Origin of the sequence: Bacillus sp. SORGH_AS_0510, assembly GCF_030818775.1 — a bacterium.
Classification (GTDB): Bacteria; Bacillota; Bacilli; order Bacillales; family Cytobacillaceae; genus Neobacillus.
The window spans coordinates 1,926,190-1,983,860 of sequence record NZ_JAUTAU010000001.1 but is presented as its reverse complement, the minus strand read 5'-3'; the positions used below and the strand labels follow the sequence as shown (position 1 = coordinate 1,983,860).

Annotated in this window: 58 protein-coding genes and 6 pseudogenes (2 of these 64 only partly in view); 7 read left to right on the top strand and 57 right to left on the bottom strand. The window is 38.0% G+C overall.

The features are described from left to right. The 9 genes from QE429_RS10080 to QE429_RS10040 form a co-directional block, all read right to left on the bottom strand. Positions 1-739: the 5' portion of a methylmalonyl-CoA mutase subunit beta gene (locus QE429_RS10080; RefSeq protein WP_307286873.1), read on the bottom strand. 1,154 nt of this gene lie to the left of the window's left edge; only the first 739 of its 1,893 coding nucleotides appear in the window; it begins with the start codon at positions 737-739; its stop codon lies off the left edge, out of view. Between the two features lie 139 nt (positions 740-878). Continuing rightward, complete coding sequence (locus tag QE429_RS10075; RefSeq protein WP_307286872.1) at positions 879-2,177, bottom strand: dihydrolipoamide acetyltransferase family protein; 1,299 nt, start codon at positions 2,175-2,177, stop codon at positions 879-881. Between the two features lie 142 nt (positions 2,178-2,319). Next, entirely contained in the window at positions 2,320-3,303 is a 984-nt protein-coding gene (locus QE429_RS10070; RefSeq protein WP_307286871.1) for an alpha-ketoacid dehydrogenase subunit beta, read from the bottom strand. Positions 3,304-3,315: 12 nt separating this feature from the next. Beyond that, positions 3,316-4,311, bottom strand: coding sequence for a thiamine pyrophosphate-dependent dehydrogenase E1 component subunit alpha (locus QE429_RS10065; protein WP_307286870.1), 996 nt, complete (start codon positions 4,309-4,311; stop codon positions 3,316-3,318). 38 nt (positions 4,312-4,349) lie between these two features. Next, the gene (lpdA, locus tag QE429_RS10060) at positions 4,350-5,771 is read right to left on the bottom strand and encodes a dihydrolipoyl dehydrogenase (protein ID WP_307286869.1); all 1,422 of its coding nucleotides are present in this window, start codon (positions 5,769-5,771) and stop codon (positions 4,350-4,352) included. Between the two features lie 22 nt (positions 5,772-5,793). Continuing rightward, complete coding sequence (gene buk, locus QE429_RS10055) at positions 5,794-6,921, bottom strand: butyrate kinase (RefSeq protein WP_373463186.1); 1,128 nt, start codon at positions 6,919-6,921, stop codon at positions 5,794-5,796. A gap of 68 nt (positions 6,922-6,989) precedes the next feature. Further along, entirely contained in the window at positions 6,990-8,093 is a 1,104-nt protein-coding gene (bcd, locus tag QE429_RS10050; protein ID WP_307286867.1) for a branched-chain amino acid dehydrogenase, read from the bottom strand. 30 nt (positions 8,094-8,123) lie between these two features. After that, positions 8,124-9,029 carry a phosphate butyryltransferase gene (gene yqiS / locus QE429_RS10045; protein ID WP_373463243.1) on the bottom strand — a complete coding sequence of 302 codons (906 nt, stop codon included), beginning with the start codon at positions 9,027-9,029 and terminating at the stop codon, positions 8,124-8,126. Between the two features lie 132 nt (positions 9,030-9,161). Next, the gene (locus tag QE429_RS10040; RefSeq protein ID WP_307286866.1) at positions 9,162-11,234 is read right to left on the bottom strand and encodes a sigma-54 interaction domain-containing protein; all 2,073 of its coding nucleotides are present in this window, start codon (positions 11,232-11,234) and stop codon (positions 9,162-9,164) included. A gap of 182 nt (positions 11,235-11,416) precedes the next feature. Here QE429_RS10040 and QE429_RS10035 point away from each other — a divergent pair, with 182 nt between their 5' ends. Beyond that, entirely contained in the window at positions 11,417-11,650 is a 234-nt protein-coding gene (locus QE429_RS10035; RefSeq protein WP_307286865.1) for a DUF2627 domain-containing protein, read from the top strand. A gap of 266 nt (positions 11,651-11,916) precedes the next feature. On the opposite strand, the pseudogene QE429_RS10030 reads toward QE429_RS10035, so the two are convergent. Further along, a pseudogene (locus tag QE429_RS10030) lies at positions 11,917-12,646 on the bottom strand (glycerophosphodiester phosphodiesterase). Between the two features lie 42 nt (positions 12,647-12,688). On the opposite strand from QE429_RS10030, the gene QE429_RS10025 reads away from it, so the two are divergent. Next, positions 12,689-12,835, top strand: coding sequence for a YycC family protein (locus QE429_RS10025; protein WP_307286864.1), 147 nt, complete (start codon positions 12,689-12,691; stop codon positions 12,833-12,835). 56 nt (positions 12,836-12,891) lie between these two features. On the opposite strand, the gene spo0A is transcribed toward QE429_RS10025, so the two are convergent. The 22 genes from spo0A to spoIIIAA form a co-directional block, all read right to left on the bottom strand. After that, complete coding sequence (gene spo0A, locus QE429_RS10020; RefSeq protein ID WP_307286863.1) at positions 12,892-13,683, bottom strand: sporulation transcription factor Spo0A; 792 nt, start codon at positions 13,681-13,683, stop codon at positions 12,892-12,894. Positions 13,684-13,968: 285 nt separating this feature from the next. Then, entirely contained in the window at positions 13,969-15,258 is a 1,290-nt protein-coding gene (gene spoIVB / locus QE429_RS10015) for a SpoIVB peptidase (RefSeq protein ID WP_307286862.1), read from the bottom strand. Positions 15,259-15,382: 124 nt separating this feature from the next. Beyond that, a complete protein-coding gene (gene recN, locus QE429_RS10010) occupies positions 15,383-17,071 on the bottom strand; it encodes a DNA repair protein RecN (protein WP_307286861.1) in 1,689 nt (562 codons plus the stop codon). Between the two features lie 15 nt (positions 17,072-17,086). Next, positions 17,087-17,536 carry a transcriptional regulator AhrC/ArgR gene (gene ahrC / locus QE429_RS10005; protein ID WP_307286860.1) on the bottom strand — a complete coding sequence of 150 codons (450 nt, stop codon included), beginning with the start codon at positions 17,534-17,536 and terminating at the stop codon, positions 17,087-17,089. Between the two features lie 144 nt (positions 17,537-17,680). After that, on the bottom strand, positions 17,681-18,520 hold the full coding sequence (locus QE429_RS10000) for a TlyA family RNA methyltransferase (RefSeq protein ID WP_307286859.1): 840 nt from the start codon (positions 18,518-18,520) through the stop codon (positions 17,681-17,683). A 3-nt stretch (positions 18,521-18,523) separates the two neighbouring features. After that, on the bottom strand, positions 18,524-20,419 hold the full coding sequence (gene dxs, locus QE429_RS09995; RefSeq protein WP_307286858.1) for a 1-deoxy-D-xylulose-5-phosphate synthase: 1,896 nt from the start codon (positions 20,417-20,419) through the stop codon (positions 18,524-18,526). A gap of 182 nt (positions 20,420-20,601) precedes the next feature. Further along, positions 20,602-21,495, bottom strand: coding sequence for a polyprenyl synthetase family protein (locus tag QE429_RS09990; protein ID WP_307286857.1), 894 nt, complete (start codon positions 21,493-21,495; stop codon positions 20,602-20,604). Between the two features lie 3 nt (positions 21,496-21,498). After that, entirely contained in the window at positions 21,499-21,732 is a 234-nt protein-coding gene (locus QE429_RS09985; RefSeq protein ID WP_307286856.1) for an exodeoxyribonuclease VII small subunit, read from the bottom strand. Next, positions 21,722-23,080, bottom strand: a complete 1,359-nt coding sequence (xseA, locus tag QE429_RS09980) for an exodeoxyribonuclease VII large subunit (protein WP_307286855.1) — start codon at positions 23,078-23,080, stop codon at positions 21,722-21,724. Before xseA ends, QE429_RS09985 begins: the two co-directional genes overlap by 11 nt. A 121-nt stretch (positions 23,081-23,201) precedes the next feature. Beyond that, on the bottom strand, positions 23,202-24,062 hold the full coding sequence (folD, locus tag QE429_RS09975; protein ID WP_307286854.1) for a bifunctional methylenetetrahydrofolate dehydrogenase/methenyltetrahydrofolate cyclohydrolase FolD: 861 nt from the start codon (positions 24,060-24,062) through the stop codon (positions 23,202-23,204). 36 nt (positions 24,063-24,098) lie between these two features. Then, entirely contained in the window at positions 24,099-24,497 is a 399-nt protein-coding gene (gene nusB, locus QE429_RS09970; protein WP_307286853.1) for a transcription antitermination factor NusB, read from the bottom strand. 206 nt (positions 24,498-24,703) lie between these two features. Continuing rightward, positions 24,704-25,111 carry an Asp23/Gls24 family envelope stress response protein gene (locus QE429_RS09965; RefSeq protein WP_307286852.1) on the bottom strand — a complete coding sequence of 136 codons (408 nt, stop codon included), beginning with the start codon at positions 25,109-25,111 and terminating at the stop codon, positions 24,704-24,706. A gap of 18 nt (positions 25,112-25,129) precedes the next feature. Next, on the bottom strand, positions 25,130-26,485 hold the full coding sequence (gene accC, locus QE429_RS09960) for an acetyl-CoA carboxylase biotin carboxylase subunit (protein ID WP_307286851.1): 1,356 nt from the start codon (positions 26,483-26,485) through the stop codon (positions 25,130-25,132). Positions 26,486-26,499: 14 nt separating this feature from the next. Further along, positions 26,500-27,003 carry an acetyl-CoA carboxylase biotin carboxyl carrier protein gene (gene accB, locus QE429_RS09955; RefSeq protein ID WP_307286850.1) on the bottom strand — a complete coding sequence of 168 codons (504 nt, stop codon included), beginning with the start codon at positions 27,001-27,003 and terminating at the stop codon, positions 26,500-26,502. Positions 27,004-27,449: 446 nt separating this feature from the next. After that, entirely contained in the window at positions 27,450-28,001 is a 552-nt protein-coding gene (locus QE429_RS09950) for a SpoIIIAH-like family protein (protein WP_307286849.1), read from the bottom strand. A 14-nt stretch (positions 28,002-28,015) separates the two neighbouring features. Further along, positions 28,016-28,666: a stage III sporulation protein AG gene (spoIIIAG, locus tag QE429_RS09945; protein WP_307286848.1), complete on the bottom strand. Its 651-nt coding sequence runs from the start codon at positions 28,664-28,666 to the stop codon at positions 28,016-28,018. Then, the gene (spoIIIAF, locus tag QE429_RS09940) at positions 28,659-29,288 is read right to left on the bottom strand and encodes a stage III sporulation protein AF (protein ID WP_307286847.1); all 630 of its coding nucleotides are present in this window, start codon (positions 29,286-29,288) and stop codon (positions 28,659-28,661) included. The genes spoIIIAG and spoIIIAF overlap by 8 nt, the downstream gene beginning before the upstream one ends. Positions 29,289-29,300: 12 nt before the next feature. Then, the gene (gene spoIIIAE / locus QE429_RS09935; protein WP_307286846.1) at positions 29,301-30,500 is read right to left on the bottom strand and encodes a stage III sporulation protein AE; all 1,200 of its coding nucleotides are present in this window, start codon (positions 30,498-30,500) and stop codon (positions 29,301-29,303) included. A gap of 28 nt (positions 30,501-30,528) precedes the next feature. Beyond that, a complete protein-coding gene (gene spoIIIAD, locus QE429_RS09930; protein WP_307286845.1) occupies positions 30,529-30,978 on the bottom strand; it encodes a stage III sporulation protein AD in 450 nt (149 codons plus the stop codon). Further along, entirely contained in the window at positions 30,935-31,138 is a 204-nt protein-coding gene (gene spoIIIAC / locus QE429_RS09925; protein WP_007084610.1) for a stage III sporulation protein AC, read from the bottom strand. Before spoIIIAC ends, spoIIIAD begins: the two co-directional genes overlap by 44 nt. Before the next feature lie 11 nt (positions 31,139-31,149). Then, entirely contained in the window at positions 31,150-31,665 is a 516-nt protein-coding gene (spoIIIAB, locus tag QE429_RS09920) for a stage III sporulation protein SpoIIIAB (protein ID WP_307286844.1), read from the bottom strand. Then, positions 31,666-32,589 carry a stage III sporulation protein AA gene (gene spoIIIAA / locus QE429_RS09915; RefSeq protein ID WP_307286843.1) on the bottom strand — a complete coding sequence of 308 codons (924 nt, stop codon included), beginning with the start codon at positions 32,587-32,589 and terminating at the stop codon, positions 31,666-31,668. Positions 32,590-32,803: 214 nt separating this feature from the next. On the opposite strand from spoIIIAA, the gene QE429_RS09910 reads away from it, so the two are divergent. Further along, on the top strand, positions 32,804-33,475 hold the full coding sequence (locus tag QE429_RS09910; RefSeq protein ID WP_307286842.1) for an SIMPL domain-containing protein: 672 nt from the start codon (positions 32,804-32,806) through the stop codon (positions 33,473-33,475). A 44-nt stretch (positions 33,476-33,519) separates the two neighbouring features. Here QE429_RS09910 and QE429_RS09905 read toward each other — a convergent pair whose 3' ends face one another. The 12 genes from QE429_RS09905 to QE429_RS09850 all read right to left on the bottom strand — a co-directional run bounded on the left by QE429_RS09905 (position 33,520) and on the right by QE429_RS09850 (position 42,685). Then, the gene (locus QE429_RS09905) at positions 33,520-34,029 is read right to left on the bottom strand and encodes a TlpA family protein disulfide reductase (protein WP_307286841.1); all 510 of its coding nucleotides are present in this window, start codon (positions 34,027-34,029) and stop codon (positions 33,520-33,522) included. 25 nt (positions 34,030-34,054) lie between these two features. Continuing rightward, a complete protein-coding gene (locus tag QE429_RS09900; RefSeq protein ID WP_307286840.1) occupies positions 34,055-34,186 on the bottom strand; it encodes a CcmD family protein in 132 nt (43 codons plus the stop codon). Positions 34,187-34,198: 12 nt separating this feature from the next. Continuing rightward, positions 34,199-34,960: a cytochrome c biogenesis protein gene (locus QE429_RS09895; RefSeq protein ID WP_307286839.1), complete on the bottom strand. Its 762-nt coding sequence runs from the start codon at positions 34,958-34,960 to the stop codon at positions 34,199-34,201. 3 nt (positions 34,961-34,963) lie between these two features. Further along, positions 34,964-35,644, bottom strand: a complete 681-nt coding sequence (locus tag QE429_RS09890) for a heme exporter protein CcmB (RefSeq protein ID WP_307286838.1) — start codon at positions 35,642-35,644, stop codon at positions 34,964-34,966. After that, positions 35,641-36,345, bottom strand: coding sequence for a heme ABC exporter ATP-binding protein CcmA (gene ccmA / locus QE429_RS09885; RefSeq protein WP_307286837.1), 705 nt, complete (start codon positions 36,343-36,345; stop codon positions 35,641-35,643). Before ccmA ends, QE429_RS09890 begins: the two co-directional genes overlap by 4 nt. Before the next feature lie 24 nt (positions 36,346-36,369). Continuing rightward, on the bottom strand, positions 36,370-37,368 hold the full coding sequence (locus QE429_RS09880; protein WP_307286836.1) for a hypothetical protein: 999 nt from the start codon (positions 37,366-37,368) through the stop codon (positions 36,370-36,372). Then, positions 37,365-37,739: a hypothetical protein gene (locus QE429_RS09875; RefSeq protein ID WP_307286835.1), complete on the bottom strand. Its 375-nt coding sequence runs from the start codon at positions 37,737-37,739 to the stop codon at positions 37,365-37,367. Before QE429_RS09875 ends, QE429_RS09880 begins: the two co-directional genes overlap by 4 nt. 13 nt (positions 37,740-37,752) lie before the next feature. Further along, positions 37,753-38,256: a cytochrome c-type biogenesis protein CcmH gene (locus QE429_RS09870; protein ID WP_307286834.1), complete on the bottom strand. Its 504-nt coding sequence runs from the start codon at positions 38,254-38,256 to the stop codon at positions 37,753-37,755. A 1-nt stretch (position 38,257) separates the two neighbouring features. Continuing rightward, complete coding sequence (locus QE429_RS09865; RefSeq protein WP_307286833.1) at positions 38,258-40,240, bottom strand: heme lyase CcmF/NrfE family subunit; 1,983 nt, start codon at positions 40,238-40,240, stop codon at positions 38,258-38,260. A gap of 25 nt (positions 40,241-40,265) precedes the next feature. Further along, on the bottom strand, positions 40,266-40,718 hold the full coding sequence (locus QE429_RS09860) for a cytochrome c maturation protein CcmE (protein ID WP_307286832.1): 453 nt from the start codon (positions 40,716-40,718) through the stop codon (positions 40,266-40,268). A gap of 14 nt (positions 40,719-40,732) precedes the next feature. Then, positions 40,733-41,779: a hypothetical protein gene (locus tag QE429_RS09855; protein ID WP_307286831.1), complete on the bottom strand. Its 1,047-nt coding sequence runs from the start codon at positions 41,777-41,779 to the stop codon at positions 40,733-40,735. 252 nt (positions 41,780-42,031) lie between these two features. Then, the gene (locus tag QE429_RS09850) at positions 42,032-42,685 is read right to left on the bottom strand and encodes a c-type cytochrome (protein WP_307286830.1); all 654 of its coding nucleotides are present in this window, start codon (positions 42,683-42,685) and stop codon (positions 42,032-42,034) included. Between QE429_RS09850 and QE429_RS24425 the strand changes: the two are divergent. Continuing rightward, a pseudogene (locus QE429_RS24425) lies at positions 42,684-42,815 on the top strand (hypothetical protein); the annotation flags it as partial. The gene QE429_RS09850 and the pseudogene QE429_RS24425 sit on opposite strands and share 2 nt — an antisense overlap. Here the strand turns inward: QE429_RS24425 and QE429_RS09845 are convergent. The 5 genes and pseudogenes from QE429_RS09845 to QE429_RS09825 all read right to left on the bottom strand — a co-directional run. After that, positions 42,762-43,070 (bottom strand): annotated as a pseudogene (locus QE429_RS09845) (PCYCGC motif-containing (lipo)protein); the annotation flags it as partial. The pseudogenes QE429_RS24425 and QE429_RS09845 overlap by 54 nt on opposite strands. A gap of 202 nt (positions 43,071-43,272) precedes the next feature. Further along, positions 43,273-43,770 carry a DUF6803 family protein gene (locus tag QE429_RS09840; RefSeq protein ID WP_307286829.1) on the bottom strand — a complete coding sequence of 166 codons (498 nt, stop codon included), beginning with the start codon at positions 43,768-43,770 and terminating at the stop codon, positions 43,273-43,275. A gap of 148 nt (positions 43,771-43,918) precedes the next feature. After that, on the bottom strand, positions 43,919-44,476 hold the full coding sequence (gene efp, locus QE429_RS09835) for an elongation factor P (protein ID WP_307286828.1): 558 nt from the start codon (positions 44,474-44,476) through the stop codon (positions 43,919-43,921). Between the two features lie 21 nt (positions 44,477-44,497). Beyond that, positions 44,498-45,559: a M24 family metallopeptidase gene (locus QE429_RS09830; RefSeq protein ID WP_307286827.1), complete on the bottom strand. Its 1,062-nt coding sequence runs from the start codon at positions 45,557-45,559 to the stop codon at positions 44,498-44,500. 74 nt (positions 45,560-45,633) lie between these two features. Beyond that, the gene (locus tag QE429_RS09825) at positions 45,634-46,131 is read right to left on the bottom strand and encodes a YqhR family membrane protein (RefSeq protein WP_307286826.1); all 498 of its coding nucleotides are present in this window, start codon (positions 46,129-46,131) and stop codon (positions 45,634-45,636) included. 276 nt (positions 46,132-46,407) lie between these two features. Here QE429_RS09825 and QE429_RS09820 point away from each other — a divergent pair, with 276 nt between their 5' ends. Beyond that, complete coding sequence (locus QE429_RS09820) at positions 46,408-47,352, top strand: DUF1385 domain-containing protein (RefSeq protein ID WP_307286825.1); 945 nt, start codon at positions 46,408-46,410, stop codon at positions 47,350-47,352. Positions 47,353-47,410: 58 nt separating this feature from the next. After that, positions 47,411-47,803 carry an SA1362 family protein gene (locus QE429_RS09815; protein WP_307286824.1) on the top strand — a complete coding sequence of 131 codons (393 nt, stop codon included), beginning with the start codon at positions 47,411-47,413 and terminating at the stop codon, positions 47,801-47,803. A gap of 197 nt (positions 47,804-48,000) precedes the next feature. Here the strand turns inward: QE429_RS09815 and QE429_RS09810 are convergent, their stop codons facing one another. From QE429_RS09810 to QE429_RS09785, 6 genes and pseudogenes are all read right to left on the bottom strand, one after another. Continuing rightward, positions 48,001-48,885 (bottom strand): patatin-like phospholipase family protein, encoded by an 885-nt coding sequence (locus QE429_RS09810; RefSeq protein WP_307286823.1) that lies wholly within the window; start codon positions 48,883-48,885, stop codon positions 48,001-48,003. A gap of 85 nt (positions 48,886-48,970) precedes the next feature. Then, positions 48,971-49,997, bottom strand: a pseudogene (splB, locus tag QE429_RS09805) (spore photoproduct lyase). Positions 49,998-50,233: 236 nt separating this feature from the next. Then, on the bottom strand, positions 50,234-50,683 hold the full coding sequence (locus QE429_RS09800) for a C40 family peptidase (RefSeq protein ID WP_307286822.1): 450 nt from the start codon (positions 50,681-50,683) through the stop codon (positions 50,234-50,236). Positions 50,684-50,849: 166 nt separating this feature from the next. Beyond that, positions 50,850-51,968: pseudogene (locus tag QE429_RS09795) on the bottom strand (vitamin B12-dependent ribonucleotide reductase); the annotation flags it as partial. 254 nt (positions 51,969-52,222) lie between these two features. Continuing rightward, positions 52,223-53,659: pseudogene (locus QE429_RS09790) on the bottom strand (vitamin B12-dependent ribonucleotide reductase); the annotation flags it as partial. Between the two features lie 345 nt (positions 53,660-54,004). After that, positions 54,005-54,841: a lipoate--protein ligase family protein gene (locus QE429_RS09785; protein ID WP_307286821.1), complete on the bottom strand. Its 837-nt coding sequence runs from the start codon at positions 54,839-54,841 to the stop codon at positions 54,005-54,007. Positions 54,842-55,031: 190 nt separating this feature from the next. On the opposite strand from QE429_RS09785, the gene QE429_RS09780 reads away from it, so the two are divergent. Continuing rightward, positions 55,032-55,415: a rhodanese-like domain-containing protein gene (locus tag QE429_RS09780; RefSeq protein ID WP_307286820.1), complete on the top strand. Its 384-nt coding sequence runs from the start codon at positions 55,032-55,034 to the stop codon at positions 55,413-55,415. 98 nt (positions 55,416-55,513) lie between these two features. Here the strand turns inward: QE429_RS09780 and gcvPB are convergent, their stop codons facing one another. Then, positions 55,514-56,974 (bottom strand): aminomethyl-transferring glycine dehydrogenase subunit GcvPB, encoded by a 1,461-nt coding sequence (gene gcvPB, locus QE429_RS09775; RefSeq protein WP_307286819.1) that lies wholly within the window; start codon positions 56,972-56,974, stop codon positions 55,514-55,516. Beyond that, positions 56,967-57,671, bottom strand: the 3' portion of a protein-coding gene (gene gcvPA, locus QE429_RS09770; protein WP_307286818.1) for an aminomethyl-transferring glycine dehydrogenase subunit GcvPA. The gene runs 642 nt beyond the window's last position; the window shows 705 of its 1,347 coding nt (coding positions 643-1,347); its start codon lies off the right edge, out of view; the stop codon is at positions 56,967-56,969. Before gcvPA ends, gcvPB begins: the two co-directional genes overlap by 8 nt.

Sequence of the window (57,671 nt, the reverse complement as noted above, 5' to 3'; positions counted from 1 at the left end):
CTTCTAGGTCCATACCAGCATCCTGAAACCTATCAAGGTAAAAGGTTCCTTCAGCAATTGCAATTCCAAGTTCTTGAACGGCACTCGCTCCGCCATTATGATAAGGTGTAGTATCAATTAAAACGGTTCTAAGACTAGGAAATTTCCCACTAGTTTGAACAATGCTTGTAATCCAATGATTGAGATATTCTTCAGATATCTTACCTTCTTTAGCAAAAAGCGAAACTGGATCTGATCCTATAAAACCACTCAAACTACTACTCTTTTCTTTTTGCTCAGCCATTCTGTCTAAAGCAGCTAGAAATTCAGTGTGTAACACTTTAGCATTAAGAGAGAATGGATATTTCTGATAGAATTCTCTTAGAATTTTTTCTAACATCTGATCGTCTTCAAGGAGATTCTTAGTTACTTCAAAAGAAATGGCGGACTGGCCTCTTTCAAGTGATTGCAAGAGTTTTTCTTGCAATTCCTCAAATGTGTGATAATAAATCCGCTGTGCTATCTTCCAATCATTTGTAATGTATCCAAGTGGATTAATTCCTCTTCTGAAATCAGAGCCTCCTGGAAATTCAGATATCTCCCGCTCATCTTCCTCAGAATAAAGCGGTTTCAAAACGATGTTTTCATATGTAACTGTTTGTAAGGATTCTATCGTTTTTCCCTTGAGAGATTGTTCTGCCTTTCCTTTCCATTCCTGTGTTGATTTTAAAGGAAATGACTGACTTTTTATATTTTCCATGCTCCTCATCCCCCTCCCATAATACATAATTGAAATAAAATTCAATTTATTCTACTAATACTATTTTATGGTACAAACAGAATTCAGGCAACTAAACAAATAGTCGCTGCCATCATCTGGGCAGCGACTGTAAATAGAATCAATAAATAGAAGTTGTAGATTTAGATGTGTTTTCAAGAATTTCCTTCACACGTTGTAGGAAACGTCCACAAACAAGTCCGTCGAGTACTCTGTGATCTAACGACATACATAGATTAACCATGTCACGAACAGCAATCATTCCATTATTCATTACCACAGGTCGTTTAACAATGGATTCCACTTGAAGAATTGCTGCTTGTGGATAATTGATAATACCCATTGATTGAACAGAGCCGAATGAACCTGTGTTGTTCACTGTAAATGTTCCACCCTGCATATCTTCAGATCTGAGCTTTCCTGTTCTCACCTTAACAGCCAGCTCGGAAATTTCACGGGCAATACCCTTGATTGTTTTTTCATCTGCATTTTTAATTACAGGTACGAATAGAGCATCATCAGTTGCAACAGCAATCGAAATATTAATATCTTTCTTTTGAATAATTTTATCTCCAGCCCACATGGAGTTAATTTGTGGGAACTCCTTCAATGCTTGTGCCACAGCTTTTACAAAGAATGCAAAGAATGTTAAATTGAAGCCTTCTTTTTTCTTAAACTCATCTTTAAGTGAATTACGGTAGTCTACCAAATTAGTTGCATCCACTTCAATCATCGTCCACGCATGCGGCGCCTCATGTTTGCTGCGAAGCATATTGGCAGCAATCGCTTTCCGGATGCCTGTTACCGGAATTTCAATATCGCCAGCTGCCACTGGAATTTGAACCGGTGATGCTTCTTGTGTTTTTGATGCAGATGTAGACACAGGTTGTGATACCAATTGCTTTTGAGGTTCAGGCTGTACAGCTGTTTCTTCTTTTACCTTTTGACCAGCAACAGGGACATTTCCAGATTCGATTAATTTAAGTAAATCTTTTCTGGTGATTCTTCCACCTGCTCCGGTGCCTGACACCTGTGTTAGGTCGATCCCATGCTCCTGTGATAATTTTAAAACCGCTGGGGAATAACGGGCCTTGTTTCCTTGCTCCACCTGTGCAGCAACTTCCGTACCAACAGCTGCTGGTGCGGGTGCATCTGTTTTAGCTTGTGGACTTTCGCCACCCTCGACTTCGATTGTACAAATAATTTCTCCAACCGCTAGGGTATCTTCTTCGTTAGCAATTAATTCTTTAATCACACCTGAAAAGGAGGATGGGACTTCTGCATTAACCTTATCTGTCATAACTTCTGCAAGGGGGTCGTATTTATTTACCTTATCACCAACAGATACTAACCACTTACTAATAGTACCTTCAGTAACACTCTCCCCAAGCTGAGGCATTTTAATTTGTTCAATTACCACTATTCAAAAACCTCCTATGTCTAGCTCCAGCGCCTAGCCCCTCGGGTCAAATAACCTTCGGCAATAAAAGTCAAAAGGCGGACTTTTTTTGCAGAAGAACATTTGCCTGTTGGGGCTGACAAAGGCGCTTCCGCTTTTCGTTTTAATACTCAGCGAGTTCACGCATTGCTTTTTCGACTTTATCTGGATTGATCATAAAGAATTTTTCCATTGTTGGAGCATATGGCATTGCTGGTACATCAGGGCCAGCTAGACGCTTAATCGGCGCATCAAGTTCAAACAAACAATTTTCAGCAATAATTGCTGATACTTCACTCATAATGCTGCCTTCTTTTGTATCCTCTGTAACAAGCAGAACTTTACCAGTTTTTGAAGCTGCTTCTATAATCGCTTCTTTATCAAGTGGATAAACCGTTCTTAAATCAAGAATATGTGCAGAGATTCCATCCTTTGCTAATTTTTCAGCGGCTTGAAGGGCAAAATGTACACATAAGCCATAGGTGATAACAGTAATATCTTCACCTTCACGCTTCACATCCGCCTTACCAATTGGCAATGTATAATCATCTGTAGGGACTTCTCCCTTAATTAAACGGTAGGCTCTCTTGTGTTCAAAAAATAGTACCGGGTCATTGTCACGAATGGCTGCTTTTAGCAATCCCTTAGCGTCGTATGGTGTAGATGGCATTACGATTTTCAACCCTGGCTGATTCGCAAACACAGCTTCCACAGATTGAGAATGGTATAATGCACCATGAACTCCACCGCCATATGGAGCACGAATAACCATTGGACAGTTCCAGTCATTATTTGAGCGATAGCGAATTTTTGCCGCTTCAGAAATAATTTGATTGACTGCCGGCATAATGAAATCAGCGAATTGCATTTCAGCAATTGGACGCATTCCATACATAGCTGCACCGATCCCAACTCCTGCAATCGCTGATTCAGCAAGTGGAGTATCAATGACGCGCTCTTCACCAAATTGTTCATACAAGCCTTGTGTAGCTTTAAACACGCCGCCTTTTACTCCAACATCTTCTCCTAAAACAAATACCTTAGGATCTCGTTCCATTTCTTCACGCATAGCCATAGTTATTGAATCAATATATGAAATAATCGCCATGTTAAATCCCCCTTACTCTTGTGCATAAACATATTTCATCGCTTCTTCTGGTGCAGCATAAGGAGCATTTTCAGCATAATCAGTTGCTTCATTCACCAGCTTCATCACGCGGTCGTTTATTTCCTTTTCCATCTCATCATTCAAGACACCTGTTTCCTTTAAATATGCACCAAATGTAATGATAGGATCTTTTGTTTTTGCTTTTGCTACCTCATCCGGTGCTCGATAAGAACGGTCGTCATCATCAGAAGAGTGTGGGGTAAGACGATAGGAAACAGTTTCAACTAACGTTGGTCCTTCACCACGACGCCCACGATCCGCAGCCTCTTTAACGGCTTTATATACTTCTAATGGGTCATTTCCGTCAACTGTAATACCAGGCATGCCATAACCAATGGCTCGGTCGGATACCTTTTCACAGGCCAATTGTTTTTCAATTGGTACAGAAATAGCGTATTTATTATTTTCACACATGAAGATAACTGGAAGTTTATGCACTCCTGCAAAGTTCGCACCTTCATGGAAGTCACCTTGGTTGGACGAACCTTCTCCAAAGGTTACAAATGTTACAAGATCCTTTTTTTCCATTTTTCCAGCAAGAGCAATTCCAACTGCATGTGGAACTTGTGTGGTAACGGGAGATGATCCTGTCACAATGCGATTTTTCTTTTGGCCAAAGTGTCCAGGCATTTGTCGGCCGCCTGAATTCGGATCCTCTGCTTTCGCAAACCCTGAAAGCATTAGTTCTCTTGGAGTCATACCAAATGTTAATACAACTCCCATATCACGGTAATATGGTAAAACATAATCCTTATCAGTATCTAGAGCAAACGCTGCTCCCACTTGGGCTGCTTCTTGCCCTTGACATGAGATAACAAATGGTATTTTACCAGCACGGTTCAATAACCACATCCGTTCATCAATCCTACGGGCTAGAAGCATCGTTTCATACATTTCTATTACTTTACCATCGCTTAAACCTAAAGCCTCATGACGATTTTCTGTCATATATTACTTACCTCCCATTTGTTCGCAAATACCTTTATTTAGGAATGAATCGCTTTTCCATCAACCGCCAGTGCCGCTTCCCCTATTGCCTCAGAGAGACTTGGATGTGGATGAATGGTATGAGCAATTTCCCATGGTGTTGCATCTAATACCATAGCGAGTCCTGCCTCTGAAATCATATCTGTTACATGTGGACCAATCATATGCACACCTAGAATATCATTGGTTTCTTCATCAGCTACAATTTTCACAAAACCATCCGATTCGCCAAATACAAGCGCCTTCCCAATGGCTTTAAAAGAAAATTTTCCAACTTTCACTTTATGACCTTTTTCTTTTGCTTGATCTTCTGTGATTCCAACACTTGAAACCTCTGGATTACTATAAATACATCTAGATACAAGATTGTAATCAAATGGTGATGGGTCTTTTCCGGCAATATGCTCGACAGCAACAATTCCTTCATGGGAAGCTACATGTGCCAATTGTAATCCACCAATGACATCACCGATTGCATAAATATGTGATTCCTTTGTTTGGAAAAATTCGTTGGTAGCAATAAAGCCTTTTTCCACTTGGATCTCTGTATTCTCAAGGCCAATACCCTCAGTATTTGCTTGACGTCCTACTGAGACAAGGAGCTTATCTGCCTTAAATTCCTTCTGTTCTCCTTTTACTTCAGCACGGATTGATATACCGTTATCCTTCACGAGAGTTTCCGGAAGTACTTTAGCGCTAGTAACCAGTTTAACACCTTTTTTCTTCATTAAACGTTGCATCTCTTTGGAGATTTCCTTATCCTCTGTAGGAATAATTCGGTCTGCGTATTCAATAACTGTTACTTCCACTCCAAAATCAGAAAGCATAGATGCCCATTCAATACCAATGACGCCACCACCAACAATGACAATGGAGCTTGGCAGTTCCTTCAGCTGCAATGCTTCATCTGAAGACATCACATACTCTCCACAAATTTCAAGTCCCGGAAGCGTTCTAGGTCTAGAGCCAGTAGCCACAATTACATTTTTAGGGATCAGCATCTCATTTTCTTCCCCATTGTTCATTTCTACGGAAATCGTGCCTGGCATTGGTGAAAAAATAGAAGGACCTAAGATGCGGCCAATCCCATGATAAACATCTATTTTCCCTTGTTTCATTAAATGTTGCACACCTTTATGAAGCTGCTCGATAATTTTATTTTTTCTTTCCTGCACTTTTCCAAAATCAACAGAAACCTCGCCGGTAACAACCCCAAAGTTCTCACTATGTTTGGCAGTAGCAAAAACTTCAGCGCTCCGCAGTAATGCCTTACTTGGTATACAGCCTTGGTGCAGACATGTCCCGCCAAGCTTCCCTTTTTCTACAATAGCTGTTTTAAGTCCTAGCTGTGAAGCGCGAATAGCAGCTACATAGCCGCCCGTTCCACCTCCAAGAATGACTAAATCGTATTCTTGTGCCAATTGTATTTCCTCCCCAATAATATTAGATTTTTGCAGTTAAAAAGTTTCCTGGATACGTTTTTACATCTTCTTCACCGCGTAGAACTCGAAGTGCTCCTTCAGCTAAAGCTTGGAGTTCGTTTTCACCTGGTTGAACAATAACGTCGGCAATCCAATTAATTCTATCTGTAATCGACTTTACAAAACCTTTCCCGTAGGCAAGACCGCCAGTCAAAATAATCGCATCTACCTTACCTGATAATACAGCACTGGCTGCACCAATTTCTTTTGCCACTTGATAGGCCATTGCATCATATACAAGTTTAGCCTCTTGGTCACCAGCTTCTATTCGTTGTTCCACTTTTACTGCATCATTTGTACCAAGGTATCCAACCAGTCCACCTTGACCAACCAGTCTTTTCATGATTTCTTCACGATAATGTTCCCCTGAGAAACAAAGGGCAACTAAATCACCTGCAGGCACTGTTCCGGCTCGCTCAGGACTAAATGGTCCATCACCATGTAGACCGTTGTTCACATCCACAACTCTACCTTTTTTATGTATGCCTACAGTAATACCGCCACCCATATGGGTAACAATTAAGTTCAAATCCGTGTATTTTTTCCCAAGATCCTTCGCTACCCTTCTAGCGACTGCTTTTTGATTTAATGCATGAAAGATACTTTTTCTTTCAATCAAAGAGAAGCCAGAAATTCTTGCGATTGGATCCAATTCGTCTACCACGACGGGATCCACAATGAAAGATGGTATATTTAAACCTGATGCTATCTCATATGCAATAATACCGCCCAAGTTTGATGCGTGTTGACCTGAAAAACCGACGCGCAGGTCCTCGAGCATCATTTCATTAACAGCATAGGTTCCACCTTCAATTGGACGAAGCAGTCCACCACGGCCACAAACAGCGGATAGTTTCGATATATTTATACCTTCTTTATCCAGTGTTTCCAAAATTGTATTTTTTCTAAATTCATATTGTTCAATTATATTTTTAAAAGTATTAATTACTTCTGTGTCGTGACGAATGGTTTTTTCAAAAATTGATACTTCATTATCGAAGACTCCGATCTTAGTGGATGTTGAGCCTGGGTTGATGATGAGAATTCGATATTCTTTTTCTAGCACCGTTGTTACCTCCAATTTAGACATCTATCTAAAGGCAAAGACGCTGAATGTCTATTCAGCGCTCAGCCCTCAATCTATTTAACGAGTAGGTTTTATCTTGAAATTCTACGACTTAAAATGTGATGCCCGTTTTGGAGAAATTGGCTTCTAGAATTACGCATTCTTTCAATTCTCTCTTCAACCATACGGTCTGCAGCAAGATAGGTTGGAATACCATCACGTTTTGAGATTTCGATAACTTTCTCAATACTTGTATAAAGCTGTTCAACTTTCTTCAACGCACGCTCACGATTGTATCCATATAACTCATCTGCAACGTTAATTACTCCGCCAGCATTAATTACGTAGTCCGGTGCATAAATTATACCCATTTCATGAATAAGGTCACCATGACGTGTTTCTTTTAATTGGTTATTTGCAGCTCCAGCAATTACTTTTGCTTTTAATTGTGGAATGGTATCATCATTAATTGTGGCGCCTAATGCACATGGAGCATAAATATCACATTCAACACTATAGATTTCATTTGGATCAACGGCACGTGCACCAAACTCCTCAACTGCGCGTTGTACTGCTTCTTTGTTAATATCAGTAACAATTAACTTTGCTCCTTCTTCGTGCAGATGACGGCATAAGTTGTATGCAACATTTCCTACACCCTGAACAGCAATAACCTTTCCTTCTAAAGAATCAGAATCAAAAGCTGCTTTTGCAGCGGCTTTCATTCCTCTGTAAACACCATAAGCGGTAACTGGTGATGGGTTTCCTGAAGATCCAAATGCAGGTGAAATACCAGTGACATAATCTGTTTCTTCATGAATAAGATCCATATCTGCAACAGTAGTACCAACGTCTTCTGCAGTAATATATCTACCATTTAGACCTTGGATATAACGTCCAAAAGCACGAAACATTTCTTCATTCTTATCTTTACGAGGATCACCAATGATAACGGTCTTACCTCCGCCAAGATTTAAACCGGCTGCTGCATTTTTATATGTCATACCTTTTGCTAATCTTAGTGCATCTTCAATCGCAGCATCTTCAGATTCATACGTCCACATACGTGTGCCGCCTAACGCAGGTCCTAGTGTTGTATCATGGATTGCAATAATTGCTTTTAAACCTGATTGCTTATCTTGGCAGAATACCACTTGCTCATAATCATAAGTCTCTAAATACTTGAAAATTTCCATTATAAATTCCTCCTCGAATGTTAAGAATCTCTATTTTGAAACACAACATAGCGCTAATGCTAGAGAATAAAGCTTACTTTCAGCTGAATCTGCTCGTGAAGTTAAAACAATTGGTGCCTTGGCTCCGGCTATGACAGCACCCACCTTGGCTTTTGCAAAGTAAATTAACGATTTATATAACACATTTCCAACTTCAATTGTAGGCACTAGAAGAATATCAGCATGACCGGCTACTTCACTTTGTATTCCTTTGTGTTCTGCAGCGAGAACTGATACTGCATTGTCTAATGCAAGCGGACCATCAACTATACAGCCTGATATTTGACCACGCTTATTCATCAACGTTAGTGATGCCGCATCCAAGGTTGCTTGCATAGATGGATTTATTACTTCAACGGCAGCTAAAGGAGCTACCTTAGGAGTCTCAATCCCTACGGACTTAGCTAATGAAACCGCATTTTTAATTATTTGAGCTTTTTGTTGCAGGTCAGGTGCGATATTCATCGCAGCATCCGTCACAATAGTAAAACGTTCAAATCCAGGGATCTCAAAAAAAGCAACATGTGAAAGGACATTTCCTGTTCTCAACCCAAAATCCTTATTTAAGACAGCTTTTAAAATAAGATTAGTCGGGATATTGCCTTTCATTAAAACATCCGCTTCTTTATGAAAGACAGACTTAACAGCTAGTTCAGCCGATTCATTTGTTGAGTTTGTATGAACAATGTTTAAATTCTGTTTCCCCTGGTCCTCATACTTTCTCATTTGTAGTAATGAAATGATCTTATCTTTGTCGCCAAATAGGATAAAACGAGCAAGGTTTCTATTCAGTGCATCTAAAACTGCTTCAATAACTTCTTCATCCTCTGCGGCAGCAACAGCAACCGTATTCACGCCTTCTCGGGTTGCTTTTTGAAATAGTGTGTCTAGCAACAAGGTGTTATCAACCCTTTCTCCTTTTTCCTGCAACTCCATTAAGCTAATATGCAAGTATCGTGCCAACTTTCAAATTTGAAAACGCTTCATTTTAAGTTAAATCCACGTGCAAATTTTTTCATAGTATGAAATTTATTGCATGCTATTTTTTTCAATATTATATTTTTCAAGCTTGTAATATAAATTTCTTACAGACAAACCCAGCGTTTTTGCCGTGAGTGTTTTATTCCCATTCAACCTGTTGAGAGTCTGCCGAATAATTTTTGCTTCGTAATCCTCTAGTATTTCAGATAAACTTTGCCCTAACGTTGTTGAATCATTTGAATTAGAAAAGGAATTTTCGGTATGTTTTTTATTTTGTAATTCCGGTAAATGATGGACGTTAATTATTGTCTCGTTGTAATTCATAAAAATTATAGCTCTACCAAGAATATTTTCTAATTCGCGTACATTGCCCGGCCAATCATAATCCATTAACTTAAACAATGCTTCAGGTGCTACTCCTTCCACATTCCGTCCATAATCACGATTGATCTTTAGAATTAACCTCTCACAAAGAACAGGAATTTCTCCCTTTCGTTTTCTTAACGGTGGAATATGTATAGGCATGCGATTCAAACGATAATATAAGTCTTCCCTAAAGGAACTATTGGCAATACCCTTTTCTAAATTAACGTTCGTGGCTGCAATGACTCTAACATTAATAGATATAGGCTTGGTACCACCTACGCGAGTTATCTCATTTTCCTGAAGCACCCTCAGAAGTTTCGCTTGCGTATTAGCTGAAAGTTCGCCTATTTCATCCAAGAAAATACTTCCATTATTTGCTTCTTCAAAAAAGCCTTTTTTCCCGCCTCTTATTGCTCCAGAAAAAGCGCCTTCTTCATAACCAAATAATTCACTCTCCAATAATGTTTCGGAAATCGCTGCACAGTTCACTCGAATAAACTTGTTGTATTTACGATCACTTGCATTATGTATAGCATGAGCAAATAATTCTTTGCCTGTCCCAGATTCCCCTCTAAGAAGGACGGTTGCAGGGGTCTTCGCACCAAGCTTTGCTTGCTCAATAGCAAGCATCATTTCATCTGATTGCCCAATTATATCTTCGAAGGTATATTTTGCCTCCAATTTACGAATCAGTTGTCTTGCTCGATTTAACTCACGATTAAGAGATTTAATTTCAGACATATCATGGATAACTCCAACACTGCCCTTTAGTTTCCCTTTAACAATGATAGGTGCAACGTTAACAATTACTTCGCGTTTATTTGGTCCAACTCTCATTGCGGTTCCACGAACAGCTCTTCTAGTTTGTAGCACTTTCATGTGCATACTTTCTCCTTCATAGATATCCGCTGTAGCTGGTTTACCAATTACTTCCTCTTGTGTTAATCCAGAAATACGAGTATAAGCCGGATTAATGAGAATCCCCCGTCCATTTTCATCTACAACAGAAATGGCATCATCACTAGAATGAATAATAGCTTGAAGCATCGTTTGTATTTCCTTCAAATCGGTGATTTCTTCTGCTAAGTTTACTACTTCTGTTATATCCTTGAAAATGGCAAAGGCACCAATCAACGTTCCGTTCTCTTCAATAATCGGGATTCGTGTGGTAATGATTTTTCGATCATTACTTAGTACCATTTCTTGGTTTGCCTCTATTCTCCTAGTTTCAAGAATTAAAGGAAGCCGGGTTGTAGGAATAACCTCCACTACCGCTTTACCAATCGCCTGATTTTTCTTCACCCCCATGATCTCTTCTGCACGCTTGTTAAACAAAATGACTTTGCCATGTTTATCAATAACGACCATCCCATCATTCGTAGCATTAAAAATCAATTCCTGTTGATAGGATTCATTTTGATGTTTTTGCAGAAGTTCTTCTTTCTCTTCCATTAGCTGGGATACTAGAAATGCCACACTTCCCGGAATTAATACTGTCTTCTTATTTTTGGTATCACGTAATTCTTGAAAGACAACATCGTCCCCAGTCACTTCGATAATAATGTCAATATTCCCAGCAATAAATGGTTTCCAGCTTGTCCCAGTGGTTATTCCCTCTTTTTTTGCTAATAAAACGCCTGGTGCATCTAGGTTTCGGTCAATTACTACCGCTACTTGAAGCACCTCCGACTCCATCAAAATTTTTAAGATTGCAGTACCGCCCTTTCCTGCGCCAACAATCATTACATTTTGCATTGAATATACCCCTTTGAAAAAAGAAATTTTTTTCATTTCAATCTAACAAAACCATGCAAATTTCTTCATGTTTATTTTATTATCAAATACTTGTCTTGACAAATTTTATCTATATACTAATATTTTGAGGTATAATCAAGTAAAGAACTCATGTTGAAAATAGACTTCGGAAGGATATATGTATGAAACGGATTATCGCTCTTACTATTTTAGTTATCCCTGGGATTTTGGCTGCTTTAGGCATAAAATTAATGCGGGATATGACCTTTGGTATTCTCCAAGCTCCCTTTCCATTTTTATTATTACAATTTATCGTGGGATTACTTTTCTTTATTGGCGGTTTAGGATTTGTTGCCGGCTTTATCTTCCACAGAGACCGTAAAAGAAATAAAGTTCAAACAAGATTTAAAAAATAGGCTTTGTTTAAATAACATTGTTGATTTTTATTCCCTGTTGATTGGAGCGGAAGGCGCGAAGATCCTCGAAAATGCTAACGCATTTCCTTCGTGCGGTGTTAACTCGATGAAGCTTATTCAATGTCCTGTGGGAGTATGGTTCAGGGGAGACCCCGCAGGCGCGTTTCTCCGAGGAGGCTCGCCGAAACACCCACGAACCGCTCGCGTCTGGAGCGGAAATCAACAGGTCAGTTTAACAGAGCAAAAAATAAAAAGAAAAAGAGGCCTTATGGTCTCTTTTCATATTGCTTCCTTATTCTTAATGCCTTGACAGGATCATCTGTAATAATCGCCGTACAATTTATATTAAATAATCGATGCATATCAGCATCCTTATTAACCGTATAAGGTCTTACAGCGATTCCATTATCCATTGTATTCATGATGATATTATCGGACAGTGATGAGTGTTTTGGATGAATCCCCTTCGCTCTAATCGATTGAGAATAAATCCATGGCATGTAAATTCCCTCAATAAAAAGTGGTGCCGTTTCAATCTCTGGAGCAAGCCTATAGCTATAAACAATACTATAGTGATTAAAAGAAGAAATGATAATTCGATCGGATAAACCATAATTTCGAACAAGCTGAATGACTTTCTCTTCCAAACCTTCATATGGAATTAACCCGTTTTTCAGTTCAATGTTACAAAGCAGCTTGTTTGTTTTCATCCACTCTAGTACTTCAATCAAGGACGGTATGGGTTCTTTTTTTACACCCTTATGGTTAGCATTTAGTTTTCTAATTTCTTTATATAAAAAAATCTTTGACGAATCCAGTACCACTAGTGGTTCTATCAACTTTTTCGTCGTGAATAACTACAATTTCGCCATCCTTAGTTAATTGAACATCAAGCTCTAGTCCTTCGGCTCCTGCCTTTTCCGCTTCATAAAAGGCGCCCATTGTATTTTCAGCAAATGAAGCCGAGTAACCACGATGAGCAAAAATCTGTGTCATTTTGTTCACTTCCCAACTTTCAAAAAAATGGAGGTATATACCATGAAACCTTTACAATTGTCACCTGAAACAGCCTTGAAACTATCAAAGCAGCTAAACGTCCCACTAGAACAGCTTATGCACATGCCTCAACATATTCTAATCCAAAAACTTATGGAATTAGAAAAAAATACGGAAAAAGACCAATGAACGATCATTCATTGGTCTTTTTTGTTCATCTATCGGATGAGTTATTCCTCACCCTTTCAAGAAGCCTTATGCTCCAAACGAAGCTTATCAGCTACCATTGCGATGAATTCACTATTGGTCGGCTTAGCCTTTGACATACTAACTGTGTAGCCAAACAATGAAGAAATAGAATCGATATTGCCGCGGCTCCATGCAACTTCGATGGCATGGCGAATAGCACGTTCAACACGGCTTGCAGTTGTGTTGTATTTTTTTGCAATGTCAGGATATAAAACTTTTGTTATTGATCCTAATAACTCGATATCGTTATATACCATGGAAATTGCTTCACGCAAGTATAAATACCCCTTAATATGGGCCGGCACACCAATTTCATGAATAATACTGGTAATACTTGCATCTAAGTTCTTCGGTTTTTGCTCCGAATGAGAACGGTAAGTTGTTGTGGGCATCTTACGGGTAAAGCTGCTTGCATTTCCACTTACCTGACGAATATGGCTTCCTAGGTTTTCCATATCAAATGGTTTTAAGATAAAGTAGGATGCTCCAAGTTCCACTGCTTTTTTCGTTACATCCTCTTGACCAAAAGCTGTCAACATAATTACGTTAGGTAACGCTCCTTTTTTTACCTCACGAAGACGCTCAAGCACAGCTAGTCCATCAAGATGCGGCATAATTATATCCAGAACAAGAACATCAGGATTAGCCGTAGCTAACATATCTAAACATTCTTGCCCATTATGTGCAATACCTTCAACTTCCATATCTTCTTGGGACGAAATGTAGTCTTCTAATAGACCAACTAATTCCCTATTATCATCAACGATACATACTTTTATTTTCTTCAATTCCAGTTCCTCCCTCAATCTGTTCAATTCTCTATTTCATTTTTGTTAATGTCTGTAGTCTCTTAATTCTATTCTAAATTACAAATTCGACAATGCAACAAAAATTCCTCTCATTTTTTTAATATTTCTTAAAATAGTGATAAAATCTTATCTTTTCTCTGTTTTTCTCACCCATTCGACTTTATTCGCATCTTTCCCAATAAATTACAGTTTTTTGTCGAAAAATCTCCTTAAAAAGAAGAAGCAAAATAGGCTTACCCTATTTCGCTTAAAAGGTTTTTCTGATTAACTCGCTTTGTTTTTTGGTGTCTCGTATATATTAATTCCAGCTTCATTAAGCATCCACTCAATATGGACTCCATACCCAGAGGTTGGATCATTAACAAAGACATGTGTGACAGCTCCGACTAATTTTCCATCTTGGATAATCGGACTTCCACTCATTCCTTGCACAATTCCTCCAGTTTTTTCAAGAAGCTTAGGATCAGTTACTTTTATAACCATGCCCTTTGTTGCTGGAAACTTTTGCGGGATTGTACTAACGATCTCTATATTAAATTCTTCTACTCGGTCATCATTTACCACTGTTAGGATCTTTGCAGGTCCTTCTTTTACCTGATGGGATAATGCTATTGGCAGTGGTTTATCCATGATCCCATTTTTTAAATCTTTATTTAACTCACCAAAAATACCAAATGGACTATTTTTTTGGATATTCCCAACAATTTCACGGTCAGATGAAAACCTTGCGAGTTTTTCACCAGGATCACCATTACTACCTTTTTCAATAGAAGTTACAGTAGAACGAACAATTTGCCCATCTTCCACTACAATCGGTTTCTTGGTATCCATGTCTGAAATCACATGACCAAGGGCACCATACTTTTTAGATTGGGGATGCATAAAAGTCATCGTCCCTATACCTGCTGCTGAATCTCTAATATACAAACCAAGCTTATAAGTGTTTTCCCCTTTATCCTTTAGAGGGGTTAGTTTTGTCGTAAATTTTCCGCTTTCCCTGCTTATCACCATATCGAGAGCGTCTCCATCCTGCCCAGCAGATTGAACATATGGTGCAACATCTGTCATTTTTTCGATTTTGTGACCATTTATTTCTGTGATAATGTCTCCAACTTTAATTCCAGCAATTTCACCAGGTGATTTTTTACCATTATCTGTATTAATTAAATGATGTCCGACAACTAGGACACCAACTGTATTTAATTTTACACCAATAGATTGACCACCTGGGATGACACGAAAATCTTTTAAAACATGAACATCGACCTTTTTTATCGGGATACCAGCAAATTCTAGAAGCATTTCATTGTTCCCTTTTTCTGAAGCTTTTACCGAAACTGCATGTTCTTCCTGATCAAGTGTGATATTTGAGTTGTGAGATTGTAAAGCGGCTGATACCGGGGCAGCCTTTTTAAAAGTATAATCTTGTCCTTCAAAAACCGTAATGGTTTTTGGTATTGCAAGGTACTGCTGTATAGGCTGAAAATAAATAAGGCTAATTAATGAAACAAGGAGAATTCCACCAATAATTTTTCTAATTATGTCTAACTTCAAACTTTTCACTCTCCTCGCTTCTTTTCACTACATTAAAGAAATGGCTACATCTTTAATTTTGCCTCCTTGACACGCATTTATAACTTGGTTCAACATAAAAAAGCTACCCTTATTGGATAGCTTTTCAAGTTTTTTTATTTTCACCTGCTAAAAACAGTAATTCTTCCGCATGTTTCTTTGTAAGATCGGTTATTTCCGCTCCTGAAATCATTCTGCCGATTTCCTTAATCTTTTCTCCCCGACTCAGCGGTGTAACAGATGTTTTGGTTCTCCCGCCAGTAATAACCTTTGAAATAAATAAATGGGTATCAGCCATAGCAGCTACTTGTGGTAAATGGGAAATACATAATACTTGAGAGCCTGATGCTACTTTATAAATCTTTTCCGCAATAGATTGAGCTACCCTTCCGCTTACACCAGTATCAACTTCATCGAAGATAATTGAAGTAACTCCTTGGTGTTTGGAAAAAATACTCTTTAGTGCAAGCATGATCCTAGATAATTCTCCTCCTGAAGCAACTTTTGACAAGGGCTTAAGAGGTTCACCTGGATTAGTTGAAATATAAAATTCAACATGATCAACACCAGTTTTTGAAAAGTGCTCTTGTTCTTTTTCGAATCGAATTTCAAAAACAGTCTTAGCCATATACAGTTCTTTTAATTCTTTATGGATAAGGTTGGTTAATTTTTCTGCCCATTTATGACGTATCTCAGATAATTGTTTTGCTTCTAAAATAAGATCCTTTTTGATTGAAGATAATTCTTTTTCTAATTCACTTATATGTGTTTCTTTATTTTGCAATGTTTCAATTTCTTCTTCAATCTTGGCTGCATATTCAACGATTTCATTAATCGTTCTACCATATTTCCGTTTTAATTGGTTTATTTCATTTAGCCGGTCTTCAATTTCATTTAACCTCTGGGGATCATATTCTAAGACATCTAATTCATTTCTTAAGGTTCTGGCGGCATCCTCCAACTGGTAAAAGCAATTCGAAACACCCTCATATGTTTCTTTATATACAGGGTCAAGAGCTGCCGCATCCTCTAAATAGCCCATAACCATACTAATCCAGTCCAGACCTCTTTGTTCTCCGTGCAATGCTGCATAGCTTGATTGTAAGGCTTCAAAGGTTCTTTCAAAATTCCCTAACTTCCTTCTCTCTTCCGAAAGCTCCTCGTCTTCGTGAATCTTTAAATTAGCCTTTTGAATCTCATCCAATTGGAATTGAATTAAATCTAATCGATGGGCCGTCTGTTGATCATTTTCACTTAATGATTTTAGTTTATGGAGAGTTTGCTCATAGCGGCGGTACACTTCCAGGTATTCACTATGAGAAGCCGCAATTTCTTCAGAACCAAATTGATCAAGTAAGGATAAATGTCTTGTTTCGTCCATTAATTCCTGATGTTCATGTTGGCCATGAATATCCACAAGTGTTGAACCAATTTCACGAAGTGTCGAAATAGTAACAAGCTTTCCGTTAATCCGACATACACTTTTTCCTGTTTTGGATATATCACGCCTTAAAACAACCATTCCTTCCTCAATATCGATCCCAAACTCCAATGCTTTCATGATAATTGGATGTTTAGGATCATCGAGTTGAAACAGCCCCTCAATTTCTGCTTTGTCCTCTCCATGGCGCACAAACTCTGAAGACCCTCTGCCACCTACAAGTAAATGTATGGCATCAATAATAATGGATTTTCCTGCGCCTGTTTCTCCCGTTAATACCGTTAATCCCTTTTCAAAAGAAATGGACAGGGATTCGATAATAGCAAAATTTTTTATTGATATCTCTGCTAACAAGGAACTCTCCCCCAATTAAAGCATGTCAAGGAAACGATTTGTGATAACTTCTGTATCTTCCGGTGTTCGGCATATAATTAACATTGTATCATCACCGCAGATCGTTCCTAATATTTCTTCCCAATCTAAATTATCAATAAGCGCACCTATTGCCATTGCATTTCCGGGCAAACACTTCATTACAAGCAAGTGCCCTGCAGAATCAATCCTTACAAAAGCATCAATTAAGGATCTCTTTAACTTTTGCAATGGATTAAAACGCTGGTCAGCAGGCAGGCTGTATTTATATCGGCCATCAATCAATGGCACCTTTACAAGATGAAGTTCTTTTATATCACGTGAAACTGTGGCTTGTGTCACATTATAACCAGCGTTCTTAAGCTCATCAACTAAATCATCCTGCGTCTCAATGTCATTGCTGGCAATAATTTCTCTAATTTTAATATGACGCTGACCTTTATTCATTCTTTCACCCCATAGTCTTTAAAACATCAGAGTATTTTGTACTAAAATGTCGTATATAATCATATGTTAGCCGATTTTTAAAAATATGTACACGAAAATCATTTATAAAAATACGTTCAGATACATAAAAGGATAAGCATTTGCCTATCCTTCTGGAGCTTGTTTCGTTTTAAATTCTTGATGGGATTGTTTTACAATTTCCAACGGGTTTACTTGGAGCCTGTTTTCACCAATTTCCCGCTCCCCTTCCCATCTTAGATGGAGCAAGAACTCAATATTTCCATCTCCGCCAGTGATTGGAGAATAGGATAGATTATTTACAATATATCCTTGTTCAATGGAAAAATGAATAATTTTTTCAATGACTTGTAAATGAACTTTTTCATCCCGTACAATCCCTTTTTTACCGACTTGATCACGACCTGCCTCAAATTGAGGTTTCACAAGTGCAATGATGTTACTCCCTGGGATAATCAGCGTTTTTAGTACTGGCAAGATGAGAGTTAATGAAATAAACGATACATCGATAGAAGCAAAATTTGGCATTTCTCTAACCAAATCAGCAGGTGTAACATAGCGAAAGTTGGTTCGTTCCATCACAACCACCCGCTCATCTTGTCTTAACTTCCAAGCCAACTGATTGTAACCTACATCCAAAGCATAGGACATTTTCGCCCCGTTTTGTAAGGCACAATCAGTAAAACCCCCTGTCGAAGCCCCAATATCCAGCAGAACCTTCCCGTCCACATCTACATCGAATACCTTTAGTGCTTTTTCAAGCTTTAATCCGCCTCTACTTACATACGGCAGCATTTTTCCTTTTATGTTTAACGGGATATCAATTTTCACCTTTTCACCAGGCTTATCCAAACGCTCTTCATTCGTGTAAACAAGCCCAGCCATAATGGCCCTCTTCGCTTTTTCACGCGTCTCAATTAAGCCACGTTCGACAAGCAATACATCTAATCGTTCTTTATTTTTCATTATTTAAGCCCTTTGCTGTTTTTTCCTAGCCATTGCGGATACTCTCCTGACTACTTCTTCGGTAGTTAGACCAATTTCTTCTAAAAGGGAACCAACATCTCCGTGTTCAATGAATTGGTCCGGGATTCCTACCCGGTCAATCTGTGCCTGACCATAACCATGGTCATGGGCAAATTCAAGAACGGCACTTCCAAACCCACCCTGTAATACAGCTTCTTCCACAGTAAGTACAGGAATATTTTTTTCTAATAAATCTGTGAGCATTTTTTCATCTAATGGTTTAATAAATCTGGCATTGATAACCCTAACTGAGATCCCTCGTTTTTCAAGCTGTACAGCCGCTTCAAAAGCCATAGGTATGGTCGTTCCGAAGGTTAGGATAGCAGCATCATCGCCTTCTTTCAGGACTTCCCAAGTGCCTATAGGGATCTTTTTAAACTCTTCATCCATCGGTACTCCAACACCATTTCCACGTGGGAATCTCATTGCAATTGGACCATCATCATAGTTTAAGGCAGTATATACCATATGCTGTCCTTCATTTTCGTCCTTAGGCATCATTAAGACAATATTAGGAACATGTCTGAGGAAAGCAATGTCAAATACACCTTGGTGTGTTTCTCCATCAGCTCCAACTAAGCCTGCACGGTCAATACCTATAAAAACATTAAGATTTTGACGACAGATATCATGTACCACCTGATCATAAGCCCGTTGTAAGAATGTTGAATAGATCGCTAGGAATGGTTTCATATTCTGCGTTGCCAAACCAGCAGCAACTGTGGCAGCATGCTGTTCTGCAATTCCTACATCAAACATTCTATCAGGAAACTCACTCGCAAATCCCTCGAGCTTAGAACCTACCGGCATTGCTGGCGTAATGGCCACAATTCGTTCATCTGTTCGAGCCAGTTTTCTAACCGTCTCACTTACCAAGCTGCTCCAAGCAGGCGGTTGTGCTTTAGAGGGCTTAACAAAATCACCAGTATCCATTTTATATGGACCTGTTCCATGCCATGTACCCGTTTTATCACTTTCAGCCGGCTTATACCCTTTCCCCTTCTTTGTAATGACATGAAGAAGTACGGGACCTTCTGTTTTTTTCGCATAAGCTAAGTTTTCAAACAAATCTTCAAAATTATGTCCGTCAATTGGACCCAAGTAGGTAAAACCTAATTCTTCAAAGAACATTCCAGAAACCAAAAGGTATTTTAAACTATCCTTTACCCGTTCAGCAGTAGCTGCAAGGACACCGCCGACAGCAGGAACCTTCTTCAATAACAATTCTAATTCGTCTTTTACCCATTGATATTTACCAGCAGTTCGTAACTGTCCAAGAATATTATGTAATGCGCCAACATTTGGTGCGATTGACATTTCATTATCATTCAAGATGACAATCATGTCCTTTTTCTCATGACCAATATGGTTTAGTGCTTCCAATGCCATACCGCCCGTTAATGCACCATCTCCAATTACTGGGACAACAAAAGATTTTTCCTTTTTTAAATCCCTAGCAATTGCCATTCCCATTGCTGCAGATAGAGAAGTTGAGCTATGCCCCGTCTCCCAAACATCATGTTCGCTTTCGATTCGTTTCGGGAATCCGCATAGACCTTTAAATTGGCGTAATGTATCAAATTCACATGCTCTGCCAGTTAATATTTTATGAACATAGGACTGATGTCCTACATCCCAAATAATTTTATCTTTAGGACTTTCAAAACATTTATGTAAAGCAATTGTTAGTTCTACTACACCTAAATTCGGTCCAATATGGCCTCCAGTAACAGACAGCTTTTCGACCAAGAATTGACGAATATCCTGACTTAAAGCCTCCAGCTCTTTATTTGTCAATCCTTTTAAAAAGGATGGGTCTTTTATTGATAACAGATCCATTTTTGGACCACTCACTTTCATTCTTTTTCTATCTACTCATCTTGTTAGTATATTATTACTTAATATCATAACACTTTTCCTGAAAAAATAGCCGCTAACACTTAGTGATAACGGCATTGTCAACGTTTTCTACATTGAAAATTATTATAACACACTTACTTGAATGCCTCAAATACCCTTTATTAATGATCTCTTGATGCAATTAAATCAGTGATTTCGGTTAGCAAGTGGGTATTTAAGCCCGTTTTTTCAAGATATTCCTTTGAAAGGGCTATTTGATCTTTCAATGCTTTTCGTGCACCTTCCAAGGTTAACAATTGAGGGTATGTACTTTTTAGATTTGTCGTATCACTGCCAACTGGTTTGCCAATTATCTCTTGATTCCCAACTAGATCGAGAATATCGTCTTGAATTTGAAAAGCAAGTCCAAGATGATGGGCAAAGGTTGATAAACTATGTAGTTGGTCATTATTGGCCCCTGCTAGAATTCCTCCAGCTATGACACTAAAGCCTAACAACTTACCAGTTTTATGAATATGAATATACTCCAGGTCTTCAAGGGTAAGCGATTTCCCCTCTCCCTCCATGTCAGCTACTTGGCCACCCACCATTCCTTCTGTACCAGCTGCTTTTGCTAATTCAATAACTAATTTAAGCTTGATTTCGCTTGAAAAATAGTCACTCGGGAGCTGACCCATTACCTCAAAGCTATAAGTTAATAATGCATCACCCGCTAAAATGGCGATCGCATCACCAAAAACTTTATGATTGGTTGGTTTACCTCTTCTTAGGTCATCATTATCCATACTCGGCAAATCATCATGAATTAAGGAATAGGTATGAATCATTTCAATTGCAGCAGCGGCAAGCAAGCCTTTTTTAGGGTCCATTCCAAAAGAATCTAAAGTTGCAAACAATAATAATGGACGTATTCGTTTACCACCCGCTTCAAGAGAATAAATCATTGACTCTTTAATAATAGGAGGAGCTTGAAGCTTTTCAACCAGCCTGCGGAGCTCATCTTCAAGCAAGTGCTTATATTCTTGTGCAAATGTTTCCAAAGACTTAGTATCCAAGTCTTATTCCTCCTCTTCAATAGAAAAACTCTCTTTGCGCCCGTCCTCCGTAATGATTTGGGTAAGCTGTTCTTCCACATTTTTCAATTTATCATGACAAAGCTTGGATAATTCCATTCCCTCTTTATAAAAAAGAATAGCTTCCTCCAAAGGTACATCTCCTTCTTCGAGCTTATCCACTATTTGTTCTAGCTTTGTCATCGCCTCTTCAAAGGATAACTTTTTTTCATTCGCCACTTTTTTCGCTCTCCTTTATATTCTCCACTTTGCAGTAAAGACTGCCATCAGTCAATTGAATTTGAACCTTTTCATTCACTGTTACCTGCTTCACACTTTTCACCAGTCGGTTTTCTTCCGAATAAGCCAGGCTGTACCCGCGCTCCATTATTTTCAAGGGACTTAGCGCTTGTAGCGTCGCAAGTATTCGTTCAAAATCGTTTTGTTTTTTCGTCAATACTTGTACCATAGATCGGTTAATATCTTTGTAGGACCGGTCAAGACGAGCTGTTGCTTCAAAAATTTTTTCACTTGGATGATTACGTTGTAACCTTTTGTGAAGAACATCATACTCACTCTTTTTTAGTAAAGATAATCTTGAAGTTCCCCGTACAAGCATTTCTGTTAATTTGTCAACCTGTTCCAATTTTTGTTCATATAATCGATGTGGATAACGAAAAGCATAAGATTTAGTTGCCCTGTTTAATCGTTCACTTCCAAATTGAAACTTTCCTTTCATTGCACGGAGCAAACGGGTTTGCCGCTGAAGGATTCTATCCATTAATTCTTCAATATGAGGTACCGCAAGTTCAGCAGCTCCCGTTGGCGTCGGAGCGCGTAGATCCGCAACAAAATCAGCAATGGTAAAATCTGTTTCATGACCAACTGCTGAGATAATAGGTATTTTAGATGAAAAAATCGCACGAGCTGTTAACTCTTCATTAAATGCCCATAACTCCTCTATAGAACCTCCGCCACGTCCTACAATTAACACATCAATACAGTCCATATTATTAGCCTTCTCGATCGCTTTAACAATAGAAGGCGCTGCATTCTCCCCTTGAACTAGGGCTGGGAATACGAGAATATTTGCAATAGGATATCGTCTTTTTATCGTGGTTATGACATCTCTAATCGCTGCCCCAGTAGGAGAAGTAATGACGCCCACTGTTCTTGGATATAAAGGAATAGCCTTTTTCGATTCAATGGCAAATAATCCTTCTGACTCGAGCCGCTTTTTTAACTGCTCATATGCTAAGAATAATTCCCCAATCCCTTCTGGACGCATTTCTTTAATATAGATTTGGTATTGACCACTTGGTTCGTAAACCGAGATATCACCCTTAACGATTACCTTCATCCCATTTTCAGGTGAGAATTTCATAAGACGGGACTGACTAGAAAACATTACCGCTAGGATCCGAGCTTTCTCGTCCTTTAAAGTAAAATACATATGTCCGCTCGAATGTTCCTTAAAATTTGAAATCTCCCCACGTACATGAAGATCACGCAAATGGGGGTCCGCGTCAAACTTTCTTTTTATGTATTTAGTTAAAGCATTCACAGTTAAATATCTTTGTTCCTGCATATCTTTTCCTCTTTTCGGCTGATTAGCTGAAATAGTCCTTATCCATTATACATTTTGCGCATTTTTTTGTCAGAAAGATTGACTTAAAATGGACAAAAGCATATCAGATAAGGACAAACACCTACATATTTCGGTTTAGACTTTCAGCCGCTGACTTTAAGGTATTGTACATAAGCATAGTGATTGTCATAGGGCCTACACCTTTTGGAACTGGAGTAATATATCCTGCTTTTCTACTTACTTCATCAAAAGCTACATCACCACAGAGTTTCCCTGCCTCGTTTCGGTTAATTCCTACATCAATGACTACGGCACCTTCTTTGACATGTTCAGCCCTAATAAAATTAGGAATGCCAACTGCAGCCACAAGGATATCTGCTTGATTTGTATGTACCTTTAAATCCAGGGTTTTAGAATGACAGTAGGTTACAGTAGCATGTTGATTAAGAAATAGCTGTCCAGACGGCTTTCCTACAATATTACTACGTCCTACCACCACTACATGCTTTCCTGGAATGGATATGCCTGATTCTTCTAATAACACCATAATCCCATAGGGTGTGCATGGAAGAAATGCATTTTGTCCCGTCATCATCCGACCAATATTTATGGGATGAAATCCATCAACATCTTTTGAAGGTGAAATGGATTCAATTACTTTCTTTTCATCAATATGTTTAGGAAGAGGTAGTTGGATCAAAATGCCATGAAATGTAGGATCATCGTTTAGTTCATTGATTTTGATTAGAAGTTCCTCTTCCGAAACCTCCTCGTTCATCTCAATTAATAACGATTTTATCCCCAGCTCTTTACAAGCTTTTTCTTTATTTGTGACATACGTTCGGGAAGCATGGTTATTGCCTACAAGGACCACTGCAAGACCAGGTGTTACCCGTTGAGCTTTTAATTTTCTAACCTCTTCGGCAATTTCAGATCTTTTCTTCTCGGCGATTTCTTTTCCATTAATAAGTTTTGCGGTCATTTTCAACTCTCCCTATGATAGAGTAGACCTAATCAATTAATTGGCAAGAAGCGTTTGTTTCACCTTAGAAAGTACTCCATTTATAAACTTGCTTGATTGGTCATCCCCGTAGATTTTAGCGATTTCAATGGCTTCATCTAAAATAACATTTTCAGGAATTTCATTTCGATTAAACTTCAATTCAAATGTAGCAATTCTTAATAAGTTTCGATCCACTGTTGCTAAACGATCCATAGACCACTTTTCAAGGTTTTCAATTATTAGCTTGTCAACTTCATCTTTGTGTTCTACTACTCCTAAAACTAGGTTTGATAGATACTCGTCACCAACTTCCCCCTCTAATACGTGTTCAATAGCTAATGCTGGCTCAGTGTTGCTAACATCGATTTGAAACAGTGCCTGTAGCGCTTTTTCCCTTGCTGTTCTTCTTTTCATTATACCGTTAACTCCTTTTATATATATTAAATAATTTTGTCTATTTTTCGTACATACTACATCAAGATAGTTTACACATAAAAAGATAATAGCATAACTAAAATGGATTCGCACTGTAAGGATGATATTTTTCTCATTCTGTAACTTTGTTGGAAAAGTTAGATAAATACAAAAACCAAAGGATTCAATCCTTTGGTTTTTATCAACTATATTTCTTGATCTATTTCTGGTTCATTCTTTTGGTTTTCAAATTGAATACCAACTACATGAATGTTTACTTCTTCAGCGTCTAAAGCCGTCATATTAAGCAATGCTTGACGAATATTATCTTGAATTTTCCCTGCAACAGAAGGAATAGATACACCGAACTTCATCATGCAGTATACATCCACTTTTATTCCAGTTTCAGTAAGTTCTACTTTAACGCCTTTACCGTGATTTTTTTTGCCTAATCGTTCTACAACACCTGTTGCAAAATTGCCTCTCATTCCGGCAACGCCTTCTACCTCTGAGGCAGCAATTCCAGCAATAACTTCAATCACTTCAGGGGCAATCTCAATTTTCCCATGACCGTTATTTCCTTGGTCCATTTCTAAAACACTAAATTCGCTCATTGTAACACCTCCAGATATTTAGATAGTTTTCATCACATCATGCAATTCTAGGAATTTTGTATTAAAATGTCCCTCAACGAATGTTTCATGATCAAGTAGTTTTAAGTGGAAAGGAATCGTTGTATGGATACCTTCTACAACAAACTCACTCAACGCGCGTTTCATTCTAGAAATTGCTTCTTCCCTAGTGCTGCCATATGTGATAACTTTCGCAATCATGGAATCATAATAAGGCGGAATAGTATATCCTGGGTATGCTGCTGAATCAATCCGTACTCCTAATCCGCCTGGCGGTAGGTACATATTGATTTTACCAGCAGAAGGCATAAAGTTCTTTTCAGGATTTTCTGCATTAATCCGACACTCAATTGCCCAGCCGGTAAAAGTAACATCCTTTTGATTTACTGTAAGTTTTTCGCCTCGTGCCACACGAATTTGTTCCTTAATGAGGTCTATTCCAGTGACCAGTTCTGTTACGGGATGCTCAACCTGTATCCTCGTGTTCATTTCCATAAAATAAAACTTACGATTGCGGTAGTCATATATAAATTCTACCGTGCCTGCACCTGAATAATCAACTGCTTTCGCAGCTTTTACTGCCGCATTTCCCATTTCTTCACGAATTTCACCATCAAGTGCTGGGGAAGGTGTTTCTTCGAGAAGTTTTTGTAGTCTGCGTTGAATGGAGCAGTCTCTTTCTCCTAAATGAATGGTGTTTCCATAGGAGTCAGCTAGGATCTGAATCTCAACATGACGGAAGTCCTCAATATATTTTTCAATATACACTCCAGGATTTCCGAAAGCTGTCATTGCTTCCTGTTGAGTAATTGAGATGCCTTTAATTAACTCTTGTTCATTTTTTGCAACGCGGATTCCTTTACCACCGCCACCTGCTGTTGCCTTAATAATTACTGGATATTGGATCTTCTTAACAAGTTCAAGTGCCTCGTCAATATCATTAATAATTCCAGTTGACCCTGGAACAATAGGAACTCCTGCTTCGCGCATGGTCTCCCTTGCAATATCCTTTGTTCCCATTTTTGTGATTGCCTCTGGGCTTGGACCGACAAAAATTATATTACATTCACGGCAAAGCTCAGCAAAATCGGCATTTTCCGCTAAAAATCCATAACCAGGATGGATTGCATCACATCCCGTAAGTTTTGCAACACTAATAATATTAGTTACATTTAAGTAACTATCTTTTGATGAAGTAGGTCCAATACAATAGGCTTCGTCTGCCAATTGAACATGTAATGCTTCTCGGTCTGCTTCTGAGTAAACAGCAACTGATTCAATTCCCATTTCTCGGCAGGCCCGAATGATTCTAACTGCAATTTCTCCTCTGTTTGCAATTAACAGTTTTTTTATCATCCTGTTATCGCTCCTTATTCAGGCTTTACTAAAAATAAAGGCTGTCCGTATTCTACTAATTGACCATTTTTCACTAGCACTTCGACAATTTCGCCATTTACTTCAGCTTCAATTTCATTAAATAATTTCATTGCTTCGACGATACATACGATTGAATCCTTTGAAACCTTGTCTCCTGCCTTTACATAAACATCTGCATCAGGAGTTGGTGAAGCATAGAATGTGCCTACCATTGGTGATGTGATTTTATGTAGGTTAGATGTGTCTGCTTGACTTGCAGCTTCTACTTTAGGTGCTTCTTGTTTCGTTTCAGTAACTGCTGCAGGAGTAACTACAGGAGCAGGTGCTGCTTGAACTGGGGCAGGCACTGCCTGTGCAACTGGTTGAACTGAAGTCACAACCGTTGCAGCATTTTTCTTCATTTGAATTTTAGAACCTTCATTTTCATATACGAATTCATCAATACTCGACTGGTCTACCAATTTAATTAATTCACGAATTTCTTGTACTTTTAACATTTGAGTAACACCCCTTGTACCACATTAATTAGGACTAGCTACTAATACTATACGATAATAGTTAGTAAAAGTTCAATAATCTAAATTATTTCCTTTTAAGAAATCACTAATCCCTTTCCTCTTTATCTTAATATTTTTATATAAAAAAGGGAATTTTAACATTTTGATTATCCTCAAATGAGTATTTTTCCCTAAAAATTATTATTTATACAATAGGCTCTGTTAAACTTGCCTGTTGATTTCCGCTCCAGGCACGAGCGGTTCGTGGGTGTTTCGGCGAGCCTCCTCGGAGAAACGCGCCTGCGGGGTCTCCCCAGAACCATACTCCCACAGGAGTCTTCGTGCCCTCCGCTCCAATCAACAGGGTGTAAAAATCAACACTGTTCTTTAACACAGCCAAACAATAAAAAAGGAAAGTCATTGACCTTCCTTTTAATTTCAACTTACTATTTTGTTGGCTGGAATTCTACCGCTACGTAATTAGTTTCACCGATTTCTTTCTTTACTTGTTGAATAATTTTATTTGCTTCTGATGCAGATGGTTTCTTCTTGGACTTAACAGTTACTCTTACTTGCTCTCCATCCGCTCTTACAAGGGCATCTTCATAACCCATCGTTTTAATTAATGTTTCTAGAATCTCTTCCTTTTGAGCTGTTTGATTTAAACGATCCATTTGATCTTTTACCTTACTGCGCTGATCTGCTGGTAGATCAGTGGAAGCTAATTGAGTAGTTAGTTCTTCTTGCATTTGGCTTCTCAAATCATCCAGCTTCATGCGAAGTTCTTCAAATGCATCATCCCCTGCAACAGTTGACACAATTGTTTTTCCATCTTTCGCTTCAGTTTTTGTTTTATCCTGTTTTTGTTCTTTGACATTTTGCTGCACAGCGGCAAGGTCGTTGGACTTTTGCTCTGGAGAAGTAATGTAATACACCGAAAGAACAACCACTAAACTTAACATTGTTAATAACCACACTGTTTGTTTTTTTAATAACATATAAAATCCCCCTCTTATTTTTTAGGCATAACGGCGACACGGTGGCTTGGTACTCCCAGCGCCCTTGTGACTGCTTCTACAATCCACTTTTTCACCTGAATATTGTCAGCTCCTTTTGCAACTACCAGTACACCTCGAATTTCAGGTTTTTTTGTTTCCACAACAATTGGACCCTCATTTTCTCCGTCTCGAACAATTACTAGTTGTTCATCTGTCGAAGATTCCTGCACTTTTCGTTGTCCACCATCACGATCGGTTTCATCCGTTGTTTGCGATTTTGTCACTCTGTTTTTTTCTAAAACCTTTTTATCGGTTGAATCAATATTCACCACAACAGTAACATCATTGACACCTAACATATCCTGCAGTGCTTTTTTAAGTTGATCCTCATATTTTTCTTCATATGCAGCAATTGCCTTATTCCCTGAACCTTTTTTCAAACCAAATGCAGGCACATCCTCAGCTGCCACCTTGGTATTGCTTGACGCCGGAACCTCAGCTGGGGTTGTATTGGGTTTCAGAACAATATTCCCTACAAGCATTAGCGCAGCGCCAACACATAAGACCAGAATCATATATTGGTATTTATTTGGTTTTTTCTCTGACTTTTCATCTAATTTAAGAATTTTTTTGAGCCATGAAAATGGTCCTTGATTGTTATCCATTCTTCTTTTTAATCCCCCCTTCAATCGAAACTTCTACTGTTTTTTCAGTTACATTCCATTTCTGCGATAGAAATGTGGCAATTTTTTCAGTTTCTTCTGTTGATCCTTTGGATGGAAGAGGTTTTTCTGTGTTTATTTCTATTGGTTTAATCGCTTCGACTGTCTTTACGCCATTTTCAGGTTGTCTCAGAAGAACCATAACCTTTTGGAGGTTTTCAGGGAATGCTTGGTCACTTTCTTCATTTATTGCTATATCAACTTTTGCTATCTCCAATCCGTATTGTTCCATCAACTCCTCCTTAACGTCCTTTTTTAGCTGGACAGCCATTTCTTCTAAAATATATGCATGTTGGGAAGCTTGTATTTCTTTTTTCTTTAAATCTATCGAATTTTTCATATTTTTTTCACCAGGCGCCTGGTACGAAGGGATAGATGCAAGTGTTGTTTCAAAATCTTTGGATATTAATTTAAAGACCGGGGTTAGAATAATAGCTATTAAGAGTAGGCCCGTAACCATCTTCGTATACTTTTGCAAAGCTGAATTAGGTAAGAGCATATCAATAACTGTAGCTAACAAAATAAAAAGTATGATATTCGTTACCCACTCTGTTAAGAATCCCACTATCGATCCCCCCTATCTCATCATCATCGTAAGATTTCCAGCCGCTATTATGACTGTAATACTTAAAAAGAACATTAGTGAAACAATTCCTAATGCCGCAAATACATAAATCACACTTTTACTGATAATATCTAAACATTTAATAATGGGTCCGCCGCCTAATGGTTGAAGAATGGCAGCAGCAAACTTATAAATGAAGGCAATCATTAATATCTTTATCGCTGGAAAAGCAACAATAATAAGTAAAATAGCTACCCCTGCAATCCCGACCGTATTTTTTAATAGGACCGATGCGCTTACAACTGTATCTGTTGCATCTGTAAACATTCTTCCTATGACAGGAATGAAATTTCCAGTCACAAATTTGGCCGTTCGAATGGTTACCCCATCTGTTACGGCTGCTGAAGCTCCTTGAACGGAAATGACACCCAAAAACACGGTTAAGAAAAGACCCATCAGTCCGATACTCCAGTTTCTTAATAACTGTGCTAGCTGTGAAACTTTATATTGTTCGGACATCGTGCTCACAATACTTAATAACGTTGCTAAGAATAGCAATGGAAGAATGATATATTGCATGAATAGACCACTCATATTCATAAGAAACAAAATCACGGGATGAAAGAAAGCCGCCGAAACCAGACCGCCTGAAGCAGCTATTAATGCTAATAGCAGTGGAACAAGTGCCAAAATAAAGGAGGTCATCGTTCCAATCGCTTCATTTGTGTAGGTGATCGCAATATGAAAACTATTTAGAGCAAGGATGATAAGAACCATATAAACTATGGAATAGGCTACCTTACTGATTGCACTTTTCTCAAACGCATTCTGCATGGATTGAAGAAACATACTAAAGATGGTTAACATAATTAATGATCCTAATAATTTTCCATTTGCCACGAATTCATGAAAGGCAAACTTTAAGACCCCTTGTCCCCATTGTTTAAAGGAAAATTTCTTATCTCCTTTAATAAAGTCGTATAAACTCCCCTTCTGACTCTCTGGCAAGAAGCCGCCATACTTGTCAGTAATATCCTCCCAAAATTGCTTTAACTCTTCTAAATCTAATGTTTCTAGTTGAGTATCAACCAGTTCCTGTGGAGATAGCGAGGAAGTAGTTGTTTTTGTTTCCTCTGCTGCATGGACATTGGGAATGAGCGAAAAAAAGAATACTAGAATGATAATAGGGATAATCTGCAGCCGCTGCTTCATTTTTTAACACCTCATTAAAGGACTGTGATTAGCTCGGAATTAATTTAATTATGGTTTCAATTAATACGGTTAATATCGGAATCGCCATTGCGAGTATAATTACTTTTCCTGCTAATTCAATCTTAGAGGCGATTGCACCTTGACCCGCATCCTTAGTTATCTGGGTAGCAAATTCTGCAATATATGCAATACCTATGATTTTGAGTATTGTTTCAACATAGACTAGGTTTACATGTGCATTTACTGCTAATTTTTGTAGCATATGAATAATTTCATAAATTTTATCAACTAGAAAAAGAAAGATAACACAGCCTACAAACACAATTAAAAGAAATGCAAAATTTGGCTTTTGCTCCTTAATAATAAGAGCTAAAAAGGTAGCAATGAGTGCAACGCCTACAATTTTAATGATTTCAATAGCAAAGCCCCCCTCTCTATTGAAATAAGAAAACCGATTTGATTTTCTGGAACAGATCATCTACGATGGATGCAACTTGGAATAAAATGTATATAAAACCAAACAAGGTAACCCATTGTGCATACTCTTTTTTACCCACCTGATCTAGAACGGTGTGCAAGAACGCAACCACGATTCCTACTCCTGCTATTTTAAAAATAATATCCACTTCTAAACCCATTGCTTTTCCCCCTAAAATAATAAAATAATTAGCAGTAATCCCGACAAAAATCCTAGACTCTTTACCATTTTTTCATATTTTGCTTGCCGGTCGATGGCATCCACTTCCTCTCTTTCCAAATGAGAAAGAGTTAGCATAATATGTTTTTGTTGGGAAAAGCGATCATGACGACCAAGGGTTTCCCCAAACTGCTTCATAATTTCAAATTCTCCCTGTTTTAAGGCTGTGGCCTTCCAAACCTCTTTTAAACATGTTTCCCAAGCCTCTTTAACAGTTGTTTCGGTGTCTGTTAGTTTCCTTGCAAATGATTCAAAAAAGGAGGCAAGTGGATTGGATAATTGTTCAGCTAATCGTCTAGATGCTTCATGCAATGGTGTGTGACCATACATTATTTCTGCTTCGAGTGACTGGAGGGCTGACCTCAATGCTCTAAGCTGTTTCGGGCGTTCGCTAAAATGCCTTGCAGCTTCAAATCCTGTCCAAGTTGTAGCAACAATAATGATAATAGCTCCCAATAGCTTAATCATTTATGTCACCCTCACTTTTTGGGTCAATTCTTTACCATTGGAATCTAAAATATGGGTAATAGTACCAGGTCCTGATGCTCTGCTTAAAACGATAAAGCGTTGAAATATTCCTTGATCAATAATGTCTCTTAATGATGGACGTTTTCGGATTTCTTCTAAGCTAGTCCCGTGCGTGGTCATGATCAATTTAATCCCTGCATGTATAGCTTCTTGAATGGCTTCAGCATCCTCTTTACGACCTATTTCATCGACAATTAAGACATCTGGGCTCATCGACCGAATCATCATCATCATTCCTTCTGCCTTTGGACAGGCATCTAGGACATCCAAACGATGACCAAAAGTTAATTGTGGCACCCCATTTACACAACCAGCTATTTCGCTGCGTTCATCAACAATTCCAACCTTAGAAGCTGCTATATGGTTTAATTGATCCCCTGAGGATATAATTCTTGCTAAATCCCGTAACATGGTGGTTTTCCCTGTTTGAGGCGGGCCGATAATCATGGAATGCATCCAACTGCCTTGAAACAGAAAGGGAACAATTGATTCAGCAATCCCCACCTTTTCTCTTGCAATCCTTATGTTAAAAGAAGCGATATCCCTAATTGCTTTTACCTTTCCTTCCTCAAGAATAACTTTCCCAGCTAGCCCTATGCGGTGTCCTCCTGAAACGGTTATATAACCGCGTTTAAGTTCTTCTTCAAGCGTATAAATAGAAAAATGACTTATCTTATTCATTAGGTGAAAGGCATCTTCAGGTTGAATAATATAAGAAAGAAACCTGGGTGCTCCCTTTAATGTTATTTCCATGGGTCGGTTTATTCGAATGCGTATTTCTTCTAGTTCATCTTTTTGATTAGGAGGGATTTGGCTGATTAAATCTGCTATATTTTTAGGTAAAAAATGTAGGATTGTTTCCATGAGTGCTTCCTCCTTGATTTGCCTATCTCATTATTTAAAATGTATGCCTGCTTGGACACATTATGACTTGCAAATCTGTCATTCCCTTCTATTTTTTTGAAATTTACTAGAAACGGTTCGATTAGATTAAAAGAATAGTTATCTCGATACTGGAACATTTCAAATGATGGTGGAGTATTTTATAGAAAATCCTAGCGTTAAGGAGAAAAACGATATGTACAATTACCATCTGGAAAACCGCAGTAAGACACAACATAAAGGACAGTTAATAAAAGTTAATGGAGAGGGAGAATTGGCTGTGCAACCAGATTTAGCTTCAATTAACTTAGGGATTATTTCGGAAGGAAAGGAACTATTACCCACACAACAGCAAAATGCGATTCAAAGTACAGAAGTCATTCAATCTCTAGTGAAACTTGGAATTCCACAGACCCAGATACAAACATTCGATTACAGAATGGAACCAGAATACGACTATGAGCAAGGTAAACAATTATTTAGAGGCTATAAAGTAACTCATATTTTACAAGTGAAAATAGAGGATTTAACAATGATAGGAAAAGTAGTAGATACTGCAGTACAGAACGGGGGCAATTATGTTTCAAATATTCAGTTTACCGTAAAGAATAAGGAGCCTTATTATCAAAGGGCCTTAGTCCTAGCAGTAAATAATGCGATTAGTAAGGCAAAAACAATCGCCGACTCCATTAATGTGAATCTTATACCAACCCCAAGTTTACTTATAGAAGGCAGCAGTAGTCCCAACCAGCCCTTTTCTTATCAGCCAGAAACACTGGTTAAAGCTATGAGTACTACTCAATTGGAACCAGGACAAATAAAAATTAAAGCGAATATTTCTGCAGAATTCCAATATCTAAGAAGATAAAAATAGGAGGATGACACCATCGAGTTGATGGGTCAATCCTCCTTTTATTTATTATATTTCTTCGCCCAATTATACAGTTGCATTTCTGTCACTGGTCCATTAAAGTGCTCTCTTATGACTCCCTGTTTATCAATGACAAACGTTTCAGGTTGCCCGGTCACATTATACAATTTTGACACTTTAGCGTTATAATCAAACAAATAATTCATACCAGCCTTATTGTTTTCTGTTACCTTATTAATCTTATCTTTTGTCTCTCCACGATTAATCATCAACAGATTAAATTGATCTCCATAATCCCTTTGGAAAGCCTCTAACTCCGGAAATTCGTCTTTACATGGAGCACACCAACTTGCAAAATAATTTAGGATGACTATTTCCCCTTTATAATCTGAGAGCTTAGTGTTACTTCCATTTAGGTTTGGGAGTTCAAAATTATAAGCTTTATCGCCAACATCCGTATGTTTTCCTTTAGTTACCAGGCTATAAGCAAAGAAAGCAAACATACCAATAATTAGAATCATTACGAGCAATTTAATGACTCGTTTGTTCATCTTATTTCCTCCTGACTCCCCTTGCTTATTTTTCCAGTTGTTTTAAAAACTCAATTTCCTTCTTTAGCTTAGTATGTCTTTTACCTACAATTGCCATATAGGCAAAAATAACAACCCACGCAACAGAATAAGCACCTAACATATATTCATAGTTCATTGTAAATTCCTCCTAGTTTTCTATTTGTTCTCTTAATTTTTCTTTGTAACGCTCTATTTTGATTTTCATATTTTCAAATGAAACTCCTTTATGAAGAAGATAGGCATAGAAAATAGTAAAAGCCGTAATTGTTACTAGTAAAGCGACAAGCATACTATCTTCAATGCCACCTCCTTTTTGAGACGGACCTTCTCCAAAAACTATTGGATGGAATTTTGTTTGCCACCAGCGAATCGCAAAGAACACAATCGGAACATCAGCAAAACCAATAATTCCAAAAACAGCGGCAAGCCTAGCTTTCTTATCCCATACTCCATCCATTTGACGAATCATAATATAGGCAATATAAATGAAAAATAAAATCAACGTCGTAATTAACCGCGGTTCCCATACCCACCAAGTGTTCCATGCTGATCTTGCCCAAATAGGACCGGTCGTTAGAACAATGATGGTAAAAACTATACCGATTTCTGCTGAAACATATGCATAGGTATCAAAAATTCTCTTTCGCTTAATTAAAAACAAAATGCTAAATACAAAAGTTACAAAAAACGCCATGAAGGCTAACCACGCTGAGCTTACATGAAAATAGAAGATTTTCTGTGCTGCATGCATTGTTGTTTCTTCCGCAGCAAAAATAAAGATAAAATATAGGGAAACGAACATGGAGATCACTGTGCCTGCAAACAAAATACTAGAGATATTTAGTTTCTTCGGTTCAGTCAACTTGGCCCCCGCAAGTGCCACTTTTTCTCGTTCGAGATTCATACTCATTATTTAAACCTCCAGAACATAATCGATTAGTAAAAGACAAATAACAAAGAAAATTACATCATAAGCAGTAACCAATTGGATCCACGCTAACGCACTTGAAAACTTCTCCATATTTGTCAAGATAATTCTTGTTGCCTGCACAACACCAATTAATATAGGTGTAGTAATCGGAAATAGAAGCAGGGGAAGGAGCATTTCACTGCTTTTTGAATTGGCAGCCAGTGCCGCCAGAAATGTTCCAATCGCAATAAATCCAAAGCTTCCTAAGAAAACGACTACAATAAAATAGGGAATACTACCAAGAAAATGAAAGTCAAATAATAAAAATAAAAACGGAATGGAAACCAGTTCTACTACTAGAATCATCGTGAAATTAGCAAAAAACTTTCCTAAATAAATACTTGCTGCCTCCATTGGTGCAACCAATAAACCCTGAATGGTGTCATTTCGCTGTTCCGTAATAAACGAGCGGTTTAGTCCTAGAATGCCTGCAAAAACAATAATGACCCATATTACCCCTGGAATGACAGCCTTTGTTGTGTTATTTGCCGGGTCAAATGCAAAACTGAGAACAACAATTACTAGTCCCGCAAATATAATCTGGGTTACTAGGATTTGTTTTGTTTTTAATTCGGAGTATAAATCTTTTTTTGCTAGTAAGAGGGCAGTTCGAAATAGGTTCATGAAACTCCCTCCACTTGAAGCTCATATATTTCAGAAACATATCCCAGATTATGTTTCTCCATTTTAAAATCATCAACGATTTTTCCATTTTTCAAGATAATAATTCGGTCGCAAATTTCCGCCGCTTGTTTAAAATCATGAGTCACCATTAAAGTGGTCGCACCTCTCTCCCTCATAGAGAGGATCACATTATTTAGAATGGTAATAGCCCCCTGATCCAAGCCCGTATGTGGTTCATCAAGCAGAAGAACCTCTGGGTCATGAATAATTGCACGTGCGATTGCAATCCTTTGTATCATACCGCGGGAGAAGTTCTTCACTGGCTCGTTCAAAAAGAAGGATAATCCAACTTCTTTAACAAGCTTCATGGCTTGCTCCTCCACATTTTTTACTCCGTATACATTTCCAAAGAAAACAAGATTTTCTAACGGAGAATAATGATCATACAGCAAACTGGAATGGGGTAAGTACCCTAAGACTTTTTTTATCTCAATATGGTCTTTTTTCAAATCCAAACTATTTATTTTTACCAGCCCTGATGTGGGTTTTATTAAGGTTGCCAGTACCTTTAATAGGGTACTTTTCCCGGCACCATTCGGACCAAGTATGGCAACCGTTTCTCCTTTTTTTATCGAGAGGTCTATACCACGTAAGATCAGTTTATTATCAGCTTGCTTTGTTAGGTTTTTTATTTCAATCAATTGCGGCCCCTCCCATTTCAGTTGCTACTCAACATAGTTTCGTAAATTTAATTTTACTTGGACTAAGTGCTGCTTATAGGCAGCAAGCTTGGCTTGATAAGCTTCCTCCGACAATTTCCCATCACCAAAGGTCTCTTCTAGCTCAATGATCTTATCCAAAATTGCCTTTTGCTTTGCCATTAACTGTTTAAAGGCTTTCTCTTCTTTATCAGCTCCAAGTCTTTCTTCTTCTAATCTCACTTTTCTTCTAAAATAAGCATAGTAAGAAATACCAGCAATCAGAATAGCTCCAATAATAATGAGAAAAACATGTGGATTAAAGCGGTGTAATGGAGATTGTGCCCACATTCTTAAATGACCTGGATTATGGAAAGCAGGCGCTGTGTGTGTAACCGAGCTATTGCTTGCATTATTTTTTGAATTTTGACTTGTAGCCGCATTCGTATCTGCAGGCGGTTGCACATCTTTTTTATACACCATAGTAAATGTTTGGTTTGCTTGAATCCCTTCTATGCTATAGCCGAAATAATTTTGGTCATCAAACTTAAACAAACCTTGACTGGTTGCCTCCATACCCTTCACATCAATACTACCCATACCTTCTGGGACAAGAATTTGCATCATTTGAACTGGATACTCAAAAGTTAAATTGATTTCTTCTCCTTTTGGCATTCTGTAGCTATAAGGAAGAACCATGGTTTGATTTGCTGGAACTGGTGTCGTTGTAATAAAACCATTGTCGATTTCTTTAAAAGCAATTTTATTATCTAAGAAATTCAGATCTTTTGCTCCAGTAGGAATGGTAACCTGTAACACGGCCTCCCCTTTTCCAGCCCCTTTATATTCCTCACCCGATGTATTAGAATAATTCACCATATTCATCATATTAGTGGAACCATCTTCTGCTGGACTCACGACAATATAGTGCATATCAATAGAAATCTTTGAATCTGATGCTGCAGAACCATAAAACGGAAGCAGTATCATCAATCCAAGGAAGAAGACTGTGATTTTCTTGATCACTTTCCTTCCCCCTTTTTATTTTTATAGCTTTGCACTTGTACCTCAATTTCTTTTTCCACTTCTGCCATTAAGTCAGCATCGACACTATGGTCAACCAATTGTTCCTCTTCTTTCATAATATGGGCTACTTCTGTTTCGTATTGTCTTTTCAGGACCTTATAATCCGCAAGTGATATTTTATCCATCTTATATTCAAATTCTATTTCATTAAGAGTAGTTAGAAGCGCTTCTTTTGTAGTATTCAAATCTTGAGTTTTCGTACTAGTGTGTAAATATACATCCCACTTAAATAATGGTGACAAGATTAAAAATAGACAAGTTAGCGCCAATATGGCCGTAAAAATCATCGAAATGATTGAGATATCCTGCATTTTTGTTCACATCCTAAAGATACTTTTTGCGTTCTTCATCGATCATAGAAGAAAGAATTTCCCCTTCAGCTTCATCTTTTGTGTCCTCGTAAACAGATACTGTTTCTTCTATTCTTTTTCTCTTCACCCATTTACGAATGATTAAATAAACTGCGACAGCTGCGGCTCCGAGTACGACAAAAGGTAAGACCCAAGCGGTTAAGCTAAAACCGCTTTTTTCCGGTGAAGTCAAGATTTCTTCACCATAAATATTGACATAATATTCACGGATCTTATCTTTATCCCAGCCCTTATTCATCATCTCAACCAAGTCTTTCTTAAATTCTGTTGTGAGGCTGCATGTATTAGGGTCACATTCATAATGATCCTGTCCGCAACCGCATGTGCAGGCAAATTGCTGGGCTACCGCTTTAAACTCAGCAGATTTATAATCAATCTCTTTTGCTTCCACGTGTATGAATGAACCCTGAAAGATAAACCCAAGGATGAGGAGCCCTATATAAAGTTTGTTTTTCATATTAAGACACCTCTCTACGTACTCCTGTGTACCTTGGAGTGACATTTTGATATTTTCCATTCCAAATGGCGAATAGAGCGCCAATGACAATCATGAATGAACCAAACCATAACCAGTTCATCATTGGATTTACTTTTACAACAAAAGTAGCCTTTCCATCATCTTCCCAAGCACTCAACACAATATATAAATCTTCTTTCATTGATGAAATAATTGCTACCTCGGAGGACGGCTGTTCCCAGTTGCCATAAAATACTTTTTCTGGTTGGAAGGTGCCTAGCTTTTTACCATTTCTAAACACAGTTACATCTGCATAGACAATATCATTGATACCTTCTTTTTTCTGATCTAGACGATCATAGTTGATTCGGTAATCTTTTAGTTCAATAGACTGTCCTAATGCTACTGTTTTCATTGTTTCTAAGTCATAGTTTTGTGAACCGATAATCCCCATTGTAATGAATGCAATGCCAAGATGAACGATGTAACCCCCGTAACGACGGCGATTACGAATCATTAATCGGTAAAGTGCAACCATTGGTGCTTCTTTTGTCATCTTTCTTCTCGCTTTAACCCCTCTATAAAACTCTAAGTAATGAGTTATTAGTAATAGAATAATAACTCCATATCCAATAACAGCCCATGCCTTTTGAATTCCTAAAACAACCATTAGAATCATACCAACCACAGCAAGGATCGATGGAATAAGGAAATTTTTCTTTAGGTTTTTTACTGTTGATCGCTGCCATGCAAGCATTGGACAAACAGCCATCACAAACATCATCGATAATAGGATCGGTGCCTCAACCTTATTAAAAAATGGAAGACCAACTGTCACTTTAGTTCCTCGCACCGCTTCTGATACTAATGGGAAAATGGTTCCCCAGAATACAGCAAAGGCTGCACCGACTAGTAATAGGTTGTTAACTAGGAAACTACTTTCTTTTGAAACAAAAGAATTAAATTCTCCTGCACTTCGTTTTAACAAGTTGTAACGACTCATTAACACATAAAGGGCAAGAATCACAGCAATTCCCATAAAGATTAAGAAATATAATCCTAGATTTGAATTAGCAAATGCGTGTACAGATGTCAAAACACCACTTCGTACTAGGAAGGTGCCAAAAAGTGTTAGTGCATAGGAAACAATGATTAAGCTGATATTCCATATTTTCAACATATTTTTCCGTTCTTGGATCATCACAGAATGTAGAAAAGCGGTAGCCGTTAACCATGGCATGAAGGATGCATTTTCAACGGGATCCCATGCCCAATAACCGCCCCAACCAAGCTCAACGTATGCCCATTGTCCGCCAAAGATATTTCCGAGACTTAAGAATAACCAGGCAATAATCGTCCAGCGTCTAGTCATTTTAATCCAGAAATCATCCACATTCTTTAAAATTAATGCTGCCATCGCAAATGCGAATGGTATAGCTAGGCCGACATATCCCAAATATAGTGTAACTGGATGAATAATCATTCCTGGGTTCTGCAGCATGGGATTTAAGCCTTTACCTTCGATTGGAATATCATTTAATAAGACAAATGGCTTTGCTACGAAACCAAGTATAAAGAAGAAGAAAACGGCATTTGCCATAAGAATGGCTGAAATGTAGGGCACCATTGGATTACCCTTCAACTTTCTTGAAAAGACGATCATTACTGTGTAGAGCGTTAAGAAAAATGTCCAAAGTAACAATGAACCCGCATTTCCTGCCCATAGGGCCGTTAGCTTATAAATGATGGGAAGCTCACTGCTTGTATAATCGTGCACATATTCGTATTGGAACTGAGATGTCGCTAAAAGGTAGAACAAAGAGAGCATAGCTAGAGAAGAACAAACAAGTAATGCAATAACGCCACCTTTACCACTATTTACAAACTTTTGATTTTTAGTGCTAATCCCCCATGTCAGTATCAGGAGAGTAAAAATGGCAATGGCTAAACCTATATAAATTGTTGCGTTGGCAAATAAATACATTTCGTCACCTTCTTACGTCAGCCTGTTATTTTTCTTTCGTTGGTTGATCTAACTTTTCTTTATGTGTTTCAGGGTCATAATCCTTCATATCTTTCCCTTCGTATTTTGAAGGACATCTCGTTTTTACAGTTTCTGCTTCAAATGTGTCTTTTTTTGTTGGAGACCCCTGAAGAATTGTTATCACACCTTCTGAAAAGTTATCAGGTTTCGGTCCTTGGTGAATAACATGCAAAACGTTACCGTCATTGTCTTTCACATCAAACTTAAGCTCAATTTTATCGGGGTTCCACTTAATGGTGTCTTCCATTAAGAGACCTTCTACGGTAACGAAATCATCTTTATGTTGATCTTGGGTAGCAAGCAGTTCCTTCATTTTCAGTTCTACTCCACTTGACCCTGGTGTGGCTGCCATTAACAAGAAAATGATGGCTGCGGCAATAACAAAGCCGCCGAGCATAACCATAGTATTTTTTTTCATTCCCTCTCACCTCATTAGATAAGTTTTTTCATTTCTTCCTCGTACATTTCTTGGTCAATCTTCCCTGTTAATAGCTTTTTACGTAATTCCTTCTTATCGTCAGCGTGGTTAGACTTATCTGCTTTTTTGTCAGGTGATTTCTTTTGTTGCTGCTTCATATGCTTCGAACCCTTCGACACTTTAAAAGATTGATTATTTCCCTTTAATCCTACAAATACAAATAGTCCTGCAATGATGATCGCTATCCCTATAATTGAAGCCCCTCCAACACTAATGATTGGCCGTATTTTGTTACTTGTTCCTCCATTTTTCACTTGGTCTGTTGCGGTTATTCCGCTGTGGTTTTCATCATTTGGCGGCTGTTGTTTGTTAATTGCCTCCATGGTTGATTCTGTTCCGTTTTTCTTATAGGAAAAGGAATATTTCGGGTTATCTCCAGCCTTTATATTTTTATATTGATAGTAATAAAGCTCTTCTCCATACTCACTCTTCGAATTACTATCAGCTTTTGGTTCAAGCGTAATTTCCTTCGCATTCATAGGTGCATAGAAAATTACATCTAATAGTTCGATATCGGCATTATGTACCAATTCATATGTAAAACTTTTCTCATCTTTAACCTCAACTGATTTTGTATAGTATTCGATGACAAATTTATACGTCTCGTTACTTTTAATTGCTTTTGCTGGTTTCCAGCTAATGATCCCTTTTTCTTTATCTATATCATAAGGACGCTGTACTTCCGGTTTATTTTCTTCTGGAAACTCCGCTACCAAATAAGCTTCAAACCCCTTATCCATTGCTGGTACGGGAATTTCAATATTTCCGTTATAATCTTGACCGCTATTATTTGTAATCGTTCCGTACTGCCCTACTAATAGAGAAGGGATATCTCTTGACCAGCCCTCAGGGTAATCAAACTCAGGCATTACTTGAATTTGCATTTCTTTAAATGGGAATTTTTCCGCTTGAAATGCCGTCTCCGCACTTGCCTTCGGGATCATGTTAATAGAGACAAATAATACAATTACGAAAAATGCTAATACTTTCTTCCTACGCATATTTATCCTCCTTGAAGTGGAATTCTTATCACGAAGTAACACTATTTTCCACTATAGTCCTCTTTGAAATAAATATAATCGTTATCTATACCTAGGTGTTGAAGCACTCTTGAACATTTTGTTAACCGCTTTGAATCGTTGCGATTTCGTCATAAATCCACCACAAAATGTTCACATTTACATAATTTGTAGATATTTTTCTCTTAAAAATAAAACCCTGAATCCAGATAGGATTCAGGGTTTTATGGAAATTTATTTCTCTTCTAGGGTACGAATATAGGTAACGATATCCGTAATATCCTGTTTTTTAAGTTGGCGAGCACCGTCTAGTCCCTTTAATGAGGGTCCCATTCGAGTTTCTTCCCGGCCAAATGCAGTAGCAATCCATATTTGTTTATCACTTGTATACTTTAAATACTGAGGATTGGCTATAGCCGTACCCATTTTTATTTTTCCTGCTCCCGCTTCGCCATGACAATTAAGGCAATATAAATTATATTGAACCATACCATGTTCCGGGTCACCGGCTATAGTTTTTGGAACCTCAAACTTAAGCTCTTCTGTTTGCCAGTTTCTCATAAAAGCCACAAGATTATTTAAATCTTTATCTGACATTCTAGGTCCATATGCCGGCATATCTGTTCCTTCACGTCCATATTTAATGTAATAATATAGATCTTTGTCGGATACGGAGCTTAAAAAATTTTGGCTGTTAATTGCAGTCCCAGCTTTTGCCCCTTCTCCTTTACCGGTTTCCCCATGACAAACAAGACAGTTTTTTTTATACAGTTTTTCACCAGCCATAACCGCTTTTGAGCTTTTACCGTCAAATAAATGACTATTATTTATGCAGACAATAATTCCAATAATAATCAAAATGTAACTACCTATTAAGATCTTTTTCATGGGTTACTCCTTACTTTGGCTCAGGTGTTGGAGTTGGTTCCCCAAAATTTTTATATTTATCAGTAATCAATTGATAAATTTTCTTAGGACTTTTACCGTCAAGATGCATTTCGATCGCCTCCCGGGCGATATCTATACAGACGTCTCACGATATACTCATAGAATCCCATTCTTTAACGGCATTATCTGGACCTAATTCATCAATATAGCAATCTAGATTACTTTTATGACCATCCTGAGCAAAACATCCACAATAGCAAGGAACTTGTGATACTACCTCTGGATATGTTGCAGCCAAGACATAGGTCTCTTGAATCTTTTCTGACGAATTCAATACATAATCAGGTAGTGGTTTATGCTTTTTATCAAGGGTAACATCTTCCATTTTTGAACTACAACCCGCTGCTACGATCGCAATTAAAATGAAGAGGAACAAAAAAGATGTTATTCGTTTCAAATTCAGTTCACCCCTTCCATGAATATATTTACTAGTTCATTTTAGCAAAATGTAAATGGTAGAACGGATGTAATTTCTTACTATTTAGTGAAGTTTTTATGATAGTAAAAGTAAAAATAAGATTTTTAAATTACATGTTCATCATGTCATGTCCGGAATGGCTGTTGGAACCAATAGACGGATCGACCATTCCGAAGATCATTGCTACGTGTGCAACGACTAGGAACATACCCACAAAAAATGAATGGATTTTAAGCTTTTGCTCATCTGTTCTATTTTTGTAAATAATCCCCATATCAAGTAGTGCCATTCCAAGCAACGGAACAATTCCAAGCAGATAAAAGGTAACAGCAACTACATCAATCCACCCTTTCCATTCCCCATTAACTGTTAGTGGAATGAAAGCAGTCTTCATTAGATAGAGGAATATCCCTGTGAAATATAGACCTGCAAAAATACTAACTACTTTATTTACTTTTCTTAAAGAGCCTGTTAAATTTCTAGTAAATAATATACCCAGTTCTGTGATTGCGATAGTCTCTGCACATATAACTGGTATAGCCATAAAAATAATTAAATTCCACGGCTGATTGTCTGCAAGTAAACCCATATAGTGTGTCATGTTCATGTTCATCTACTCCTTTATTTTGTCTTCACCATTAATGTAAGGAATAGATGTGCAGAAACTTAGCAGAAACTATGGAGAAATTGTTAAAGATTTAATGCTACTTAATAAAAAAAACCTTAATCCGTCTGGATTAAGGTTTTTTTAGAGATTATGCTCTTGAAACGTATGATGCTTCAGTTGTATTGATGATTAGTCGGTCACCTTGGTTAATAAAGAAAGGAACTTGAACAATAAGTCCAGTTTCTAAAGTCGCAGGTTTTGTACCGCCAGAAGCTGTATCACCTTTGATTCCTGGCTCAGTTTCTGTAACTTCTAGTTCAACTGTGTTTGGCAATTCCACTCCAAGTGTCTCATGACCATACATCATAATGTGAACTTCCATGTTTTCTTTTAGGAACTTCAACTCATATTCAATATTGTTAGCTGGAAGTTCAACTTGCTCATAAGACTCCATATCCATAAATACGTGTTGGTCACCGCTAGCATATAGATATTGCATTTTACGATTATCGATTTGTGCTTTTTCTACCTTTTCACCAGCACGGAATGTTTTTTCTTGAATTGCACCATTACGTAGGTTACGAAGCTTAGAACGAACAAATGCCGCTCCTTTTCCTGGCTTAACGTGTTGGAAATCCAATACTCTCCAGATACCATTATCTACTTCAATGGTTAAACCTGTTTTAAAATCGTTAACAGAAATCATGATTTGTTCCTCCTAAATTCATTACAATATGATTAGTTCTTTTGTAGAATGAGTAAGAGACTCATTATGGTTATCCGTAATTATAGTATCATCTTCTATGCGAACACCGCCAAGGCCTGGGATATAAATCCCAGGTTCACAGGTGACAACCATTCCTGGTTCTAAAATGATATCTGACTTCACTGAAAGTCCAGGTCCTTCGTGAACTTCAAGACCAATTCCGTGCCCAGTTGAATGACCAAAATATTCCCCATAACCTTTTTCTGTTATGTAGTCTCTGGTTAGTGCATCTGCTTCCTTACCTGTCATGCCAGGCTTTATTCCAGCCATACCACGAGCCTGCGCTTCAAAAACAATATCATAAATCTCTTTAAGCTTTACATCAGGCTCCCCAACAGCAATAGTTCTCGTAATATCAGAAACATATCCATTGTAATACGCACCATAGTCTAGTGTAACAAAATCTCCCGTCTCAATTACCTTGTCACTTGCAACACCGTGTGGAAGTGCTGATCGGTGCCCTGATGCAACGATGGTGTCAAAGGAAGATGAAGTAGCACCAGCTCTTCTCATAAAGAACTCTAGTTCATTCGATACCTCTAATTCAGTTTTTCCAGGACGAATGAAATCTAAAATATGTTTAAAAGCCGCATCAGCAATATCTGCTGCTACCTTTAATATCTTAATCTCTGCATCAGTCTTAATCAAGCGTAACTTTTCAATTACACCAGAAATCGGGACAAGTTCAGCTTCGATTTCTTTGTCATATACTTTAAAGGAAGAGTAGGTTAGGAAATCCTCTTCAAATCCAAGCTTTTGGATACCTAATTTCTTTGCCTGCTGTGCTACTTCTTCTGGAACGGAACCAGAAAATTTAATAATTTCAAAACCTTCACATTGCTTTGATGCTTGTTCAATATAGCGGAAATCTGTAATAAACAAAGCTTTTTCCGCACTAATTAATACCACACCAGACGAACCTGTAAAATTAGATATGTAGCGTCGATTAAATGGGCTTGTGATTAACATCCCATCAATACCATTTGATGAAAAATTTGATCTAAGTTTTTCTATCTTTTCCATTACTCTCCACTCTCCTTTTTTCAATGAGGACAAAAATATTTTATCACAACCAACCGAATCCGACTAATCGAAACTTACGTTGTAGCCTCTTTCTCTTGAACTTTATTAAGTTCATACTCATAATTAATGGAATAACCAATAAAGATCCCATAAATGCTGTATAAACAGATAGAAGTAATAATTGTATTCCGACTTAACTCAAAAAAGGGTTTAATACTTGGAATGAGTGGATTCAGCACAACAAACACTACAAGAAATAATATAATCCCATATCCCCATCCAAACCAGATTCCCTTCCATCTTCTAAGGGTAAAATAATAAATATAAGCTACAACAACTGAAAATATTCCCATGAGAATTATGGAAACAATTGCACCGATCCAGCCTTTTTTCCAATCTCCTAACGCCCATGGCTCCAGTAAGGCATTAGGGGCAACTTCTGTAAAATTAAAAAAATAGCTGATATAACCAATCGTTCCCCAAAAAATCCCTCCAAATAACCCTGTCCAAAAGACCAATGCGACAAAAGACATGGGTTTTGGATAATCTGATTTCTTTAATTCTTTTACCATCGTTATAACCCCCGTACAATTTTTGTTAATTAGAATGCTATTTTCATCATTTTACTTTCATGTTCATATTCCTTAATTAAAGAAAGCTGAAATTCCTTCATTATTATGCCCTTAGAATTCTAATCTTTGCATGAAAATAATTTTTATGGTTTTTAATTTTAAAAATAATATCATTCCTAGAGGTTTTTTCATTTTTCTAGTAGAATACATTTAAGTACAAACAGATTTAACTTTTCTGTTATTGTGCAACTATGTTATAGGTTGGTGTAAATAACCATGTCTAAATCTCAAAAACCGGTATATGGCGGCCAAGCGGTCGTGGAAGGAGTTATGTTTGGTGGTAAACATCATTATGTTACTGCCATTCGCAGGAAAGACCGTTCTGTAGAATACTTTCATTTACCTCGTAAGGAAAACCCTTACCTTACCAATTTAAAAAAGATTCCATTTATTCGTGGAATTATTGCAATTATTGAAGCTAGTGCAAATGGGTCAAAGCACTTAAACTTTTCCTCAGAAAGATTTGATGTAGATCCGAAGGATGATGCGACAATTAAGGAAAAAGAAGTCTCTAAGTTATCTATGTACCTAGGGGTAGCAGTTATTGGGGTCCTCTCCTTCTTATTTGGAAAGTTTGCTTTCACATTAATCCCTGTATTTTTAGCTGTATTAACTAAGCCTATTTTTCCATCGGACTTTGCCCAAGTATTAGTAGAAGGATTTTTTAAACTTGTACTGCTCCTTTGTTATATATATTTCGTCTCACTTACCCCTCTTATTAAGAGAGTGTTTCAATATCATGGCGCAGAGCATAAAGTAATTAATACCTTCGAAGCTGGTGTAGAATTAACGGTTGAAAATGTTCAGGCACACTCCCGCCTTCACTACCGATGTGGAAGCAGCTTCATTCTTTTTACAGTTGTAGTTGGTGTTTTTGTCTACATGCTTGTTCCAACTACTCCGCTTTGGCTACGGGTTGTCGACCGTATACTTTTAATACCCGTTGTATTAGGTATTGCATTTGAGGTCTTACAAATTACAAATAAATTAAGAAATATTCCTGTATTAAAATATTTAGGTCTTCCTGGTCTTTGGTTGCAGTTGTTAACAACGAAAGAACCAAACAATGACCAGGTAGAAGTTGCAATCCTTTCCTTTAAAGAATTATTAAAAAAGGAACGAGAAACTGAATATGATATGAAAAGTGAGGAAATTGTCTAAATCTTTTATTCTATAGTGTTTAAAAGAGGGGAAAAATGCTTAAGATGCTCTTAGGGAGGTGGCTTTCTTGAAAAATCGGACATCATATTATGTTATTGGTGGACTTATCATTCTAGCTCTGCTTGGTCTTTATGGTTCATTTACAGATAATCCTGCCGGTTTCATTCAGAGAATTGCTATCATCGCACTGATCGGTTTAGGTATCTATTTTCTTGTTCGTAAATTTTCAATGTCGAGCCCTCAGAAAAAAGAGCAGCGGGCATTTCTTAAAGCAGCCAAAAAGTCAAAAAAGCGATTGCAGCAAAAGAATGGAGATTCAAATATGAAAACCTCCTCTCTTGGGACATTAACAACATTAAAGAAAAGCAACAAGACAAAAAAGAAATCTCCTGCTCATTTAACCGTCATCGATGGCAAAAAGGGAAAAAAGAAAAATCGAGCGTCCTTTTAGACACTCGATTTTTTTTATTATTGTCTGTGTTAAAGAACATTGTTGAGTTATACCCCCTGTGGAGCGGAAGGCACGAAGACTCCTGTGGGAGTATGGTTCAGGGGAGACCCCGCAGGCGCGTTTCTCCGAGGAGGCTCGCCGAAACACCCACGTGCCTGGAGCGGAAATCAACAGGCAAGTTTAACAGAGCCTTAGTATTAATAGCACCACTTATCCAAAAAGTTCTTTGCATGCTCCTTACCAACATCAATTAATTTCCGCCTTTTTTCCTCTGTTAAATGAAACTCTGTGAGAAAAACCCCTTCAGCAGGAATAAAGATAATATTTTTCACATGTTTTTTAGAAATATATCTTGAATCATGGGCATCCTTCATCGTTTCAAATAACGCACCAAATAACTGAATCCCATTTTTAATCGTATGCTTCTCGTGCTCATAATCACTAACACTTAATTTAATACCAAGGACCGGCCTCATCTTTTGAACATTTTCCTGATCGAAGAGCCACATCGGAAAATTACTTAGTACTCCTCCATCTACTAAGATGTTTACCCCATCCATCGATCGTAACCGGACTGGTTCAAAAAAATAAGGAACACTGCAGCTCATTCTAATCGCTTTTGCAATGGAAAAGGAACCTGGAGATATACCGTATTTTTGCAAATCATCTGGAAGGACCACCATTTGCCCATTTGAAAGATCTGATGCTATTACTCTAAGTGAGTCGGGTTGCAGGTCTGAAAAAGTTCTTAACCCTTTTGCTTCAAGCTTTTCTTTCAACCATTTTTCTAACTCATTTCCTTTATAAAGACCAAGCTTCCAATAAACTAATAACCATTTAGCAAAAGGAAAAGGAATAACCAATTTCCGAGGATCAAGTAATTGTGTTAAATCAAGTTCATCCATTAATTGATATAGCTCTTTACTCGTGTAACCAGCAGCGATTAAGGCTGCAACTATAGACCCTGCACTCGTACCCGCTACTCTAACAAACTGCAGTCCTCTACTTTCAATTTCTTCGTAGGCACCAATGAGTGCAAACCCTTTTATGCCCCCTCCAGAAAAAACTCCGTCTATTTTCATGGCAGCCACTCCTAAAGATGAACTCATTGTTACATCTTTAAGCGCGAACAAGAAAAAATAGTACGTCGGACAAGAACAAAATTTTCTAAGTGAAATATTGGACTTCTGCGTTTGGGAAGAATTCTGCTACATACTGACGGATAGTGCCTTCTAAATCTTTTGCCGCTTCATCCGGATAAACATATTTGCCAATCCCATACCGGCCCCATTTGTACTTCCTCTTCCCTTCATCCATTTCGAGCTTCGTTTTTGGGTATCGTTTAGCTATTACATTTTTAGCCGGTTTAGTAAATCTGTGCTGAATGAGCTCAAAGGTTAGATTAGGAATTTCTAGTCCCGCTAATTCATTACTTAATCTTTCGAATAGCTCCCGATACCCTTCTTTCCAATCTTCATGCAAGTAAATTGGCGCTACAATAAAGCCTAACGGATAACCAGCATTGGCAACCTTCCTTGCAGCTTTAAGCCGGTCTTCAAACGAGGATGTACCCGGTTCGAAATTTTTAATCACATATCGTGAATTTACACTAAATCTAAAACGGGTTCTTCCATTGTGTTTTGCGTCTAAAAGATGATCTACATGATGAAACTTCGTTACAAAGCGTAGCTCTCCGAACTCCGATTGCCCAATAAATTCAATTGCTTTCTTGAGTGAATGGGTTAAGTGGTCCAAACCCACAATATCTGAAGTACAAGCTGCTTCAAATCGGGTAATTTCAGGTTTGCGTTCATCCATATATTTTTGTGCTTGTTCAAAAATCTCCTCTAAATTCACATATGTCCGAATGTATGGCTTACTTCCTAGCGTTGTTTGTAAATAACAATAGTGACAATGCCCCATACACCCTGTCGCAAGTGGGATAGCATATTCAGCAGAGGGTTTTGATGTATCGAATTTCAGAGTTCTTCTGATTCCAACCACTAATGTGGATTTTGCGTTTCTATATTGTTGTAATTCGTTATCTCCTGGTATACCCCTTACCTGGTTATGGGAAGTAGTTTCTCGTATCTCCAATCCCATTTTTGTAAACTTTTCTTTTAATTCTCTGCCTAGTGGGTATGTCTAATGCTTTCGGTTCAATATACACTAACTGCGGCATAAATGGTTCCATGGTGTCCCTCTTTTCTCAGTTGCTTTTCATCTAGTATTCACTATTGGTGAAAAGTTTAAGGGATTCTAGATGGAACAATTATTTCCATTCTTCTTCATTAAAGAAGAAAAAGAGTACCGACTTTGCCGGTACTCTTGAGATTTGTTATCGTTTGGCTCTGTTAAATTTGCCTGTTGATTTCCGCTCCAGGCACCAGGGTGTATAAATCAACAATGGTCTTTAACACAGCCTTTAGTTTAGATCCGCTTCGCTCCGATATATTTTGGCTTCCAGTAGGTATTACTTGTATACGTAACAATAACACCCTTTGATGATGAAGCCATAATCATTTTCCCTGCTCCAAGATACATTGCAACATGTGTTGGTCTGCTTGCTTTGGTTGGTGCATAGAACAATAAATCTCCAGGCTGTAAATAGCTTACTCGGTAGCCCTTTGTGTAAAACATATCTGCTGCCGTTCTAGGTAAGACTTTTCCTGCTTTTGCGAAGGAATATTTCACTAGACCTGAACAGTCGAAACCACTTGGAGTGATTCCACCCCATCTATATGGAACACCAAGGTTAGCCTTGGCCACTGAAATTGCTTTAGTATGGTAGTATGCTGCTTCTGCTTTATCACCCGTAGTAGCAAACACAGAGCTAAGTCCAATTGTAAGCGCGAGAACTGAGATTAATTTTTTTAGCAAAATGTAATCCTCCTTGGAGTGATGTTTTTGATACTCATACTATACAAGGAATTAATAACAATGACTTCACAGGAATATTACAATTGGATTACAAACTTATTCTGATATAATTTTTACATAGAAAGAGGGTGGAAATAATGATTTCCACCCATCTTTCATTCTTATTTTACAAACCACATTTAAGTTGTGCATTACAGTTTGTACATGTATTACAACCGCCAATTTCTTTTACCTTCCCTTTACGACAAACCGGGCAGGTGTTCCCGACTTCGGAGCCAATTGTAACGTCTGTTGAACGCAGATCACTGATTGTATCGACTAGAACCACATGTTGCTTTGGTTTTTCATCAAACATCGATAACTGCTCATTTGTATTTTCTTCAGCTTTAAGTGTCAGTACCTGAGAATCACGGGAACCATCTACATAGACAGTACCACCTTTAGCACCCCCACGATATAAGCGCTCGTATACTTTTTCTACTTGTTCTACACTATAGCCTTTAGGGGCATTCACTGTTTTACTAATGGAGCTATCGATCCAGCGTTGGATGACGCATTGAACGTCCGCATGTGCCTCTGGAGCTAATTCCATTGCTGTAATGAACCATTTTGGCAGGTTGTTTGCATCTGCTTCTGGATGTTGCTCTAAATACTCTTGTACGATATCTGCATTGACTTCGATAAATTTACCAAGACGTCCACTGCGGAAATAAGAAAATGAGAAATAAGGTTCAAGGCCGGTGGAAACTCCAATCATAGTCCCAGTGGATCCCGTAGGAGCAACAGTTAGCAAATGGGAATTTCTAATTCCTTTTTCTAAAATGGATTGGCGGACATCCTCAGGCATTTTTTTCATAAATCCTGTATTAATAAATGCCTGTCTCAAACGATTTGTCTCTTCAGTAGTTCCACCATCTAAGAACGGGAAACTTCCCTTCTCTGATGCTAATTGAACTGATGTTCTATAGGCAGTTGTTGCAATGGTTTCAAATACTTTATCAACTAATGTATTACCTTCTGGTGAGCCATACTCGGTTTCACAATAGATTAATAAATCGTGTAAGCCCATTACTCCTAAACCGACACGACGCTCACCAAGAGCCTGTCTTTTGTTTTCTTCAAGGAAGTAAGGAGTTGCATTAATAACGTTATCTTGCATCCGTACTCCAACAGCTACAGTTTTCTTTAACTTCTCAAAATCAACTGTTTTAGTTTCCTTATCTGCCATCTCAGCAAGATTTACAGCAGCAAGGTTACAAACAGAAAATGGTGCAAGTGGTTGTTCCAGATTGTTATCCTAAAGGCTTTTTATCCTCTAGTTCTAACGGTTGATTTTCCGTTAGGTCAGCATAACTTTTCATTACGTTTAATTTGTAATGTTGCGGCCTCGTGGATGGATTATATTCTGCAGTGCAGGTTCACCATCTATGCGTTGCCCCTGACTAGATTTTTATATCTAGCCTTCGGTTCGGATTAGCATCTCAGCCTTCCCGCTTTATTCCGCAATTTTTAACGTGAGGCAAACTAAGCCACTTTACCACACGGATTTGTTGCAACAACTTGTTGGCCATACGCTTTTGCATTTGTCATGTCGTTGGCATTATCAATGAAGAAGATACCTGGCTCTGCTGAGTATGTCGCACAAATATTGATAAGGTTCCAAAGTTCTTTTGCTTTGATTTTTTTGTAAACACGAACTTTGTGGCCCATTCTTTCCCACTCGCGTACATCACCAACTTTATGCCATTCTTCATTGTATATTTTCATTTCTTCTTGATCATAGTGCTCGACATAAGGGAAACGAAGTTCATATTCACTATCATTTTCGACAGCTTCCATAAATTCTTTTGTTAAACATACAGAAATATTTGCTCCAGTTAAAAACTCTGAATTATGAACGGTGTAATTACCACCCGTTATTAATTTTTCTTCAGCATCAGCTATGATTTTTTCGTCAAAGCCACCATAACCTTGGATGTTTTTATAATTTACAATACCTTGATACATGGCTGTTTCTTGCAGTGTAAGAGGTGTGAACTTTAACTTATCCTTAGCATGCTTCTTGATTGTTTCATCATTTGTATTTTCAATTAAGAATCGTAGAATTCTAGGATTTTGCATCTTAGAAATAATAAATTCAATAATGTCTGGATGCCAGTCAGCTAACATGATCATCTGAGCTCCGCGGCGCGACCCGCCTTGTTCTACCAAGTGCGTCAATTTAGCAATATCATCTAACCATGATACAGAACCAGATGATTTTCCATTTACACCTCTTGCAAGTGTATTACGTGGTCTTAATGTCGATCCATTGGTTCCAACCCCGCCTCCACGGCTCATGATCTCCATTACCTGTTTACGGTGATCAGAGATACCTTCCCTTGAGTCCGGTACGAACGGCATGACATAGCAGTTAAAGAATGTCACATCTGTATTGGCTCCAGCACCATACAGCACACGCCCAGCTGGAACGAAATTCATTGAAACAAGCTCTTGATAAAACTTCTCGTACCACTCTTGACGCTTTTCTTCCGTCTCTTCCACGGCTGCAAGACCTGTTGCATTACGTTTCGCAATTTGCTCGTAAAATAGCTCTAGTGGCTTTTCAATCACATCTAAAGAACGAACAATGATTCCTGTGCTTGCTTCTTCAGGATGATCGAGCACTCCTCTAAATTCCTCTTCAACCAAAACTTTTGCTTTTTTACTTTCCCAATCAATTTCCTGGATGTATCCCAAACCTCGTGCTGGAAATTTTGGATCCTCTTTTATGGTGAGAACTACAAAGTCGCCGTTTGTGAGAGTAATTTTTTCAGTGTCTTTAAAGGTGTAGCGGTCCAACATAACCAAACGCGAAACACCCTTATGAGTTATTTTCATATCTGGGGTAACCGGGTGTACCTGGGGGAATAGGCGGATATCCTCATTCAACCTTTCAAAATCAATATTCATTTTTTGTCTAAAAACAACAGACATGAGAACAACTCCTTCAAATTAAATCTACCTATTGTGTCTAGTCTAGCATTCTTTTGCTATATCTAGTTTTCTTATATAAATAAGGTATCATAGCTCGACTAGAATTAGCAACTAAAAAATCTATATATGGTACCGAAAATATTTTCGGCACCACAATATATTGTATTTGAGGCAAAAAACAATTATTTTGTCAAACGTAAAAATAACTAGATTCACGAGATAATGAAAGATTTTCTGCGGTTTTCGTCTTAAAACAGGAAATTTTAACAAATTTCGCGGCTTGCTACTTTTTTTAAAAAGGTTTATTAAAATGGAAAAAAGCGGCAAGCGCCGCTTTCTTTCAAGTTATCGTTTAAAGTTCCATTCATCATTTTCGTATCGTTCAGTTGCAATCTTTTGAACGTAGGTAAGCTCTTCCTCTGTTAATTGATAAGGTTCAAGTTCGATATTTAATCCTTCAGCAAACCCTTTATAAAAGGCTTCCTTTGCTTCTTCCAGCGTAATTCTTCTCGGACTAATGGCGTTAATAGCAACGGCTTTATCTTTAAAAGCCTTCCTCATCCGTTCTTTTACTCGTTCATTTGGATATTTAAATAAACTAAATAGTTTGTCTTCATCAAGATCCAGGAGAATAGATCCGTGCTGGAGAATGACACCCTTTTGTCTTGTTTGAGCACTACCTGCTACCTTTCTTCCCTCGACAACAAGTTCATACCAGCTCGGTGCATCGAAGCACACGGCAGAACGTGGATTTTTCAATGCATCACGTTCCTCAGAAGTTTTTGGAACAGCAAAATAAGCTTCTAATCCTAAATGATGAAACCCTTTCAAGATACCTTCAGAAATCACTCGATAAGCCTCTGTAACGGAACTTGGCATTTCAGGATGATCCTCTGAAACGATTACACTGTAAGTAAGCTCATGCTCATGGAGCACACCGCGGCCACCAGTTGGCCTTCTAACGAAGCCTAAATTATGAGCTTTTACTGCCTCCATATCTATTTCCTTTTCCACCTTCTGAAAATAACCTACGGATAGTGTTGGAGGATTCCAGCCATAAAACCGAATGACAGGCGGAAATTTCCCTTCACTATGCCAATCAAGTAGCGCCTCATCCAAAGCCATATTAAAAGACGGAGAACTATTACCAGTATCTATAAAACGCCAAACTTCTTTTTTCATGTAAAAACCTCATTTGTTATGTTTTGTCGTTCTTAAGTCTACCAAAATCTGATATGAATTCAAAATAAGATGTTTCTGGTATAATGAAGTGAGAAAAATAAAAGAATTTTTCACATGCATCTTTATCTTTAGAGAAATGACTTATATAATAAAAACTAGTGCAGGAAAGCTTGAAAGGAGTAAAAAGAAGTTGAGTTCACTTTATACTTTATTAATTATTATTGCAGCATTTATTATCTACTCCGTTTTCACCTACTTCTATCAGAAAAGGATTGTTAAAACGGTATCAGAAGAAGAGTTTCGTGCGGGCTATAGAAAGGCACAACTTATTGATGTTCGTGAACCAAACGAATTCGAAGGCGGACATATTTTAGGAGCACGTAATATCCCAATGTCGCAAATGAAAATGCGCATGAAAGAGATTCGTCAAGATATGCCTGTTTACTTATATTGCCAAAGTGGCATGCGTAGTGCACGTGCAGCTCAATTCCTACACCGTAAAGGTTATAAGGATCTTACCCAGCTGCAAGGCGGATTTAAAAAATGGTCTGGTAAAGTAAAAGCAAAGAAATAATAAGAGATCCTAAGGTTCCGGAGACAATCTGGAGCCTTTTAGTTTTCATCAAAAAATAAAGGTTAGATTCTACAAAGGAATCTAACCTTTATTACTAATTAAGCCTTTTGAAACCTTAAAACTGGTTTACGAGCAGCTTTTGTTTCATCCATACGGCCTACAACAGTTGTGTGTGGGGCCTCTTGAACAATCTCAGGGTTTACCTCAGCCTCTTTTGCAATTTGAATCATGATATCAATAAATGAGTCTAGAGTCTCTTTTGATTCAGTTTCCGTCGGCTCAATCATGATACACTCTTCCACATTTAACGGGAAGTAGATGGTTGGTGGGTGGTAACCAAAATCAAGCAGGCGTTTAGCTATATCCAGTGTACGCACACCTAATTTTTTCTGACGTCTGCCGCTAAGAACGAATTCATGCTTACAATGTCTATCAAACGGTAGATCATAGTATTCAGCAAGCCTTCTCATCATATAGTTTGCATTTAACACTGCATACTCAGTTACTGCCTTTAATCCATCAGGACCCATTGAGCGTATATACGTATATGCACGAACATTAATACCAAAGTTTCCGTAGTATGGTTTCACTCGGCCAATAGATTGTGGGCGATCATAATCTAGTACATACTCATCACCGCGCTTAGCGATAACTGGCTTTGGAAGGTACGGAATTAAATCAGCTTTAACACCAACTGGACCTGAACCAGGACCACCGCCACCATGTGGACCAGTGAAGGTTTTATGAAGATTTAAGTGAACCACATCAAATCCCATATCCCCAGGTCTAGCTTTTGATAGAACCGCATTTAAGTTGGCACCATCATAATACAGCTTTCCACCTACTCCATGGACAATCTCAGCCATTTCAAGAATGTTCTCCTCAAAAAGTCCTAGTGTGTTTGGATTGGTTAACATTAGTGCTGCAGTATCTTCTCCAACTACTCTTCTTAAGTCCTCAAGATCTACAAGACCATTTTCATTAGATTTAACAGTAATTGTTTCTAATCCTGCAATTGTAGCGGACGCCGGGTTTGTGCCATGGGCAGAGTCTGGAACAATAACCTTTGTACGCTTCAGGTCGCCATTTGCTTCATGGTAAGCACGAATTAACATTAACCCTGTCCATTCACCATGTGCTCCTGCAGCTGGTTGAAGTGTTACTTCATCCATTCCTGTAATTTCAATTAGATGTTGTTGCAAATCATATAATAGCTCAAGTGCACCTTGGACTGAGCTTTCATCTTGTAGCGGATGCACATGAGCAAACCCATTGAAACGAGCAACATTTTCATTAATTTTTGGATTATATTTCATGGTACAAGAACCTAATGGATAGAAACCAGAATCAACTCCATGGTTTCTTCTAGAAAGCGCAGTATAATGGCGCATAATATCCAGTTCAGATACTTCTGGAAGTTCAGGTTCTTCTTCACGCACGTAACCTTCAGGAAGAAGACTGTTAAGGTCTAATTCAGGTACATCCATTTCTGGAAGGCTGTATCCGATTCGACCCGGTGTACTAAGTTCAAAAATGAGCGCCTGGTCTTGATTATGCATGCAAATCCCCCAATTCTTTCACTAAAGTATCAATTTCTTCCTTAGACCTTTGTTCTGTTACAGCAATCAACATATGATTAGCGAGATCAGCATAGTCACGACCTAAATCATAGCCGCCAATGATTCCCTTTTGTAAAAGCTTTTGGTTCAATTCTTTAACTGGTTTATTTAGTTTCACGACAAATTCATTGAATGAATGACCGTCATACAAAATTTCAAATCCAGCTTCTTTAAAAGCAATTTTAGCATAATGTGCTTTTTGTAAGTTAGCTGCTGCCATTTCACGGACACCTTTTTTACCGAGTGCCGTCATGGCAACAGATGCTGCCAATGCATTTAACGCTTGGTTAGAACAAATATTTGATGTCGCTTTATCACGACGAATATGCTGTTCACGTGCTTGAAGAGTTAAAACAAAACCACGGCGTCCTTGATCATCTGTTGTTTGTCCAACAAGACGTCCTGGTACCTTACGCATTAATTTAGTTGTAACCGCAAAGTATCCGCAGTGTGGTCCCCCGAAGGCTGTTGGAATACCAAAAGGTTGAGCATCACCGATCACAATGTCCGCACCAAATTTTCCAGGAGGTGTTAATACACCTAATGACAATGGGTTGCTAGACACTACAAACATGGATTTGTTTTCATGGATAATCTCTTCAAGTTCTTTTAAAGGCTCAATCCGGCCAAAGAAGTT

What these genes read in the sequence shown, in the direction of transcription:
- QE429_RS10070 (WP_307286871.1), bottom strand. Translation starts at nt 3,303, where the DNA reads ATGGCGATTATTTCATATATTGATTCAATAACTATGGCTATGCGTGAA.
- QE429_RS10065 (WP_307286870.1), bottom strand. Translation starts at nt 4,311, where the DNA reads ATGACAGAAAATCGTCATGAGGCTTTAGGTTTAAGCGATGGTAAAGTA.
- buk (WP_373463186.1), bottom strand. Translation starts at nt 6,921, where the DNA reads ATGTCTAAATTGGAGGTAACAACGGTGCTAGAAAAAGAATATCGAATT.
- bcd (WP_307286867.1), bottom strand. Translation starts at nt 8,093, where the DNA reads ATGGAAATTTTCAAGTATTTAGAGACTTATGATTATGAGCAAGTGGTA.
- QE429_RS10040 (WP_307286866.1), bottom strand. Translation starts at nt 11,234, where the DNA reads ATGCAAAATGTAATGATTGTTGGCGCAGGAAAGGGCGGTACTGCAATC.
- QE429_RS10035 (WP_307286865.1), top strand. Translation starts at nt 11,417, where the DNA reads ATGAAACGGATTATCGCTCTTACTATTTTAGTTATCCCTGGGATTTTG.
- QE429_RS10025 (WP_307286864.1), top strand. Translation starts at nt 12,689, where the DNA reads ATGAAACCTTTACAATTGTCACCTGAAACAGCCTTGAAACTATCAAAG.
- ahrC (WP_307286860.1), bottom strand. Translation starts at nt 17,536, where the DNA reads ATGAATAAAGGTCAGCGTCATATTAAAATTAGAGAAATTATTGCCAGC.
- QE429_RS10000 (WP_307286859.1), bottom strand. Translation starts at nt 18,520, where the DNA reads ATGAAAAATAAAGAACGATTAGATGTATTGCTTGTCGAACGTGGCTTA.
- dxs (WP_307286858.1), bottom strand. Translation starts at nt 20,419, where the DNA reads ATGGATCTGTTATCAATAAAAGACCCATCCTTTTTAAAAGGATTGACA.
- xseA (WP_307286855.1), bottom strand. Translation starts at nt 23,080, where the DNA reads ATGCAGGAACAAAGATATTTAACTGTGAATGCTTTAACTAAATACATA.
- folD (WP_307286854.1), bottom strand. Translation starts at nt 24,062, where the DNA reads ATGACCGCAAAACTTATTAATGGAAAAGAAATCGCCGAGAAGAAAAGA.
- nusB (WP_307286853.1), bottom strand. Translation starts at nt 24,497, where the DNA reads ATGAAAAGAAGAACAGCAAGGGAAAAAGCGCTACAGGCACTGTTTCAA.
- QE429_RS09965 (WP_307286852.1), bottom strand. Translation starts at nt 25,111, where the DNA reads ATGAGCGAATTTAGTGTTTTAGAAATGGACCAAGGAAATAACGGTCAT.
- accC (WP_307286851.1), bottom strand. Translation starts at nt 26,485, where the DNA reads ATGATAAAAAAACTGTTAATTGCAAACAGAGGAGAAATTGCAGTTAGA.
- accB (WP_307286850.1), bottom strand. Translation starts at nt 27,003, where the DNA reads ATGTTAAAAGTACAAGAAATTCGTGAATTAATTAAATTGGTAGACCAG.
- QE429_RS09950 (WP_307286849.1), bottom strand. Translation starts at nt 28,001, where the DNA reads ATGTTATTAAAAAAACAAACAGTGTGGTTATTAACAATGTTAAGTTTA.
- spoIIIAG (WP_307286848.1), bottom strand. Translation starts at nt 28,666, where the DNA reads ATGGATAACAATCAAGGACCATTTTCATGGCTCAAAAAAATTCTTAAA.
- spoIIIAE (WP_307286846.1), bottom strand. Translation starts at nt 30,500, where the DNA reads ATGAAGCAGCGGCTGCAGATTATCCCTATTATCATTCTAGTATTCTTT.
- spoIIIAD (WP_307286845.1), bottom strand. Translation starts at nt 30,978, where the DNA reads ATGATCTGTTCCAGAAAATCAAATCGGTTTTCTTATTTCAATAGAGAG.
- spoIIIAC (WP_007084610.1), bottom strand. Translation starts at nt 31,138, where the DNA reads ATGGGTTTAGAAGTGGATATTATTTTTAAAATAGCAGGAGTAGGAATC.
- spoIIIAB (WP_307286844.1), bottom strand. Translation starts at nt 31,665, where the DNA reads ATGATTAAGCTATTGGGAGCTATTATCATTATTGTTGCTACAACTTGG.
- spoIIIAA (WP_307286843.1), bottom strand. Translation starts at nt 32,589, where the DNA reads ATGGAAACAATCCTACATTTTTTACCTAAAAATATAGCAGATTTAATC.
- QE429_RS09910 (WP_307286842.1), top strand. Translation starts at nt 32,804, where the DNA reads ATGTACAATTACCATCTGGAAAACCGCAGTAAGACACAACATAAAGGA.
- QE429_RS09905 (WP_307286841.1), bottom strand. Translation starts at nt 34,029, where the DNA reads ATGAACAAACGAGTCATTAAATTGCTCGTAATGATTCTAATTATTGGT.
- QE429_RS09900 (WP_307286840.1), bottom strand. Translation starts at nt 34,186, where the DNA reads ATGAACTATGAATATATGTTAGGTGCTTATTCTGTTGCGTGGGTTGTT.
- QE429_RS09895 (WP_307286839.1), bottom strand. Translation starts at nt 34,960, where the DNA reads ATGAGTATGAATCTCGAACGAGAAAAAGTGGCACTTGCGGGGGCCAAG.
- QE429_RS09890 (WP_307286838.1), bottom strand. Translation starts at nt 35,644, where the DNA reads ATGAACCTATTTCGAACTGCCCTCTTACTAGCAAAAAAAGATTTATAC.
- QE429_RS09875 (WP_307286835.1), bottom strand. Translation starts at nt 37,739, where the DNA reads ATGCAGGATATCTCAATCATTTCGATGATTTTTACGGCCATATTGGCG.
- QE429_RS09870 (WP_307286834.1), bottom strand. Translation starts at nt 38,256, where the DNA reads ATGAAAAACAAACTTTATATAGGGCTCCTCATCCTTGGGTTTATCTTT.
- QE429_RS09865 (WP_307286833.1), bottom strand. Translation starts at nt 40,240, where the DNA reads ATGTATTTATTTGCCAACGCAACAATTTATATAGGTTTAGCCATTGCC.
- QE429_RS09860 (WP_307286832.1), bottom strand. Translation starts at nt 40,718, where the DNA reads ATGAAAAAAAATACTATGGTTATGCTCGGCGGCTTTGTTATTGCCGCA.
- QE429_RS09855 (WP_307286831.1), bottom strand. Translation starts at nt 41,779, where the DNA reads ATGCGTAGGAAGAAAGTATTAGCATTTTTCGTAATTGTATTATTTGTC.
- QE429_RS09850 (WP_307286830.1), bottom strand. Translation starts at nt 42,685, where the DNA reads ATGAAAAAGATCTTAATAGGTAGTTACATTTTGATTATTATTGGAATT.
- QE429_RS09840 (WP_307286829.1), bottom strand. Translation starts at nt 43,770, where the DNA reads ATGAACATGACACACTATATGGGTTTACTTGCAGACAATCAGCCGTGG.
- efp (WP_307286828.1), bottom strand. Translation starts at nt 44,476, where the DNA reads ATGATTTCTGTTAACGATTTTAAAACAGGTTTAACCATTGAAGTAGAT.
- QE429_RS09830 (WP_307286827.1), bottom strand. Translation starts at nt 45,559, where the DNA reads ATGGAAAAGATAGAAAAACTTAGATCAAATTTTTCATCAAATGGTATT.
- QE429_RS09825 (WP_307286826.1), bottom strand. Translation starts at nt 46,131, where the DNA reads ATGGTAAAAGAATTAAAGAAATCAGATTATCCAAAACCCATGTCTTTT.
- QE429_RS09820 (WP_307286825.1), top strand. Translation starts at nt 46,408, where the DNA reads ATGTCTAAATCTCAAAAACCGGTATATGGCGGCCAAGCGGTCGTGGAA.
- QE429_RS09810 (WP_307286823.1), bottom strand. Translation starts at nt 48,885, where the DNA reads ATGAAAATAGACGGAGTTTTTTCTGGAGGGGGCATAAAAGGGTTTGCA.
- QE429_RS09785 (WP_307286821.1), bottom strand. Translation starts at nt 54,841, where the DNA reads ATGAAAAAAGAAGTTTGGCGTTTTATAGATACTGGTAATAGTTCTCCG.
- gcvPB (WP_307286819.1), bottom strand. Translation starts at nt 56,974, where the DNA reads ATGCATAATCAAGACCAGGCGCTCATTTTTGAACTTAGTACACCGGGT.